The sequence below is a fragment of the Rummeliibacillus sp. SL167 genome (assembly GCF_007896505.1).
GTDB lineage: Bacteria > Bacillota > Bacilli > Bacillales_A > Planococcaceae > Rummeliibacillus > Rummeliibacillus suwonensis.
In genome coordinates, this window is record NZ_VCBM01000001.1 from 928,790 (window position 1) to 986,460 (window position 57,671).

Sequence of the window (57,671 nt, forward strand, 5' to 3'; positions counted from 1 at the left end):
TGAAAAGACGCTGATTATGCATATAATGGATACTTTTGGATTCGGGCTGTTTGTAGCAACATTAGCTTATTTATCGTTCAACTGGTCGACAATCCCAGCACAAATCCCTACATACTTTGGATTAAAAGGGGAGATCCATCGATATGGCTCAAAATGGGAGTTGCTGTTGTTTCCCATTATTATATTTTTAACGGGTGCTGCTCTACAGCTTTTAGAAAAGCATCCAGATTGGCATTATTTTCCCATTAAAATAACCGATACGAAAATGGAACAAGAAGTTAAGCAAAGTGTGTTCATGATTTCCTTTATAAAAAATATGAGCAGCTTGTTACTTGCTCTTCTTATCTGGGAAACGATTCATATTGCACAGGGAAACAATGCCGAGTTGGAGGGTGTCATATGGCTTCTTGTAGCAACGATCATTATACTTCCAACAATTATGACGGTCATTTCAGCATTAAAGGAATAGGGGAATCTGTTTTGTAGATCGAAACAGGTTCCTATTTTATTTGTAACTGTCTATGATAGCTATACGCAGGTTTTTTTAAAAACTTGAAGATATTCATTTTGTATTCTTCCACTCCTGGTTGATCAAACGGATTAATATCTAATAGATAAGCACTATAGGCACATGCCATCATAAAAAAATAGAAGAGATGCCCTAAATGTTCTTCATCTATTTGTTCAATCGTTATAGCTATTTGTGGTACACCACCTTGTAAATGGGCTAGTGAAGCAGCTTTATAACAGATATGGTTAAATTCATGTAATGATAACTCATTCAAATAATTTAATTGATCCATATTTTGCTTTGTTTTAACAAATGTTAAATCCTCCTGCACCTTTTCGATGAGCAGACATGTTTCAAAGACAATACGTTGACCATCTTGAATATATTGTCCTAGGGAATGTAAATCTGTTGAATAGAGCACAGAGGTAGGGAAAATTCCTTTTCCAGCTTTTCCCTCACTTTCAGCAAAGAGCTGCTTCCACCATTCTTGTACATATTTTAATTGACCTTCAAAGGTAGAGAGTATTTCAACAGGATAGCCAGAATCATATAGGTGTTTTCGAATCACCGCATATTGGATTGCTGGATTCTTCTCCAGATCTAGTTTTGAATATTCTTCTGCAGCCGATTTTGCACCATTTATCAATTGATGAATATCATAGCCAGCCACTGCAAGGGGCAGCAAACCAACAGCTGTCAATACAGAATAACGTCCACCGATATTATGGGGTATAACAAATCGTTTGTATCCTTTTTCAATCGCTAGGGAGCGTAATGTTCCTTCGTTTTCATCCGTGGTGACAATGATCCTTGAGCTAGCTTCTTCACCATAGCGATTTTCCATATAATTTCTTAAAAAGTGAAAGGCGATGGCGGGCTCTGTCGTTGTACCGGATTTTGAAACGACGTTCACTGTAACTTCTTTACTATCTAAATAGTGCATTAATCTTTTTAAATACGACCCATTCACTAGATGTCCAGCAAAAATAATTTCAACTGGATGGGAGGATTCAAAGTTAGTGGATAATGCTTCTAACATCGCTTTTGAACCTATATAAGAACCACCTATTCCGATGACAATGAGAACGTTCGATTGCTCGCAAATTTTGTCTGCTGTTTCTTGAATCTCTCGCAATAATTCTAGATGAATAGAGTGTGGCCAATCGACCCAACCTAAATAATCGGCACCTGTTCCAGATCTTGTTGCCATAAGATGATGGATCGTTTGAATTTTATGGTGTATCTCTGATGATAAAAGTTTTGAGTAATTGCCTGAATACTGTAAAGATATTTTCATAGCGTTCTCCTTTGAATGATATTCAGAAAGAGTTACTGCAAACTCTAAAAACTAGTAAGGAAACCCCTTTCTAAACTAATATATGCAAGGAAACTAGTAATTATATGGTGTAAGAATGAAATTCATTTCATAAATATTGATGTAAACGCATCTATTCATTGCTCAATTATACAAGCGTTGTTAATATAGAATTGAATGTTTATTTACTATTTTATCTTGTATGAACAGAGGTAGTAATATCCTTACCTTAAGATGCTAGTGACAAATAGCGGATAAACTAGGGGATTAACTGCTTGTAAACGTTTGATTGGTTCGGACCAACAAGATGTTGGTCCCCACAGGACGTGGCGCTTTTAGCCTGAGTTCCTCTATTTCAGTGGAAGATGAAGAAATCTCACACTGTGAAAGGTTTCATTTTATCAGTATTGGAGAATGGATATGAATATCTTAAGACTTTTATTGTTTTACTTCGTCGTATTAGCTATAGGCGGTATTTTTACTTGGCTAAAGGTACCTACCAATTATTCGATTGCATTTTTTGTCATTCTTGCTATAGGTCTAGTTGGTTACTACGCATATACTATGACCTCTTCTAAAAATACAAAAGCTATTCTACGTCAAGTAAGATATCAAAAAAACAACCCAACTTATGCGTATATTTTGGCTATAAAAAATGGTACAAAGGAAGATGAAATCGCAGCACTTGACCGACTCATCAAAAAATTTAAAAATCAACTAGATGGGCGAATGGATTATGAATTTCAACGTGCAGTTCGTTTAGGTGATATAGCAAGTGCAAAAAATATTGCCAATTCGATGAAGAACGGGCCACTCAAAACGTACAATGTTGCCTATGCAGAAGCTCTATCTGGCAAATATGGAATTGCTCGCCAACAAACATTTTTACAGCCTTGGATGAAGCATAGCATAGAAGCTATTATTGCGAAAAAACAAAAAAATAGAGATCGCTATCAGTCAGAAATGGAATTAGCCATTGAAAATTCGAAAGGAATACAACGATTGATCAACCAAGTGACCTGTGAAAAAACCTTAAAAGAATGGTCATGATACGTATGCGGAGAGACTACCCGAAAAGTAGTGTCTCCTTTTATCTAAATTGGGCGACAATCTTTTTTGAATCAGATGATTACATAGTAGAAACTAGGCGGATAAAATGAAAAAATATGCAGGATTATATATGGATTTGCGAAATTTTTTCTTAACATTAATTGTAATGATATGTTTAGTGATCAGCTTTCGAGCAATTATTTCTCCAGAGATCGTTGTTGGAGATAGTATGGAAAATAATTTACATGAAGACGATTATTTGCTATCGAACCGGCTTGCATATAGTTATGAAAAACCTCAATATAATGATATTGTCAGTTTCGATGCTGAAATTGTTGCAGGCCATGATTTATTTATTAAACGTGTGATTGGTTTGTCAGGTGACCATATCCAGATCAAAAAAAATGTACTGTATCGCAATGGGAAAGCAATCGATGAGCCTTATATCAAAGAACCCATGAAGACAAAAGATATCGATATAAAAGTAGGTAAAGGGAAGATATTTGTAATGGGGGACAATCGCAATCATTCGATGGATTCTAGAGATTTCGGCACCATTGATTACCAAAAAGAAGTAAAGGCAAAGGTCATGATTCGTTTAAGACCCTTGAACCAAGAATATAAGTATAAAGATTAGCATTTGCAATAAAGAGGATCATTTAAAAAGGGGGTTGAATAGAAACCTTTTTAAATGATCTTTTTTGCTTTATCAAGAACAAATGAAATGAATTCACATGGTTATATTTTTTTTAGAAAAACGACTTTATAATGTCTAAATTAAAAAGAATAGGGAATACTTTAGATAGTCATGAAAGGAGTTGCTTAAAATGAAAAAAATCTTCTCATTTTTACCATTATGTCTTCTAACGATCCTATTATTTGGTTGTGGAGCAAATGATGATAATGCAACAAATGTTGATCAAAACGCGCCCGTTTCAGAAAGTGGAGCGAATGAGCCTACGGAGACCCAAGAATCTACTGATAATAATGACACAGTTACAGATGATACAACAGACACAACGGACGATACAACTGCTGGGACAGCATTCCCATTCTCAGAGTTTTCACTAAATGTTGATTATGGCGCCAATCAAGCATATAAGGTAGACTATGAAAATGAAAAAGATGGGTCAGAAGCAACAGTTGAAAAGGAACGTGAAAATCAGAAAATTGAGGGAAATGAAGCATACGCACAACTGGAACCTTTGTTTAAAAGATTAACATTTACGGACAAAACATCAGATGAAGAAGTTAAAAAAGAAATCATATCCGTATTCAATATTGATGACACCTATAAGAAAATTAATTTAGAAGTAAAATTTTCAAATGGAACAGAAAAGACATATACATTTACCCCTTAATGGATTATTATGAAATGTGAAAATAACGTAAAAAGTGGATGCACAATCACTTTTTACGTTATTTTTTTTGAGAAATGAATGAATCATTTTTGAAAAGGACATAGTGAGAGTAGGCGAAAGGAGCTGTTGATATGAGAAATCGGGTAAATTATGTATGGATGATTTTATTAGTACTTATACTATTGGGTTGCAGAAATGATCCATCAGCCATTAACAGTGATGAAATGGTAGCTGTTTCTGCAAATAGCTCACATCCTGTCAATTCAAATGAACCTAACATCAATTCGCCACTCCGCTTTATCGATTTTTCATTAGATATAGAGTATCCAAACGATCAATCCTTCGAAGTTGAATATGAGAAAAAGTCTATTGGCATTGAAGTCAAATTTGAAGATGAGAGAACATATGAAAAAAAGATTGGAAAAGATGCATTGGTAAAGATTCATCCTTTGTTAAAAAAGCTAAAGTTCAATAAAAGCACCCCTGATGCAGATGTTAAAAAAGAAATCCTATCTATATTTAATGTTGAAGATTCCTATCGAAAAATAGAATTAGAAGTCAAATTTTCCGATGGAATTGAAAAAGAATTTCATTTTTATCCTTAAAGTTGAGGTTCTTGACAATTCAATTACCAAATTTATTCTCTTTTCCCCTGCATTAAAACATTAAATCATGCATATAAAAAAACACCCGCAACAAGGAGAGCGGGTGGCATTATCGAAAGTCATTGTCAAGGAGATCGAATTCCTTTTATGACGGTCTGCTATTAATGAGTGTGTGCATGTTTTAATTTGATTTCTTCTTCTAATTGGTGATGCTGTTCAGAATTGAATTCTTTTTCTGTTTTTGCAATAACAACTGTAGCAACTGAGTTACCAATGATATTTGTAATAGCACGAGACTCAGACATGAAACGGTCGACACCAATTAGTAGTGCGATACCTTCTACAGGAATCATCGGGAATGCAGCCAATGTTGCTGCTAAAGTGATGAAGCCTGAACCGGTTACCCCTGCAGCACCCTTAGAGGTAATCATTAAAATACCTAATAAGTAAATTTGTTGCCATAATGATAGATCCACATTATAAGCCTGTGCGATAAACATGGCAGCCATTGATAAATAAATAGATGTACCATCTAAGTTGAAAGAATATCCAGTTGGGACTACTAAACCAACTACTTGTTTTGAACATCCGAACTTTTCAAGCTTTTGCATAATCAATGGTAATGCTGATTCTGAAGAAGATGTACCTAAAACAAGGAATAGTTCATCCTTAATATAAGCAATGAATTTAAAAATATTGAAACCAAAGAATTTTGCGATTAGTCCAAGAACAACAATTACAAATAGTGCCATTGTTGCATAAACGCCAAGCATCAGCTTACCTAATGACCACAATGATGATAAACCAAAGTTACCGATTGTAAATGCCATAGCACCGAATGCACCGATTGGCGAAATTTTCATAATCATATTGATGATTTTAAAGAAGATTTCCGAAACTTGATCGCAAAGTTTGATAACTGGTTTGACTGGTTCACCAATGGATGCAGCAGCTACCCCAAATAAAATCGCACAGAATAATACGGGTAATAATTCACCGTTTGCAAGAGAACCGAAAAAGTTATCTGGAATAATGTTTGTAATAAATGCTACAAAACCATGATTGGATTCAGCAGCTTGTTTCGTGAACTGAGTAACAGCTCCTGCATCTACAGATGATGTATCTAAGCCTTTGCCGGGTTGGATGATATGAACAACGATCAAACCGATTGCTAATGCAATGGATGAAACGACTTCAAAATAAATAAGTGCTTTGCCGCCGATAGTACCAACTTTCTTTAAATTGCCCATTCCTCCAATACCTGTGACAACAGTTAAGAATATGATTGGGGCAATTAACATTTTGATGAGTTTGATAAAGATATCAGCTAATATCTTCAGCTGAGCACCAAAACTAGGGAATAAAGCGCCTACAATAATCCCTAAGATAATTGCGCAAATTACTTGAACAGTTAAGTTTTTAAAATTAATTCTCATAGCCATGCCTTCTTTGTGAGTAGAGTTTTCTGTTTTGTTATCGCTTACATGAATTATCATACTACGATTATCATAAAAACGATTATTATGGTGATAAAACTCTTTTTGGTCATTTTGGTCTTATCATGTATATTAGTTCTACATTATTCGACAAAACCAGTCATAGCAATGAATAAGAAAAATTTGTGAAGAAATGGCTGTTCCAAAAAATTTTTTGAATTCTCATGAATTAAGCTCTTTTTGTACTAATACAGAACGATTTTAATGATGAATCTCAGAACGAATTTTTTCCAAAAAGGTTGAGTTTATGTTCTTCTCATAGGAAGAATAAAGTGGTTTGAATTTTTTCTCCCATTTTTTCTGTTCTGCAACAGATAATGTATTGAGATCGATATTGGGATCTTTTTTTAGTTTCTCTAAATCTTGCTGATTCAATTTCTTGGCTATTTGAAAATTCCATTCAGTTGCTTCCTGCATAGCTTCCACAACATCATCTTGAAGATCTTGAGGAAGACTATTCCAGAAATCCTCATTCATTAAAACGGCATAGCCTAATAAACCATGATTCGTCAAAGTAATATGATTTTGGACTTTATAAAATCCTTTTGAATAAATGTTAGACAAGGTGTTTTCCTGAGCATCAATCTTATGCTTCTCGACTTCTGTATATAATTCGTCAAAAGAAGTATTAATCGAACTTGCACCTAGTAGCTCAAACTGTGATTGTAATACATGACTTGGCATCGTACGGACCTTTAAGTTTTTAAAATCTTCCCATTTCAACAATGGCTTTTTCTCAGAACTCATCTGTTTGAAGCCGTTATTCCAAAAAGCCAATCCTTTAATATTGACACGATTTAACTGATTGAGTAATTGTTCACCAATGCGCCCATTTAAGACATCTTTTACTTCTTCATCAGTGTGAAATAGATAAGGTAAATCTAATATTTCCCATGTAGGAATTGTTTTTGTCATTTTAGAAAAGGTTGGGGCGATCATTTGAACATCATTGTTTTGTAATGCTTTTAACTCATTGTTATCATTATAGAGCATGCCATTTGGATAGATCACGACATGGATGCGTCCATTTGATTTTTGTTCTAAAATCTCCGCAAATTTTATAGCAGCTTGTCCCTTGGGTGTATCTTCCGCAACGACATGACTAAAGTTAATAACGATTTGTTTATTTAATCCTTGTTGTTCCTCATCCACCGGTAGCATGGCATTTGGCCAAACCTGCTGCCTATAGCATATAGCACCAAGGAGCAGCACAATTGTTAAAATGGCGGTTGTGATATATACTTTCATGCAATCACCAACATTTTGATATTTTCTTTCTATTCTAACATAATTCCTAATGATACAATATTCTTATACTAGCAGATTGGGGGAAGAACGGTGAAACAGAAGCAACATCTGTCTATGAATGGTAAAATCATGTCGCTCACCTTCTTCATTATCATGTTTTCATTTTTAGTAGCTGGGATTTTTGTGATTGGGAATATTTTATCTACAAAAGAAAAAGAACTTGGAAACCAAGCCATGCTGATCGCAAGAACAGTTGCTAAGCTTCCTGAAGTTCAACATGAATTGACAGCAGATAAAAAAATAACAGATCAAGCAAAAACAATTAATGAAGTAATCGAAGGAATCCGTATTATCAACAAAGCAGAATATATTGTGGTTTTAAATATGGAACATATTCGTTTATCGCATCCTGTCAAAGAATTGATCGGCAAAAAATCGAAAACTAGTGATGAAAATGCCGCTTTTGCAGAACATTATTATCTATCCAAGGCAAAAGGAGAAGCAGGTACAACAATACGTGCATTTGTTCCTATTATGGATGCGAATCACCAACAGATCGGTGTAGTCATTGTAGGATATACCTTGCCTACTATTGTTGAAATTTTATATGGCATCCGTAAAGAAATTTTAATTGCAACATTGTTATCCTTATTGTTTGGCGCATGGGGCGCATGGTTGCTTGGTCGGAACATGAAGAAGCAAATGTTTGATCTAGAGCCTCATGAAATAGCGGAAATGTATACAGAGCGGACAGAAACATTTAATGCGATGCATGAAGGAATCATAGCCATTGATAATGATTTCACGGTGACCATTTTCAATACAAAGGCAAAGCAAATTTTAGGTGTTGAAGAAGAAAGCCTAGTGGGGAAGAAAATATATCATATTTTGCCCGATACCCGCTTGCCCGAAATCCTTGATTATAACCGCCCGATTTATAATAAGGAATTATTCATTAACCAACATAATATTATGAGCAATCGTGTACCTATTGAAGTCGATGGTAAGATGGTGGGCGCAATGGCCATATTCCAAGATCGTACAGAAGTGAAAAAATTGGCTGAAGAGCTGACAGGTGTCAAAGAATTTGTACAAGCGTTACGAATTCAAAATCATGAGCATAAGAATAAAATTCATACAATTGCCGGGCTTTTACAGCTTGGTCATTATGAACAGGCACTTAGTTATATAAAAGAGGTAAAAGAAAAACAAGATGATATCGCCAATTTTCTAAATGACCGTATTAAAAATCAAAATATTTCTGGATTGTTATTGAGTAAGATCAATCATGGGAAAGAGCTTGGAATTGATGTGGAAATTGATATGAACAGCCAATTGACATACTTGCCGGACCAATTAGATTTTAACGATTTTGTTGTGATCATTGGAAACTTGATCGAAAATGCTTTTGATGCCTTGCAATTAGCAAAAAAGGATGATAAAAAAGTGATGATTAGTATCGATCAGGATGATGAGATTTTATCGATCTTAGTGGAAGATAATGGTGTTGGGATGTCAGAAGAAGTGATTAAACGTATTTTTGATAATGGCTATACAACGAAAAAAAATGAAAATCATGGAATCGGTCTTTATCTCATTCAGGATATCGTCAAAAAATTAGACGGAACAATCGATGTCACGAGTACACCTGGTGAAGGGACAAGCATTTTTGTTACATTTTACGTATAAAAGGGGATGAAATGATGCAACCGATACAGGTTCTATTAATAGAAGACGATCCAATGGTCCGACAAGTAAATCGTCAGTTTATCGAGCAGGTTCCAGGCTATTCCTTAATAGGTACTGCCAAAAATGGTATGGAAGGCATTCAGCAAATAAAACAACTGAAACCGGATCTTGTTTTTATGGATATTTTTATGCCTGAGCAAGATGGTATTGAGACGTTGAAAAAAATACGTGAAAAGGGGCTTAAAGTGGATGTCATTGCTGTTACAGCAGCTAATGATATGAAGACCATTCAGAAAATGCTCCAATTAGGGGTTTTTGATTATATTATGAAACCATTTTCCTTTGAACGTATGAAGCATACATTACAAAATTATCGTCAATATAAAAACAAAATGGAGGAAAAAAGCGAGATGACTCAAAAGGAACTTGATGCACTCCTTCATCATCAACTAAAGCCGCATCAACCTGATATAAAGCTACCTAAAGGCTTGAATGCTTCTACACTCGAAAAAATTGTTTCTTTTATCGGTATTCAGGAGCAATCAGTTTCTGCGGAAGAAGTAGCTAATGGTGTAGGTCTTGCACGAGTGACTGCACGTAGGTATTTAGATTATCTTGAAAAGCAAAACAAAGTGAAAATCGATATTCAATATGGTGGTGTTGGACGACCAGTGAACCAATATCGATTGATTCAGTAGAACAGATAGATGTGGTGAATCTTGCGCATAGGTAAAAGTAGTTTCTTATGATTCAAAGTGACCAATATTATATTAAAGAAGAAAAGAAGAAAAGGAAAAACACTCATAACTTATCAAGGAGTTAAAGACACCTTGAATATACATTTTTAAGGGGCATCGCTTTGATACTCCTTTTTTGATCTTTCAACTAAAAATGGATGCCCACTAAAACTAGGATTATTAGATATCCTCATTACTTTAAATTTGCTGTTCTGTTTGAAAGATAGGAGAATAGATTAAATTTAAAATATTGCGGAAAAGAAAGCGATCTGTATAAGTGGGGCAGTTGATTATCCATAAAGTTAATCCTATTCTATTTTAAATGTTTTTTACTTTAAATAAAAATATTGACAAGTATAATTGATTAATAAATAATATTACATGTATTACCTTTTAATCTATTTTTACTTAATAGTTACAAAGTTTTTGTTGTTCATTATAAGATATACTATCATCAAACATAATAAATCCGTAACAAGGAAGGGTGTAATTTGTTTTTTAAGCAAAATGAGCTGGCAAATTTGACTGAAGAATTCACTTGGATTAAACAAGAATTTTGGCATACAGAAAATGTAATTACAAAAGAAAATTTTCCTTGCATATTTGGCGTTCAAGGTTATAGAAGACAGCTACATTATGTATCGACATTAAACTATCCCTATAATCCTGAAGAACTGTCAAATGATATAGATGAATATCTTGATGCAATTAACTCGATGGATATTAAAGAAAGTGGGCTTGCTGGACTATTGGTATATTTCCAACCACTAGGCAATATGAACATAAAAGCAAAGCAATTCTTATCATGGAGTTTATTATCAAAAATGAAGAAAATGTGTGATCCTGCTGATGATAGCAATGATCCTAATGAAGATAATTATTCATTTAGATTCAAAAATGAATTATGGTTTATCAATTTTAGCTCAAACAGTTACCTAAACAGAAATTCTAGAAATTTGAATACTTTTTTGACGCTTGCTTTGCAGACTTTCAATAAATCAAACGCCTTTTTTAAAGCTGATAATAAAATTAAAGCAATAAAGCAAAAGCACAACATACTGTACGAAATTTAGCTATGAAATTTGATGGCTGTCCGGTACATTCTGGATTAGGTCCAATAATTGGGGAGGAGGAAAAATTCTCACCTGTCAAATTTTCTTATTACATAGGAGATACAAACGATGAGCCACCATTTCAGCCCTGGTTATATAAAGAATATATACCAGAAAAAGTCGTAATCGACGGCGATATGATAACAGATTTATCTATATTAGAGGAATTAACTGAATTCAATCAACTAGGCAAACCTTTTGAACTACTCTTATTAAACAAATTAAAAGGAAAATTAAACATTTCTTTTCTATCTGAAAATGAGCTTATTAAATGTAAGGGGCATAATATTCTATTTGTTAGCAATAATCAAGAAAAACTTGTGAAATATAAGGATATTATTTCTATATGCTTAATGGGAGATCGCAAAACGCGTATTATTAATGACTGTTTTTTCATAGAGTATTTTAATGATCTTTTAGCACTATACAAATAAAGAACTAGAGTAACAGGAAAATAGGTAGATTTAAGTAGAAGTAAGTATTAATACTCTTCACATAATATTGGGCAGCTATGAATTATGAAAGATACACTTTATTAAGAGAGGTAAAATTTTTATGAGAAGAAGGTAATATCTGATGAATATTAAAAATATAATATTTGACTTTGATGGTATACTTGTTGATTCTAAGAAATGCAGTATGCTAACTACACATCAAGCATTTTGTAAATTTGGTTTAAAAGAACCGAAGAAAAGACTAATTGAGTGTTGGATGAGAATCTCTATTAAGAAGATGGCAGAAACTGAGTTACAAGAGAACTCAGTTAAAAAATCACTCAAGATATCCCGCCGAACTTATAAAGAACTAGATCATGTTCGACAATTAACCATGTTAGAAAGATTGTCGTTGTGATAAGTATCGAAGGAAAAATAACATTAATTGGTTTTCTAACAATGTTTGTTGTGGGCGTATCTGATTTAATTGTAGTCGGGATTATTTCTCCAATGTCAGAGGCTTTTAATGTCCAAACATCTTTAATTGGTCAGTTGGTGACTATTTATGCTGTTTCTTTTGCTGTACTCAGCCCAATCTTAACTAAAATAACCTCAAGATTTCATGATAAGAAAACATTATTGATCAGTCTGTTTATATTTATAATAATTAATTTTTTGGTAGTTTTCGTCAACTCCTTTTTACTACTATGTATATTACGTATTTTATTAGCAGCATGCGCTTCTTTAGTTACGGTCAAACTGATGGCGATAGGCGCGAAGCTTGTAGCACCTGAGAAAAAAGCAAAAGTTGTGTCCAATATTTATGTTGGATTTAGTGCAGCTAATATTTTAGGTGTTCCTTTAGGTACGTTATTAGCAGCTCATTTTTTCTGGACTATTCCATTTTACTTGATAGGATTAATGGCTATTTTTTGCTTGTTACTTATTTTTTTCTTTATTCCATCTGTAAAACCGGAATTAAAGGAAAATGCAAAACAAGGGGAATATAAGATTCTCGACAAAAAGGGAATTATAATTATTCTTACCTTTCTATGGTTAATGATGGTTTCAAATAGTATGCTCTTTACATACTTGGAACCAATAATAAGAGACGGTGGGCATTCTTTAACAACTGTTAGCCTTGCATTATTCATAGCAGGTGTCGCAGGTGTCGTTGGATCAAAATTAGGAAACTTATTATCAGAAAAATTTGGTTACTATATGGCTGGTTCAATTATTGTATTTGTATATATTATCTCGCTTTTCATGCTATTATTTTACACTGAAAATATCATAGTTGTTTTACTCGGTGTGTTACTTTGGAATTTATTTCATTGGGGAACTAATCCAACTGTGCAATATGCCTTGCTTCAATTTATTAAAGGTGATCCAAGTCAAATATTCAGCTATAATATTTCTCTGTTAAATTTGGGAATCGGTATAGGTTCATTTATTGGTGGTGCACTCGTACTAAAAGATCCACATTTCATACTTTCTATTGTCGTAGCGATAGGAATCGCTATCGTTTCTTTTCTTATTTTATCCGCAATTCGGAAAAATCCAGTAAAATAATTCATTACTGCATTGCACAGAAGTACCTCTTAAGATTAAGAAAACGTATTAGGTTGAGTAATCATATATATTATCACGCGTGTTGATTTGACAAAAATTAGGGGTGTCTGTTTGGCATAGTTGCCCCCAGCATTCGTTCGCAGGAAAGCGAACAAGTCTTCGCTGCAATCAATGAATGCCATTTTTTATAGATTAAATTGGATAATCAATACGCCAATATATAAATCAACGCCATCCAAACAAAATGGATGGTTTTTTCATTATTTACGAAATTTTGTGTTGCCACAGTTTTTAAAACATATAAATAAGGGAATAGTGTGTAGTAGAAATAGAGAATAGGAAGGGGGATAAGCATTGTTTTTTGTTTTTTTCATGCTTATTTTATCTACATGCTTAATACCTTTAATATTGATCGAGATAAAGGCGAAAATGGCTGAAAATCAATTTGATATAGCCATTCGGTCTATAGAATCTAATTTGGACTCAATCCCAGAATTACGAAAAGAGTACAAATATCGATTAACGCGTTTTAAAATGTTTTGTGCAAATTGGCACAAGGTCATCAAAACACAAATATTCAATGGATATGTTTGGTTAAAGCAATGTCCGAAAATAGCCAAGAAATATTACACACAATTTATACAGCTAATTAAAACAAGAAAATTTAAAATTAAATTCAGTCGTACAAAAAATTAAATACGACAGCTATAAAAAACTTCAGTAACGATTATAACTGAAGTTTTTTATATTAGATTAAAAAAATCTCAAATATCTCACTGTTATAAGTATACTTTATAAATGAAATACAACTTCCTAGAATTTATATTATGTAAACTAAAATTTTACATAATATATTTCTCTATATTTCTCCATATGTCATCCATTGTCATCCATATATTTGTATTTATCTATATATTATGTAAAAACACCTTCGAAATATATTTCGAAGGTGTTTTAGAAGTAAGCGCTTACTTTCGTAAGGTTCCAGATTATAAATTTATTTTTAAATTTATTTAAAATGCAAAATTCAATGTGATTCATAATCATTTGGACAAATTTCTATTAAACCAAACGCTTGGCTTTATTTAAGCTATGCACTGTGAAATACTTGTTATTCAAAATCTATTATAACTTTTAAAGCTTGTTCTTTTGAAGCGTTACCGAATGTCTTGTACGCTTCAGCTATGTCTTCAAATTGATAATGATGCGTCACTAATTTTTCAGGTTTTATCTTTCCATTTTCTAGTGTTTTTAATAACATTGGTGTTGTATTTGTTGATACTAAGCCTGTTGTAACGGTTACATTTCGAATCCATAAGTCTTGTAATTGGAGTTCTACTGGCTTACCATGTACACCAACATTTGCTAAATGACCACCTGGTGCTAAGATATGTTGACAAATATCGAATGTTGCTGGAAAACCTACAGCTTCAATGGCAACATCTACACCACGCCCATCAGTAAGTTCAAAGATTTGATCAATTGCGGCTTGTGCATCGCGTGAATTGATTGTGTGTGTAGCACCGAATTTTTTAGATGTTTCTAAGCGATTGTCATCAAGGTCAACCATGATGATTTTAGATGGAGAATAAAATTGCGATGTCAATAAAGCGGACATTCCAATTGGACCTGCCCCTACGATTACGACCACATCACCAGGTGATACTTGCCCATTCAGCACTCCAACTTCAAAGCCAGTTGGCAGAATATCAGAAATCATTACTGCTGCTTCATCGGAAATCCCTTTTGGAATATGATATAAAGAATTATCAGCATGTGGAATATGTACATATTCCGCTTGTGTGCCATCTATTAAATGTCCTAAAATCCAGCCTCCATCTTCACAGTGGGCATATAATGATTGTTTACAATAGTGACATTTACCACAAGAAGTAACGCATGAAATGATTACTTTATCCCCCACTTTGAAATTAGAGACGCCTTCTCCTACCTCTTCTACAACGCCGATACCTTCGTGGCCTAAAATTGTACCTTCTTTAACGGCTGGTACATCACCACTTAAAATATGTAAATCCGTACCACAAATTGTGGTTTTTAACATACGGACAACTGCATCTCCATCTTTTATGACACGTGGTTTTTCAACTTCACGAACTTCTTTTTGACCTGGGCCAGCGTATACTAATGCCTTCATTAATAATCTCTCCTTTATTTTTTATTTATTAAATAGTTTTTGTTAGGCAAATGAATCATTTCATAAATCAATTCTATATTAGATTCAAACATTTATTTATAGATAATAAAGAATTAGTCTCCAAAGCTTTTTTAATGTAAACGATGTCCATAGGGATGTTCTAACCAAATTACTGATTATCGAATATCTTAGGATGTGACTCGTGCATTGCCTCCTTTTTTTGCGTATGCAAATCTTTATCTCAAATGCAGTTGTCTTTTATTCGGTAATAATCAATATTATCAAATGTTCATATTTTTATGAAATTATTCAAATAAGTTTCGAAACCCTAACACTAGTAAATATAAATGTTCAGTCATAAAACGTCAACAATTTAGACACAAAAAAGTTAAATTTATAACTTTAATAAAAATAAAAGGCGAATAGTATGACTATTCGCCTTCTCATGATTGATTATGATTAACTTTAATTCCAAGTACGGGGTGAGGCATGACCATGTCGAAGACGGATTTCTATACCTGTTAAGAAAGGTACAATTGCTGCCAGACATTCATCGTCATATAAATATTCTTTATAAAGGATTAATGGTAAGCATAATCCTTTATTATGGCAGGTCTCTTTACAGTATGCTATAAAATTAGGTTGCAAATTTGTATATAGTTCTTGAGGTACTTTATATTGTACATACGCTTTTTCTATAGCATCTGCAAACAAGTACTCACTTAAAGACTTGTCAAAACTGAATCCTACTAAGCACTTCGTATGTATGTCTATAATAGTAGCCATATAAGTCCAGCCTTGATGCCATGTTGGGACATAACTGATATTAAGTACCCATTTTTCATTAGCTTCTGTTGTTTCAAATCCATTATTAACAATAGGTTTCCGAGTGTCCTTCTCGTTTGTTTCCCTAGCTTTTTTTAGTACACGCTGTACTTTTCGTACGCTTCCTTGAAAACCACGTGTTTTTAATATTTCATATAATTGAGAAGCATTGTAAAGTTGCCCCTCTTCAACTGTAATTTGTTCAATTCTTTCCAATAATTCTTCTGATGCTGAACGTGTTACTTTTTCGTTTTTTTGTACCTCGTTGTAATATGTACTTTTTGGTATTTCTAATGCTTTACACAGTAATTTAACTGTATATTTTTTACTTTCCTGTTCGATAAATTTGATCACATTTTTTTCATCTAATTTGGTGCGAATATGGTAATAGCCTTTTTTAAAATATCAACCTCCTGCTTTAAACGTACATTCTCCTTTTGAACTGCCAAAATTTCTGCTTTTGTCATTTCAATGCCATCTTCAACAGGTGAGTATAATTTTATCCATTTGTAAATTGTAACTTCTGATATACCATATTCGCTTGATAATTTATTTACAGCAGTGCCAAGGCGATATTGTTTAACGATCTCCATTTTAAAATCTGGTGAATATCGTTTTTTTCCCATTCGAATTCCCCTTTTTCCTCTTATTATAATAAGTGCCTAGTCATATTTATGTCTAGATAAGAAACAATGACATTTGTATAATTTTGATAAAAAATTATCGATTGTTTCATACAAATCATTATATTAAGAATTATCGATACGTCAAGTGTAACTTCTATCAAGACAAAAACTTTTCAGTAAACGTCGTTATATCATTAAACTATTTCGTTCTATGAATGTTGGATCTCTATTCCAAACGAGAATCTTTCATTTGCGGAAACTTTTCAGTAAACCATTTATTTGCTTCCTGTAGTTTGTTTGAATATTCACGATAAGAATGGCTCAAGATTCTCAAATTTGTGATAAAAATTTCTTGATAGCCGCTACTTTTCTGGAACTCTAATAGCAATTGTTGCAATTTATATGAAGGGGTTGATTCATATTCTTTAGAGCTGCGGAATGTAATGTACTTTTCTATCCCCTTTTTGTTATTGGCAATGTAACTGTCTATATCATTGATCGAATCAAGGAAAGTAGTATTTATTTTTTCTAGGTTTTCTTGTTTCATTAAAGGAATGACGCTTTCCAAATACTCTTCCATTTCTTTAGAAATTTTTAGTTGGTCAAGAAAATGGACTATTTTTGTATAGGCTTCTTCCTTTTCCTTAGTATCTATTTCTCCATTTAAAAATGGTCCAAAGTGGATAGACAAATAAATACCATACGTACCTGGAAAAGATTGTACTAATTTTTCTCGAATAGTAAAAGAAGAGTCGAGATTAGAATGAATGTATTCCATTCCTCGATCAATATCATAGTCTTCCATCAAAAGTTCCAAACATTTTTGTTGTTCTGTTAACTTTTTCTTATTTAAATCCATTAAATATTTATATTTTGATAATGTTAAGGATTTATTACTGCTTGCAAAAACATTTTTTATGTTAGAAATACTTAATCCTAGATTCCTGAGGACAGAGATTTCTTTTAATATAGATATATCATCAGGATCGTAATTTCTATATCCGTTCTCACTGATTTTCGGATGGACAAGTCCCGATTTTTCGTAATATTCTATCGCTTTTTTGGTAAGTGAACATTTTTTGCATACTTCATTTATTAACATAGCCATCACCTCAAAAACATAATAAGCTACCCCCTAAGGTAGGAGTCAATGCATTTTTGTGATTATAATATTGCTTGCGTTGAATATTTTATTAGCTTTCCATACTAACGTAACATAGAATCACAAATCTACCCCATTGTGAGTATAAAAAATTTTTGATTGGGCAAAATAGAACTAATTGGATATGGAGGTGAGAAAATTGAAATTGCTTATCAAATTGGATGTCAACATTAAAGTACGAGATGTTTTCATCGTTTCAGCTGTTTTAATGATTCATCTTTATTCTTAACAATGATCAGCAGCAACAATAAAAATATTATTGAATGAGCATATCCTAACACTTAATGCCAAAATACATATAAAAACCTTCAATCTTCTTATATGACAACAAAAGTACCTATTTTCATCTTTTACATCAAAGCCGATTTACTACAAAAAAGTAAATCGGCTTTGATAATTGTGATTATTTTAGGGTTAAATTCTAATATTGATCAAGTCCTACACTAAATAATCCTCAAAATTGCTTATAAACTCGACTATCCAAGCGGTCCCCATAGAAACAATAGCTAAAGCAAATGGTAGAAGAAAACTTTTGATGGCTTTCGACCAATGAAAGTTTTCTTGTTGCTTTTTAGTATTCTATCCGTCACAAAAAATAGGATAGAAGCAGCTAAACTATAAGGTAAAATAACGAGCCCGAAAACAATATGTAATATGCCAGAAATGATAATCTCTACGCTTTCTTTTCTTAGTTTTTTTGATATAAATTTTGCTACTATATCACTGAAAATTGAACTTAGTATGCCATAGCCCTGTTCGTAAGTTCTCCTCCAAATTTCATTTTTGTATCAGATTCATCCAAGATTCTTATCATAGACCTTAAACCAGGTTGTTACTCAATGAGGAAAGAGATATGTTATATTTTATGTATGATAAGCAATAAGGGGGAATTATTACCTCTTGTACATGAATAAAGGCTGTTTCGCATGAAAGGAGTTTTTTGATGCCAGAGACCGAAATAGATAAAAAAGCACATGTTGAAGAACATTTTTTAGCATCCGATTTAATTCGCGATATTGTTATTGGGATGTCTGATGGATTGACGGTTCCTTTTGCACTTGCTGCCGGCTTATCAGGTAGCGTTTCAAATGCAAGTCTCGTTGTCATAGCAGGAGTAGCTGAAATCGCTGCAGGATCAATTGCTATGGGGCTTGGTGGTTATCTTGCTGCACGTACGGATGAGGAACACTACGCAACCGAATTGGCTCGAGAAAAAAGAGAGATTATCGAATTACCTGATCGAGAACGACAAGAAGTAGCTGACATATTGCGTGAATGGAGTTTACCTGAATCGGCGATCCATGAAACAGTTGATGCCATGAGTAAAGATCCTGAAAAATGGGTAGATTTCATGATGAAATACGAGCTTGGACTTGAAAAGCCCGAACCAAAGCGTGCAATAACAAGCTCCGCTACAATTGGTGGATCCTATATCGTCGGAGGTCTTATTCCTCTATTCCCATATATGATCATCTCCAATGCTAACTCTGCCCTACTTCTTTCCGTCATTATGACGCTGATTGCCCTATTTATTTTTGGGTTTGTCAAAGGAAAGTTTACAGGGGCAAAGCCATTTAAGAGTGCCTTTCAAACGACATTGGTCGGTGGCCTAGCTGCAGGTATTGCCTTTATTATTGCAAAATTGATTTCGTGATTTTTTACAAGCAAAACAATTGAATCTGGACATGCACAGCTTTATCCTTATGCCTGGCATGTCTTTTTTCATGTTCAGTAGAATAACTACTTGTATGAACTGATGAAAAAGTATATTAGCCATTTTTTCGTCATTCAGGATTTGCATTTTTGATTAAGCGACATCATTAAAACGACAGAAAATCTCCTTCCATGATCTTTCTTATTTTGATAGCTCTGCCTTCATTTTTATAGTAAACTTAGCAATGAGAAATACAGGTTTCAGGAAAGGTTGAAAATTATGTCAAATGTCGAAGAATTGGTAAATCAAGCAGTTGAGTTAAAGCGTACAGGTCACTACGATCAAGCGTTAAATAAGTATACAGAAGCGATCAAGTTACAACCATCTAACAGCCATTTATATCGTGGGATTGGCCAAGTTGCTTATCTTATGGAGCAAAATAAAATTGCTGTAGCTGCCTATTTATCTGCGTTACATATTGAAATTGCAAAAATCGAGTACTTTGGGTTGAATGAAGAAACACAAAAAATGTATGAACAATTACCAGAAATATTAATAAAAGATTTGCCCCTAAAAGGTGCCTTTATCCTTTATTATGACACAAATACTTTGCGCCATTTGGCACATGCGATCGCCGACTTTGATCAGGACGCGCTAAGTTCAGAACCCGAACTTGTAAGTTATAAAGAGATTTATACAGCTCATTTGAAGGGAGATCAAGATCTAGCGGAAATTTTATCAATCTATAATCGCAGCGAAAAGGATTATACAGATCAAGAAACAACTTTTTATATTCAAATTGGGAAAGAACTCGCTCTTGCTTGGATCAAATGGGATCAAATCGGTAGTCTAGATGTCGGAAAGTTATACTTTTAATCGAAAAGCAGCAGCTATTAATAAGTCTTTTGGTTAAGCAGAAAATCTTCATCAAACAACAGTTCAATTAGCTTAGAAAAAGGTGTCGATATAACTGACACCTTTTTTAGTTATAAGTGATAAAAAATTTTTTGTATAATAAATACAATCTAACAATTGTGAGGTAGTATTTTATGACTAAATTTAATGCGGTAACCAGATATCAGAAAGTGTAAAGGAGATTACATATTCAATTGATTCCTGTACGTATGTGGATTAAACAAGTTAATTCTAATGGTTTAGCCACTTTGGACTTTATCGTTGAGTAGTATTTGCCCATATCGATCCAGCCTTATAAATAGTTTTCAAGAATTTACGTACGGGCATCCTTGGATTCTATATCACTTATTTATCCGATAAATGTAATTTTATATAAATACAAACAAAATTCATTTTTTTGAAAATTGGAATAAAAAAGAGTATAATTGTATAAAATTAACTCATTTAAAAGGAGGAAACATATGAACAGTCCTATTTTTTGGGATGTAATTGGACCCGCTGTTTTGGCCATTTTTGTAATTATTTTTGGTTGGTCATTGTATGGACTAAAAAGAAAGTCATTTACTATTCTTTTAATAGGGACTATTTTAAACATCGGAATAGCCAGTATATTTTGGTGGTCAATTGGAAGATTTTTAGTATTTGTACCTTTTTTTCAATTAGTTGCGACAATATATATTTTATTAAGCAACAGAAAGCATCACTTTGAAAAATAAATAATAATTTCAGACGTGTTGATTATCCAATTTTATCCATAAAGATAGGGAGAATTCGTTGATTTCCGCTACGGCTTGCTTGCATTTCCCACGAGAGTTGAGCAGTCGTAGCGGAAATTTATATAGCTTGGAGTTCACAATAAGGAATTTTTCTGATTTATATTCATATATTTGTCCTAATTTTTCCTAATCAACCAGTCTGATAATTTAACAGTTTTTTTCATTAAAAAATTTACATTGTACATTTCTTCAACTATTAATTTGATCATAATAAATACTAATTATTCCTTATTTAAGAAAAAATATTTTTTCCGCTCATAAATCAGATTTATGTACGAAAAGGATGACTTTGTTCCAACAATCCCTTTTTATGTAATGTTCTTTTTCTAATATTTTTTCAATTTTGTATTAAATAAAAGGTATGTTAGTTAAACACTTGAACTTTATAAGCAGCAGTTCACTTATCCTCTCTTTTTATTTGAGTCTTGATGTGGATTATGTCTTCTTAATTGAAAATTAAAAATCTGTTGAATGCTGTCTCAAAAATAAGTTTACATAATAATATTATCGAATTTATATTTAATCATTTTTTTCAAATTGTATTTCAAAATAAAAACAGCATGCTTGGTATAAGCTTTACATGCTGTTCTATTCTAAGGATAGATGGTTGCTTCCTATTTTTATTTAATCGACTTCATCCATAACAATTTAAACTTGTTGCCCTACTTGCTGACAATACTTATCTAAAAACAATTGGATCATTAAATCTCCTTCTTTGGTTCCGATAGATTCTGGATGAAATTGCAAACCAAATACAGGATAATCTCGATGCTGGATCGCCATGATTTCTCCATCATCTTTGGCAATGGCGGTGACTTTTAATTCTTCAGGCAGCGTTTTTGGGTCGATGACTAGAGAATGATAACGCATGACAGTGAGCGGTTTTGGACAATTTTGAAACAATCCTGTTGGTTCAAATTTTAGTTCTGAAAACAGACCATGTTTAATTTGTTTCGCTTGTATAATTTTAGCGCCAAAAGCTTCCCCGATTGATTGGTGTCCTAGACAGATCCCTAGTATCGGAAATTCTTTATAAAGTTTTTGAATCACTTCAATTGAGATTCCCGCTTCTTTTGGTGTTCCGGGTCCAGGAGAAATAACAATCGCTTCTGGCTGTAATTGACGAATTGCATCAATAGTTAAAGCATCGTTTCGAACAACTTTAACTTCTTTTCCAAGACTACTAATTTGTTGATATAGATTATAAGTAAATGAATCATAGTTATCGATCAGTAAAATCATGCGTGCACCTCCAACAAAGCTTTTGCCTTGTTTAATGTTTCTTCATATTCTTTTTCAGGAACAGAATGATAAACAATCCCTGCTCCGGCTTGGACATATGCCTTTCCCTTTGTCACAACCATTGTACGGATAGCAAGCGCCATATCCATATCTCCAGAGATTGAAACATATCCGACAGCCCCTGCATAGACGCCTCTTTTATGGTGCTCTAAGCTGTTGATAATTTGCATAGCTCGAATTTTAGGAGCTCCAGATACAGTACCTGCTGGCAAAGTTGTCGATAACACATCGAGTGGATGAATGTCATCTTTTAACTCCCCTGTTACTTCAGAAACAATATGCATCACATATTTATAACGTTCGATGTTCATATATTTTGGTAATTTTACGGTGCCAATTTTAGAAAGTTTTCCAATATCATTACGACCCAAATCAACTAACATACGATGTTCAGCAAGTTCTTTTTCATCCTGTAGCAGCTCTTTTTCCAGTGCCAAGTCTTCTTCAGTACTTTTCCCTCTTCGGCGAGTACCTGCAATTGGATTCGTTGTCGCTATACGCCCCTTGACCTTGACTAAGCTTTCCGGAGATGTTCCAAGAATCACATAATCGCCGAAATCCATATAAAACATATATGGTGAAGGATTCGCTGTACGAAGTCTTCGATAAAGGTTCATCGGATTTCCTGTAAAATCAGCTTCAAATCTTTGAGATAACACTACTTGAAAAATATCCCCCTGTTCAATATGCTTCTTGCCTTGAATGACCATTTGACAAAAATCTTCTTTTTCAATAGTTGAATGAAATTGAATCGTATCTGTATCATGATCGCGTTGGGTGAATACAGGCATTGCGAGCTGTTTTTCAATATCGTTTACTCGCTGCCCTAATTGTTCATGTGTGATTCCCTTTTGCAATAAATCTACTGCTACGATATGCACTTTTTGCAATAAATGATCGACCACGATAAAAGTATCATAGAATAATACATGCATATCAGGCATTTGTAAATCATCTTTCAACATTGTGCCTATTTTTTCATGATAAAATGCGGTTTCATAACCAAAATATCCGATCGCCCCACCAAAAAATGAAAAAGGTAATTTTTCCTCTTCAGTAGGTAATAATGATTTCAACTTGGCAAATGCATCGACGCCTGAATGGATGAGTTCATGTTTAGCATTGAATAATTGGTACGCATTATTGGTCGAAATCAATTCTGCTAATGGATTAACAGCAATAAACGAATATCTTCCGCTTTCTTCATGTTTGGCCGATGATTCGAATAACATTTTTTTCGATCCGTTTAAAGCGTGATAAATGGAAATAGGTGTTAACATATCGCCTTGGATTGTTTTCATTTCGTACATTCTTGTCTCAACTGTCATTTGTTTTAACTCCTTCTCTCTGCTCTTCTAAGCTCTAACCTTTTGAAAACATGCGAATCAAAATACTCCCGAGTCAGTTCAATAATGGTGAAGATGGCCATAGTTGTTATTCAAATAAAAAATCCTCCATAGAAAAAATTCTATGAAGGACGGGAAATCCGCGGTACCACCTTATTTGTAACGACTCGCTACCACTCACATATAACGGTATGTGCCGGACTACCCTACTAAACGGTTCAAGTAATCACTCACAGGTCCATTCAATAAGAAAATTGGATCGACTTTCACCACATGTCGACTCTCTGCGCCAATCTGTTCTCACTTACTACTCCTGCTCAACGTTTTCAATTTAAAATTTTAGCTTTGTACCATATTATAATCAATGCTGTACGAATATTCAATATTTTATTGTTTGACGTGGATCTGGGTAAAGAATTTCAACATATAACGCAAATAGTGGCGAATGGCTGTGATTCGCTCTTCTAAAGAAGCCGCAATGGTTCGATAAAAAGATACTCCTTCATCTGTCCCACGTAAATTTCGAACAGTCCGTTTTTCATCTGGCCAAGAACCGACTAAATATCCTTCATCTTCAAGCTCCCATGCGATTTGATAGAGATAGCCATTTGAAGGACACCAGCCGAATAGATCCTCTAGCTGTTGACCCACCTCGGCCATATAAAAGCTAGAGCGAGTTTGAGCAAGCTTTAAAGCTAAGTATCTGACGGCATCTTTGACAGAAATAAGCTTTGAAAAATAGCTTCTAAATTCTTCAGGTAGCGGATGCTCTGGTTTAGGTGGTTTTTCACCATTTTTTGTTAACTCATAATAGAAACGATCTAACACTAAGACAATTTCATGAAACCGTTCATAATAGAGTTCATTGTAGCGGCGAAGACGATTTCTTCCAAGATCAGTGCATGTATATAGAATCCTCTTGTGAATTTGTCTAGCTTGAAGAGCGCCCTCTGCTTCTAGTTGTTTTGCAACACGAGCTACATATTCGTAACCAACTTTACGACCGGGGAATTCCTCCTGAAAATGTTGATGAATTTCTACAGAGTACTTTTCGGAGTCCTGTGTTGCGTAAAGCCAATACAGTGCGATCGTATCTTTGACGCTAAAGCCTACTGTCTGTTGAAAGTTCTTCTTTTTCATAAAGATTCCCCACCTTTTAGACTATTTAACAATAGTATATCAAATTACTTTCTAAATAGTGGAAAATCATAAAAAATATAATGATCATCATTATTAAAATTTTTCATACCAATCGTTCTATAAATATAAAAAACACCATACGAATTCGCAGGTGTTTCTTATATTGTTATTGTACAACCACTTTCAACGGCTTGCTTTTGATGCCAAGTCGATCTTTTATATAAATTGTTAAAGTTGTATGGTGCGTTTGATTTTTAATATATAGTAAAAAATGACCTTTAGAATCTACTTTGCCAGAAGCTAATAACGTACTGCCACGATAAACAAAAACTTTTGAATCGAGTTCTGCTTCTCCACGTAAGTATTTCGTATTCGTAGTAACTTTCTGAACGATTGGTTGTGCCGCTTTTTTCGATTGTTGAATCGTTATTTGTCTAGCTTTACTTCTATTTCCAACTGAATCCTCAGCAGTAATCGTTAATGTTGTATTGACAGCTTGAAATGGAATGTTTAATTTAAATTTTCCATCTTGATTCGTTCTGCCTTTTGCAATAATCGATTTTGACGCTTTCTTAACAACTATGAAAGTGTTCGGCTTTGCTTTTCCGGATATTGAATGACTGCTAGTTGTGACTGAATAGACAGCAGGTGTTGGAATCGTTTTTGCTGTTGGTGTATGAATCGTTGCGGATATACCATGCGACTTATTGCCTGTTTTATCTATCGTGTTCAACAAAATTTGATAATCGGTATTTGGTTGAAGATGTTTAATCGATAAATAATCTAAATTTGCGGTGTTAATAAGTTTTCCATTTAGATAGACTTCTGTCACATCAAAATCATCATCTACTGGATTTGTCCAAGCTAATGTTGCGGAATCGATCTTTAAATTTGACAGTTTCAGTGAACTGATTTCATTTGGAGGAGTGATATCCTCTTTTGTTTGAAACGTTTGAGTGACTCCCTCTGAACTGTCGCCATTGTTGTTAATGACTTTCAATAATACGTTATAAGATTTTTGCGCATACAGATTCTTCAAAGTATATGATGCTTTGGTTGTATATCTTACTTTTCCATTTATGATTAGTGCAACTTTTTTAAAAGTAGAGTCATTTGGAATCGTATACGTAATCGTTGCACGATGATCTTTTATTTTTGATACCTTTACATTCGCTAGTTCTTTCAGTTTTATAGTTGAAAGCTTCGGCAATTGTGCTAAACCGTATCCATATTTCGTATCTTTCCCTTTTGCCCCTAAGTCTAAAGCGCTAGTCTTTAACTTTTGAATGAGCTCACTAGAAGAACTATATGGATATTTTTCTTTTAATAATGCCATCAAACCTGCTACATGTGGTGCCGCATAAGAGGTTCCTGATGCATAGAAAAATTGACCTTTACTATTAATCGTTGAAATATAATCCCCAGGTGCTGCAAAGTCGATAGCTGTTCCTATGTTCGAAAAATCACTGCATTTTTTATTCTTACCAATGGAACTGACTGCAATCACATTACTATATCTCGCAGGATAGGTTGGAGTAGAGCTACCTTCATTCCCTGCCGAAGCTACAAAAATAATTCCTGCTTTGACAGCCTTATCGATCGCTTTTTTGAGAGAACTGTTGTTTTCATAAATGCTTGATGAAAGATTGATAATATCCATTTTATGTTGAATAGACCAATTGATCGCCTCTATGACTTCGCCTATACTTCCATCTTTTGTTCCATCAGCATATTTTAAGGAATATAGCTGAACTTTTGGTGCAACACCAATGATATCTGAAATTTTAGTGTTGAATGTTTTCCCGCCAATTTGTGCTCCTATCACAGCTGCTACACTTGTTCCGTGTCCTTCGCCATCATGCCCTCTATCCCAAGGATCGGATTCATCAATTGTTTTGGTTTTAGGGTCATCCTTCACAAAAGATACACGTTTGACAACATTCTTTAAATCGGGGATATTATTGACGCCTGTATCAATGACTGCCACTTTGACTCCATTCCCCATGTACCCTTTTTCCCAAAAGGTCGGCGCCTTCACCATATTCATATTCCAATACGAAGTGAGAGATGGCAGTGAGTTTGTCCCAGTAGATGGGGTGGCTTCCAATGTCATCTTTTTTGTACTTTTATCGATAAATTCTATATTTTTATTTTCTTTCAGTTCGGCAAGTTGTTTTTGGCTGATCTCTGCTCTTACCATTCCAACGCTAGATAATACTTTTTCTACTTTTGTGACATGTTGGAAGATAAACTCTTTCCCATCATTATTTTTATAAGAAATCAACATGTCATTTGTAGGTTGTTTTACATCAACATTTGTTGGATAAAGTATCAAGCAAAAGCTTGTTAAACAAAGAATAGAAAGCCATCTTTTTTTGGATAGTTTATGTAATTTCCGATTGGTCACAATTTCGTACTCCATTCCTACGATAATAGCAAAAACTTTTGATTTTTAAAGCTATTTAAACAGCTTTTCTATTCTATTATGCCTTAAAATATAGGAAAAGGCTGCTTATTTATGCCTTCACATAAAAAACAGCCTTTTTTTACTATGAATCTATTCTTCTAGTAGGCCATATTTAATTTTTATCCGTTTTAACTTTTCACCAATTGGCTTTGCTAGAAGGAGTAAGAAGATAATATTAGAGATAGCATATGTAGCGGTATAAGGAATCGCTGTACCCGCAGCGGCGAAGTAACGGCTCCACGTAAATTTACCGTCATATGAAATAACGGTCCAAATATCCATGATAAAAGAATAGAGTATGCCGCTTAGTAGGCCAAAAATGATTAGCCATATTTTGTACTTCATCCAGTCTGTTTTTCCTAAAACACCAGCAATATAACCTAATATTCCCCATGCAAACATTTGAAATGGTGTCCATGGTCCTTGACCAAAGAAAATATTCGATGTAATCGCTGTAGCTGCTCCTGTTAAAAATCCTGCCGCAGGTCCAAATGAAAATCCCGTTATCACAACAATTGCAGTTACAGGTTTAAAGGCAGGAGCCCATACAAATGCTGCACGGCCAGCCACCGCAATGGCAGACATTACAGCAATGATTAAAATTTCTCTTGGCTTTGGCTTTTTATGCTCAAAAGACAGAAAAAAAGGGATGCAAGCAAGGATGACCATAATAAGTGAAAGAATATTATAACGACGATCTTGCCACAAAGTGACACCTAATAATAAACAAAGTGGCGTCAAGATGAGCACGATTATGGATGTAATGATAAATTTTTTCTTCAAGAATGGATCATTCGATTTTGTTGTTGGTTGCATTGTTCAATCACATCCTCACATGTAATAGCATTTGAAAATAAATGGCGAGACATTCGATGAGCAGCAGTTGTGTAAAAATGATTGCCACTGTAAAAAGTTCGTGTCTCATCAGTAGAAACAATTAATCCGTCGAAAAAAAGTGCACAACGATCTGAATGGGATGCAGAAAATTCAATATCATGCGTGACCATAACAATCGCTACTCCTTCTTCTTTTAGTTGCTCTAAAAGAGTTGCTAAAACGGTTTTAGAAGCTGCATCCATTCCCTTTGTCGGTTCATCAAGTAGAAGAATTCGAGGTTTTAATAATAAAACCTTTGCTAGGGCTACCTTTTGCTGTTCTCCCCCGCTTAAATCATATGGATGTCTTTCAAGCAGTGATTCTAAGTTAAGTTTACGAACGATTGTTTGAATCTGAAGATTTTCTTCTTCTTTTGTTAGATTTTGTGTTTCGACAGTTGATTGTAATTCCGATATGACAGATTTTGTGACAAAAAGCGTTTGAGGATTTTGAGGAAGCACTGCCAAACATTGATGATATAACTCATGATTTGAAATTTTTCTTAGCGGTTTTCCATCAATCATTATCTTCCCTCGATAGGCCTTCAGAATACCAGACATTACACCTAAAGCCGTTGTTTTTCCTGTACCATTGCCACCAAGAATACTAATGACTTCTCCCTGATTCACGTCGATTGAAAAACCTCTTAAAACATCTAAACCATCTTTTTCATAACGGAACCAAGCGTTTTTAACACTTAAAACCGTTTTCTTTTCAAAAGATCTATCATATATTTTTTTCGATTGCCATTCCTGTGCCTTAAAGTTGTTGGTTAACCATTGCCGACCATCTCGAATGGTTAATGGTGCATTTGTTTGGCTTTTTAATGCATGGTGAATTCGAAGTGGAGTTGGTAAGCCCCCTAACATGGGATGATGCTGATCTACGTGTTGTAAAGCCTTTGCCACTTCTTTAGGCGTACCATTGCAAATAATAGCTCCTTTATCCATGATAACTACTCTGTCCGCTATGGGATACACTTCTTCTAAACGATGTTCTACTAAAAGAATCGTCAAGCCAAGTTCCTTGTTTAGCTTATGTAAAGTTGCGATAAATTCACTTGCAGCAATCGGATCCAATTGAGAGGTCGGTTCATCTAAAATAAGCAATTTGGGTTGCATCGCCATTATCGCAGCAAGATTCAAGATTTGTTTTTGACCGCCCGATAATTCCATCGTGTTTTTTCGAAACCATGTTTGGATGCCAAAAAAATTGGCCATTTCAGCCACTCTCCGACGAATGGTCATTGTGTCAAATCCTAAGTTTTCTAAACCAAAAGCGAGCTCATGCCAAACTTTATCAGTCACAATTTGATTTTCAGGACTTTGCATAACAAAACCTATTTCTGAAGCAGCAATTTTATCTGAAAGTTCGTTTAGAAGTGTTCCATTATAAAGAACACTACCAGTAGCATCACCATGTGGAGTAATTTCTCGCTTTAAATGTTTTACCAGAGTACTCTTCCCACAACCAGATACTCCACATAACACAACAAATTCCCCTTCTTCTATTGATAGATCGATATGGTGTAAAACGGGCTGTTCCATCTGTGGATAGCTAAAAGTTAGTTGTTGGATATCAATGAACGCCATTTGAATGCCTCCCAAAGCTCAATAATAATTGGTAATGCCAATAGTAAAGTATAAGTTGTATATAATAGTAAAGATATGGGCTGCAACGCTAAATCACTAAATGTTGGGTAAAAATAATAATCCGTATATCCTAAAAAGCTTCCAATAACATTGATTGTTATCAGTATGAACATTATTGTCAGTGTTAGGGCATCTCTTTTTTCAAAAGAAAATAATGAAAATGTAGAGCGTTTCGGTAAACCATATCCTCTAGCCTTCATGGAGTCAGCTGTTTCAATGGCGTTTTCTAGTGCCCAAGTAATTAGAATAGATAGAATGTGAATGCCACATTTGATACGATGCAATAAATTCCCAGAAGTCACATCCATACCGACTGCCCTTTGCGCTTGAGTGATGGCGCCAATTTGTTGTTGGAATCGAGGGACTAGCCGAAGCGTTAACGAAATGATTAAGGCAAAGGCTGGCGAAATTTTACCAAATAAATAAAGAAATTTATCCGAAGTCATTAGCTTATTATAACAGCCAAACCAAAAGATAACGGTACAAATCATAACTGACATGGCAAATCCATAGACAATGGCCTCAATCGTAATAGGATTATCATCGATATATAGAATGATTTTTTCACCATCATGACTAATTAAAGGATTGATCAAGGCTGCAATGACAAACAAAGGAACCATCCATTTTAAAGAGCGGAGAAATGATTTTTGATTGATTTGCAAACTTAAAAGAATGGACATTGCGAGTGAAATGATTAAATAAATTGGATGCATATAAAACATCGTTAATCCTATCACAAAAACAAAATATAAAAAAATCACAATTGGATGATAGTTAGCAAAAGCTTTCAATAATTTTTCCTCCTTCACCCATTACAAACCTATATCTCTGCCATTATCAACCGTATATTGCCAAACGATATGGTCGCCATCTTTAACCTCATAACTTCCACAGCCAATACCTGGATTTTTTCCATTGACGCTATACATCCAGCCAGACAATTTTCCAGCGTCTTTTTCGTATAAATGATTGATGCCTTCTACATAGATACTTCCATATTTTTTAGCAGCACCTTCATATTCAAAATGAATGTGATGCTGTTGTAAGGCACGTAAAGTAATGTCCCAAGCTGAATCGTCCTCATGTTGAATTTCATAGGTGGATGTAGAAAGTATCACACCATTTTTCGGTACATATTTTGCACTTTGTAAGGCTGGCTCTAATCTTTCATAATTTTCTTTTTTCAAAAGTGTGTCAACACGAATGGATATGGTGACATATTTTTTCTTTTCAGTAACAGTTGCTTGCTTTGCTGGATTTTTTTCTTTATGTGTTGTCGTTGATTTCTTTTTCGTTACAGTATTTTTATCTTGTTTTTCTTGTTTAACTACCTTATCCTTTGTTGGTTTTGTTTGTTGCTCTTTGCCTGCAGATTCTTTTTTAGGAGATGATATCGTTTTTTCTTGATTTGAACCATTGTTTTCAACTGTTGATTTTTCTGTTTGTAATGCTGTATCTTGCTGTTTTGAATTTGTCGTTTCCTTCTTAAAATCACTTGTTGTTTCTTTTTTCTGTTCAGTTGAGCTAGCTGATTTTTGTTGCTGCTTTTGTGTTTTCTCCTGTGGATTTTTGTTTTTTTCTGAGCCTTCTACAACCTTCACTTTTCCTTGGTCAAGGGTTGTTCCTTGTTGTTCTTGATCATGTTGTTCAACAGTTTGAACCTTACAACCTGAAAGACATAGTACTGCGATGATAAAAGACAGTACAATAAATTGTATCTTTTTCAAAAAAATACACCTCCTAAACTAGATGGGAATAGGGTGTTAGAAGTAAATTCTAACACCCTATGATTCTATTTACTTTCAATTGTTTTATTTCGATTTAACAATAATCGTCTTGTTAGCACTTTTATTTTTGGCAGCATCTTTGACATAGATGGTTAATTTGGTACCTACTTTTTGTTTTTTAATAGACAATGAGAATTTACCTTTTGAAGATACTGTGCCATATTTAATGATTTTTTTATTTTTCACGACATATACTTTAGATTTTGCTTCTGCCGTACCTGTAATTCTGGTCGATTTTTTCGTCACTTTATGGACTTTCGGTGCTTTTGGCGCTGTTTTGTCTACAACTTTAATCTTGACGATTTTACTTTTATTTTTGGCTGAATCTTGGACATAAACTGTTAGGACTGTTCCTGCCTTTTGTTTTGGGATAGCCAATGAGAATGCGCCTTTTGTAGAAGCAGTCCCAGTTTTGATTACCTTATTATTTTTGATCACATAGACTTTTGCTTTCGCTTCAGCTGTCCCTGTAATTTTTGTCGTGCGATCACTTACTTGACCGATTTTTGATATTTTTGGAGCCGTTTTATCAACTACTTTGGCAGTGATTGATCCACTGTTGTTCTTTCCTAAGTCTGTCGCAACGATTTGAAGGGGAGTCCCTGCTTTTTGCTGTTTGATTTTAACAGAATATTTTCCTGTGAAATTCGATTGAGCTGTCCCAATGATTTTGCTACCATTCTTTACTGTAATTGTGGCATATGGTTCTGTTTTACCTGTGATAGTCGTTGCATTGTCAGCAACTGTAGCAGCAGTTGGTTTTTCAGGTGCCTTCACATCATATTGTAGTTCGTCAGCATTAGCATCTGTTGTCATATTATAAAAGCTATTTTTCCCGTTTACAAAACGGTCATAAGCTTGTAGAGCGCGATTCGCTTGGTCTGATGAGATAACGTTAGGTTCCTTTGCCTTTGGCGCATTTTTGAAGCCACCTGTAATACTATCATATGTTGTAAGCAAGTTGGAAATCGTCCAAGCTCCATTTTCTTTCACAAATCGAACGTCTGTTTTCGGATCCACTTTATTGGCAGTTAAACTAATAATTAGCTGAGATACTGTTTCTGGGCTATCATCACCGTAGTAACCGACAAATCCAGCACGTTCATTGATTTGATTGCCTAAATATGAATAGGCTTTTTCAATCGCCTGTTGAACGGATTCTTGATTAGAATAGTTTGCTAAAGCCGTCACAGCCATAGATGTAGCGTCCTTATCTGCTCCCCATGCTTTATCCCAACCAAATGCGCCATTATTTTCATCTTCATCTGTAAATTGAGAAGCTAATAGCTTGGAAACTAATTGTTCACGGCTTAATGCTTGATACCTCTCGCCCGCTGGTAAATGATATGATTTTGCATCCAATGCATACAGCATATAATAGTTATCCATATCGTAGAGCAGATCTTTTTCTTGCGCTGTTAAATAGGCATCTGCCATCAGTTGAATAAGGTTATAACCGCCAACATTTTCCGCATCTTTTCCGATGGCTGTAACCGCTAAAATTTGTTTTGCATATGCTGATGGTGAATCTGAAATAGCTCCTTGCTTCGTATCTAATTCATTTACAAGAGATTGATAGTATTGTTCATAATAATCTTTTGGGACAATTGGTAGATTAGCTCGTGCCAAATCTGTGACAATATCACAATCGGCGAATGTTGGATTTGGTGTGATGCTTAAAAGAAAAGCGCTTGAAGAAGAAAGGGCATTTTGATAGCTAACATCCTTGCCAACAGTCGTTGTGACAGTTGTATTTTCCTCTGCATGAGCAGTGATGGTAGCAGGTAATTGAGATGCTACCAGTAAACTAGCTAGTGAAATCGGTGCGATCCACTTTTTAAAAGATTTGTTTGAATACATATAAGAGCCTCCATTCTTTTGCATAATTACAGATTGATCTGTCTTGTTAGGATAGAGGCAATTAAATTTCTCCATAAAAAAACTTTACATCAAAATGTAAAGAGTGCTTGGACGTGAAATGTCAATAATCATTATTTGTCATTTCATTGTTCCACACCTCCCCCTCGAAGATCAGAAACGCAGATAAAAGCAGGTTTCCTGGCTTATATGTACATGAATATTCGCACCTTCCCAGCTAAAAGCCAGTGGCATACACGATTTTCAACATATTTACAGTAGCGGGGCTGCATCAGACTTTCACTGATTTCCCTATTATCCTAATACGCATTAGGCACTTTTATCTAAGACTATGTAATTGTTATTGTTTATAGTATTTCATATTCACTAAAACATGTAAATGCTTTTTTTACTTGAACGCCATTTTTTTGTAAACGTTATAAAACCTCTACCAACCAACATTTTGATTAGTAGAGGTTTTATAAGTTACCCGCGGCGACATCAGACATTTTGTTCTTCGCTCCTTTTTGAATGCTCCTTGTAAGCATTGAGTTGTTCTTCTGTTAAATGATTGATAAAAAAGTAAAAGTCTTTCGATTCTAATCCATACTCCTCACAAGCACTACAATATCGTTCATATCCTTCTCGATATATATCCATATATATCTCCTCCTGTTATATAACAAATTTTATTGCTGTTAATAATATATAACAGAAATAGGCGGTTGTCAACAGAATTATCTGAAAAATTAATAATATATATTTATCCTGCATTCAACAGGCAGTAAGATCCTTCATCAAGACAAACGTATATTTTCATAAGCGACCGCCCTATCCTTTGTATATGAAAAAGCATGAAGAAAACAACTGTATAAAGTTTTAATTTATGACCGCTGCCCTAAAACATTTTCAATTCATAAATCAAAAGATTTCGTACATAATGGTGCGCTGTTACTATGTGTGTAAATCAAATTTTTGAAATATGAGTAAAACCCAAACTTCAATTTTTATCAAGAAGTTTGAGTTTTAAGATTTGTTTTATTTGAACATCCTGTTGAACTACATCCAATTGGGCAGAATGAAGACGTTTTTCATAGTTATGTTCATACACGCCCAATATTGTAAAAGTGGTCCCCTTTTTTTCGGATACTGTCTAATCAACCATATCCTCTAATCTACATATTAAATAATATGTTTGAAATCCTTAAATCGATGATGAGTCATTAAACTAATGGTTACATACGCAATAAGAGATAATATGATGGAAGTTGTGACAGTATGCATGCCTAAAAAAGTTGTTTTCCATTTTTCATAAATCAAAATATAACTGATTAAGCCAACAAGCATCGATGAAACGGCTCCATATTTGTTTCCTTTTTTCCAATATAGACCTAATACTACAGGCCAAACAAATACGGATTCCAGACCACCAAATGAGAAAAGATTGAGCCAAACTAATAGATCTGGCGGTTTTAATGCAACAATAATAACAGCTACACCTATTAAAGTAGTGACAAAAAAGCTTAGCTTCTTGATTTCGTCATCATTAGCTTGTGGCTTTATAAAGTTTAGATAAATATCTTTAACAATTGTAGAGCTTACAAGTATTAAGAGCGCATTTACGGTAGACATAATAGCCGCCATTGGTGCCGCTAATACAACACCTGCCAAAAACGGTGGCAGCACTTTTAACGTTAAAAGTGGCATGACTTTATCGCCAATATCCACACCTGGTAATACGGGGCGTGCGAATACCCCTGTTAAGTGCATGCCAAACATCACGGTGCCCAGTGCAATCGTTCCGATAATGATAGCCGAGTGCATGCTTGCCGAATTCTTATAGGACATGGCACGTACTGCGATTTGCGGTAGACCAATCACACCAATACCGATCAAAATCCAAAACGTTGATACATAAAGAGGTGTTAAACTACCATCTGCTCCAAATGGCGATACCAGTTTAGGATTTTCTGCAACAAGATCAGCCATAATATTGGAAACTCCGCCGCCGGCAATAATGGTCCCAATCAGTAAAATAACACTTCCTAAAAACATGACAGAGCCTTGTACAGCATCGGTTAGTGCAACAGCACGAAATCCTCCGACAATTACATACACAAGGACTACTATAGCAAATATAAAAAGTGCAGTTGTATAATGCAATCCGGTCAAAGATTCGATTAACCGTGCACCGCCGATCCATTGCGCAGCCATGGAAGAAAATAAGAAGATGATTATACTTAATGCGGAAACAATAACAACAAAGTTGCTCTGATAACGCTCACGTAGAAAATCGATTAATGTAATAGCTTTATACTTTCTAGCAATAATAGCAAATTTCTTTCCTAATACCATTAATACGTAATATCCTGCTGGAAGTTGAGCCATCGATAGTAAAACCCAACCAAGTCCAGTATTATAAGCTACTCCTGGACCTCCGATAAAACTAGATGCACTGCCATATGTAGCCATCATGGTCATGGCCAGCAGGAATCCTCCCATTTGTCTTCCGCCAAGGAAGTATTCCTGTAAAAATGAATCTGATTGCATGACATGTTTATTTGCCCACATACCAATTAAAAAGATAATCACCAAAAAAAGAATTAGCGGGATGATTACTTGCCAATGTATCATCGTTCATCACCATCCTCTTCCGTATCAAATGATACGTCTTTAAAGAAGAATTTGATGACAATGATGAGCAATATAATCATAAAGATCGTTCCAGCGATACAGCTATAGAAAAACCAAGCTGGAAAGCCAAATACATATGAATATTTTTTCGGATCACCCGAACCGAGCCCATATGCAAAGCCAAACCATATTGCAAAATTGATGATAACTAATGCAATACCAATAAGCGCTTCGCGATGAGCAATTTTATAACGCTTATCGTTCATAATTTCTCTCCCTCAATTCAAATAAAATACCCTTCCTATTTTACTTATATAAGAAGGAAAAGAAAAGGATCAGAAGGGAAAATAATAAAGATCAGCTAATATTTAGAGTCGACTTTATGAAGTACTAATGTGATTAATCGTACCTTACGTTTGAAAGATGAATTTAGTTTACATAATAAAATTATATGCATTTATACGATGTAGAAATATCTAAAGAGGTTAAGAGAATCATTTATGAAAGTTTGCTATGTGAATGGTTTTCTGATTTTATGGATCTATCTGCGTAAATTTACTGTGTTATCTTCCGCCTTGTTGTCATGTTATGTGTACAAAAATATCATTCCTTCTCAAGGCAGAAAATATTGAATAGAATGTATTTCTTCATACAACCATCTATTAGAAATATCACAAAATTAGCTTACATTATCAAGTTATTTGTCTCTTATCATGTGCAAAAAGTATAAAATGATTTGAATTGTCAGAAAAAATATATCATCATTTTTTGTATATTTTTGTCGATAAAGCGCACATTATCTCGTTTAAGTGATTTGCCTACAATTTTTAGAATATTCCCTATTGACTGTAACATTATATGTTATATAATTTAGAACATTACTTTATTTTACTCAATTGATTGGAGATTGATATTTATGAAAGACTTTTTCAACAAACTACTAATTGGCATGAGTATGGGAATTATCGTAGCTCTCATTCCAAATGCATTAGTTGGAGAAATCTTAAAACTGATTATTCCGTATGTTCCGTTTTTCCAATATATCTTAGATATTTCCGTTTTGGCCATGAGCCTTCTCCCTGTTATCACAGGGGTAATGATTGGTTTAACATTTAAATTAACGCCTATCCAAACGGCAAGTGTTGGTTTAGCAGCAATGGTTGGTAGTGGCGTTTGGAAAATGGGTGACGGCGGTGCCATCACTATGCAAGGAATCGGTGTTGTTATTAATACTGGTATAACAGCAGCAATAGCTGTTTTATTTGTACAATTTATCGGCGATCGTTTTAAGGATTATACCATTTTATTGATGCCTGCTTTATCTCTATTTATCCCTGGTGGAATCGGCTTATTTACACTTCCTTATGTTCGAACTGGTGCTGGTTATGTAGGAGTTGCCATTGATAATGTGACAAACTTGCAACCAATATTAATGGGAGCTATTATCGCAGTTATCTTTAGTATTTTGATTCTTTCACCTCTATCCACGATTGGTGTTGCAACCGTTATCATGTTATCCGGCATTGGTGCAGGTACTGCAAACTTAGGGGTTGTTGCCTCAGGTGTTGGTATGTGTATCGCAAGTTATAGAGCTAACAATTTTGGTACTGCTTTAGCTCATGTTATGGGATCGCCTAAAATCCAAATGCGTAACTTCTTTATGAAACCAAGAATTGCGTTTCCAATGATTATTACAGCTGCGATTTTAGGTGCTCTAGGCGGTATGCTAAATATTACAGGTACCCCCTACAGTGCAGGGTTTGGTCTTGCAGGTTTAATTGGACCATTAAACTATATCAATCTAGCTGATGGTGGTTGGAATTTGCATAATACAATGATTATGTTAGTCATGTTCTTTGTCTTACCAATTATTTTAAACACAGCATTACTTCGCTTATTTGAACGCAAATTAAAAATGATTAAAGCTGAAGATTACTCCGTTAATTATCAATGATTCAATGACATTGATTTAAACATGAGATTATTCATAAAATATATTTACACAAAGCGCACAGTTGCCTGTTTGAATGACAACTGTGCGCTTATTTTGTTTCATTTTCATTATCTATGAGAACATGCTGCTTTATTCTTGATATGCAAATTTTTAAAACAGCTTGAATCGCTAAAGTAGTCTGGAATCTTTTAGAAACAAAAGTTCCCGCTTTGTTTCATGCGAGATATTTAAAATCATTACCATCAAATTTGCTTTTTAATGAAAGTCGTTATTAGTTTACATAATAATAATATTTTAAACTTAAACATTAAAAGGATTATTTTCGATTACTTGTTGAATTTCTTTGTCCTCAACATGCGTATAGATTTGTGTTGTGGATACATTGGAATGACCAAGTATTTGTTGAAGACTTCTAATATCAGCCCCACTTTTGTACATCATTGTTGCGGAAGTATGTCTCAGTTTATGAGGTGTCAGTTTTTTCTTATTCAGACCAGATGTGCAGTTAATCTGCTTCACGATTTTAGCAACGCGTTGTCGAGTTAGTCTAGTCCCTTTTTGTGATAAAAACAACGCTGGATTTTGATCTGCTTCTTTTATATGGCTTCTTTCATGTGTCAAATAGTTTGCTAAAGCGGATGTGCACGCGTTATTAAGGTACACGGTACGCTCTTTATCCCCTTTTCCCGTTACAGTTAAAAAATTTTCTTGAATCGAATCCAAATTTAAATGACAAAGTTCACTGACGCGGATTCCTAAATTCAAAAAGAACATCATCATGCAATAATCCCTGTAATGATGTGTTTTGGATTGAATTCCTTTCAAAAACACTTTTGCTTCCTCAAAACTCAAATAGATGGGTTGACGTTTACTGATTTTTGGTGTTTCAAGATCTTCCGCAGGGTTTTCTTCTATTAAGTGGCGTTTTGATTTCAAATATTTAAAAAATGATTTTAATGTTGCCACCTTGCGAGCTCTTGTAGAAGCAGAGTTATGTCGATTTTCTTCGCAATACTCCAGAAATAGATACATATCCTCCAAAGCGATCGTTTTGAAAAAGGCAACATCCAATTGACTGATATCTATTTCTTCTATTTTTTCAAGTTCCAATTGCTGCTCAACTGCTAGTAAAAATTTCAAAAATAATGTTAAATCATACTCATATTCATCGCGTGTTCGTTTTGATTTTCCCTTGATGGCGGTGAGATAAATAAGAAAATCGCGAAGAATTTTTGGCTTTTGCTGACTCATATGTATGTATCCCTCTCTCATATATGATCGACTTTTTCAAACGTATCATTTTATCTATTAAAATTGGCATCATCAATAGGGGCTTTCATTTCAAATTGCCACTTTTGCAGTTGAATTATCTATTTTTGATCTTCATGTCTATTATTTTAACATAAAAAAGGTTCCCAAATTCATATTTGGGAACCTTTTTATTTTTTAGAGAGCTATTAGATGATTGACATGGTAAATTCTTCGCTAGAAAAGATCCAATTCATTATAATCAATCTCCGCCGTTCTATATTAAAATTGCTTTTATCCCACCCTAATTCAAATAAACCTATAAAAAAGTTGATACAGATGGAATTCTAAAAATAGCAGAAAATATTTGAATTGAATAGAAATATATTGTTTTAAGGAGAATAAAAACAAGCTAGTTATCCATTTTCATCCTCCACTTGTATCATCATTTTGGTCACGTAGTTTTCTTCTCTGTTGACCGAAATTTCATCTAAGATATATTCTTCGTATGCGTACCCTTTCAGTTTTAAATGATGTTGTTCCATAAACTTAAAAATTTTAAAGTAGGATGATGCCATTTGCTTATCATCCCCCTTGTGATACCCAACTACATATTTTCCAGCAGGTTTTATAATCGTAGAAGCTTCAAGAAAATGTTGAGGCATCATTGTGTATAAATAACTATAATTTTCAAATTGGTGCTGGAGTAATTCTTCTTTTGCAAGCATTGCCCCAATTGGATGGCCTATATATAATTCATAGCTATTGCAAAGATTTATAAAGTCGGTAACGGCATTTAAATATTCTTTATCTGAAGCATCTAAAATAGAATGGCTAATAAACAATACGCTTTCATCCATTTCTTCAATTCTTATATCCTCAATATCTATATGCAACGCTTGTTGAATATTAGCTATTTTCGTTTCGACAATTGTTTTTGTATGATTCAATTTACGTATTTTATGATCGATTTGAGTTAATTGATGCTGCAGAAGTTGAATTGCTTCTTCTGGTGTTTTATTTGTTAAAAAGTCTCGAATTTCTTTTAATGGCATATTTAGATCTTTTAACAATTCGATCACGATGAAAATTTCATATTGTTGATACGAATAATAGCGATACCCATTTTCTAATTTGACCTCAGGCTTGAGCAACCCGATATCGTCATAATGAAATAATGTTTGCTTTTTAACATGGCATATTTTTGCGAATTCCCCAGTTGTAAAGTATTTATGCGAAATTTCATTCATTTTGTTCACCTCAAAGAAACTTTTTATCCCGCATTAACGGGCAGTAATACTCCCACCTCAAAATTCAATGAAAGGAAAGAAGTTAGGTGGGAGATAAACTGCCCGTAAAAGCCCGATTGGTTTGGGCCAACAAGATGTTGGTCACTCAGGTGTTGCCACAGGACGTGGCGCTTTTAACCTGAGTTCCTCTATTCAGTGGGGGATGAAGAAAACCTCCACTGATTAAAGTTTCACTTTATATCCTAGTTGACTATATGGTTACCGTATACTATAGAATAATGGAAGACTTACTGTTTAATGAAAGGGCGTGTTGCTCCGATTTGGAGAATATGATGACTGAAACAACTACAAAATTGCAGGAAACGCCAATCCATCAATTATTTTTATCGTATTTATTTCCATCATTATTAGGCATGGTTTTAATGTCTGTCAATATTTTAGTAGATGGAATTTTTGTTAGTAATGGTGTCGGGACCTTAGCACTTGCTGGCGTCAATATAGCTGTCCCTATCTTTTCTATTTTACTTTCCATTTCTTTATGGATTGGTATGGGAGGTGCAACACTCTACTCGATTGAAATGGGTAAAGGCAATATTACTAGGGCTAGATCTATTTTCACACAAAGTGTGATAATGACCATTTCCATTGTTGGCGTGTTAGTGATTATTTGCCTATGGAAGCAGGAACAGATTGCTTATTTATTCGGCGCCAGTTCCAAAGTATTGCCATATGTTGAAGATTATTTGCATGTCATTTTACTTTTTGGTCTTGTCTATGTATTAGAAAATATCTTCAGTATTTTTGTACGAAATGATGGTAGTCCCAAGTTAGCTATGGTGGGCTTGATCTTGACCTCAGTGCTGAATATTATCCTCAATTATCTCTTTATTTTTCAAATGCATATGGGGATTAAGGGAGCGGCTTATGCAACTGCCCTTTCAACTGTCGCTGGATTGTTCGTACTTGTATCACACTTTTTCACTCAGAAAAATAATTTAAAATTTATTCATTTTTATTTTGATGTAAAAACATGCTTAGAAATACTGAAAATAGGTTCACCAAGCTTTATAACAGAAGGTTCGGCAGCAATTGCGGTAGTTGGTTTTAACATTGCGTTTAGCCATTTTGTTGGAGAAATTGGTGTTACTTCTTATGCCATTGTAAACTATTTACATGCTGTGTTTATCATGATTTTCATTGGCATCGGCTCAGCCGTTCAACCAATCGTTAGTTTTAATTATGGTGCTCAATTGAATGAACGGTTGAAAAAAGTATTGCAACTAGGCATCAAAACAGGCCTCATTTTCGGTCTAGTCGTTTTCTTGATGGGTTGGTTATTAAAGGAACAACTCATTTCCCTTTTTGCTGTAACAGATCCATCTGTGATCGATTATACAAAAGAAGGGATTGACTTGTTTTTTATCGGCTATTTATTTTTAAGTTATAATTTGATACAAGCAGAGTTTTATCAATCCATTAAGAAAATACGATTGTCCATGATCATTATTGTGATGCGTAGTTTCCTATTCTTTTTACCATTATTATATTTTTTACCATTAGTGTTGAATAGTAACTATATTTGGCTGGCTTTCCCGATAGCAGAAGGGGCAACATCACTGGTTATTATACTCTTTAAATGGTTAGAAAAAACGTGGCATACAACGGAAGATGCCACGATTGAAAAAGATCATTCTGTCGTAAGATAAAGTGGAACTCCATCAGTTGGGGTTTTCTTCATCCCCCACTGAAATAAAGGAACTCAGGTTAAAGGCGCCACGTCCTGTGGCAACACCTCAGGGACCAACATCTTGTCGGCCCGAACCAATTGGACTTTTACGGGCACTTCATCCCACATGTATCTTTCTCGTTTCTTTCTAAATCTTGAGATGGGGGTCTTACTGCCCGTTAAAGCTGGATAAGGGGAGTCTATTAATTTTATACAACGCAATAGGCTTCCAAAATGTTGCCATTTAGGAGCAATTTATACTTATAAAGTGACACTTTCCACTCCCACTGAAATAAAGGAACTCAGGTTAAAGGCCCCACGTCCTGTGGCAACACCTCAGGGACCAACATCTTGTTGGCCCGAATCAATCGGGTACATCCGGCAATTGTTCTCTCTCCTGCCTTCTTAATTTTGGATACATATTATTGCCCGTTCATGCGGGATAAAAATCCACTATTCGATTGAATCTTGAATAGTGGATTTTTACTTAAAGAAGAAAATAATATTCATTAAATAGAAAAATAATTATTTTTTGTTCAAAAAATGTTGCTATTTTTGTCAAATTTGAATATGATTATTTTAAGAGTTTGAAAGCACTTTCAAACTCACCAATTAGGCAAAGGGGGATTTTATATGAATTCAGATCTTTCAAGTACTGTAGAAGAAAATCAAACAGCTGTTCGCGATCATGCACTAAATCAGTTTTCTAAGGGGAGGAAAGCTGATTTTACTGCAGAAGAGTATGTTAATATTTCTGAAAGTTCAGAATTTAATACGTTGGTAAAAAAGAAAAGTGGATTTATTGTACCAGTGGCTATTTTGTTTTTAGCATTATATATTCTACTTCCCATCTTCACCTCTTTTACTTCCATTTTAGATGGTAAAGCTTTTGGTGATATTACATGGGTATGGATCTACTCATTAGGTCTTTTTATCATGACATGGTTTTTATGTATGACTTATGTTAGAAAAGCGGCATCATTTGATGAAAATGCACAGCAAATAATCGACAAGGCTAAGGATGGTGGATATGAATGAGTACAGTTGGCGTATTTTTCTTTGTTGCAATTGTAGCTTTAACGTTAATCGTGACATATATTGCTTCAAAACGTACAAATTCTGCAAGTGAGTTTTATACGGCAGGTGGTGGTTTAACTGGTTGGCAAAACGGCATCGCCATTGCGGGCGACTATTTATCAGCTGCCTCCTTCTTAGGGATCGCTGGTGCCATTGCATTATTTGGATTTGATGGTTTCTTCTATAGTATTGGCTATTTAGTCGCTTATTTAGTTGTTCTATATATTGTAGCAGAACCATTGCGAAATCTTGGACGTTACACTTTAGCGGATATGATCACAGCACGGTTTGATCAGAAAAAAGTTCGTGGGACTGCAGCAGTTAGCTCGATTGTGATTGTATTATTTTATATGATTGCACAATTAGTTGGTGCAGGTGCACTTATTCAATTATTATTAGGTATTCCCTATTGGGTAGCCGTTTTAATCGTTGGTGTGATGATGACGATTTACGTTCTTTGGGGAGGTATGGCTGCAACAAGCTGGGTACAAATTATTAAAGCTATCTTATTAATGATCGGGACTGTTATTATTTCTTTCCTTGTCCTTTTAAAATTTAATTTCAATATTTTAGAAATGTTCACATCTGTCAAAACAGCTACTTCACATGGAGAAGCATACTTAAATGCAGGTGTAAAATACACGAATGGTTGGGATACAGTATCAATGATGATTGCATTAGTACTTGGGACTGCTGGACTTCCCCATATTTTAATGCGCTTCTTTACTGTGAAAGATGCAAAAACGGCTCGTAGCTCAGTTGTTACAGCAACTTGGATTGTTGGTATCTTCTATATTTTAACGATTTTCTTAGGCTTTGGTGCCGCTAAATTTGTGGGAGCTGAAAAAATCGTTGCCGCTAATGCTGCTGGAAACATGGCTGCCCCTCTGCTTGCAGAAGCATTGGGTGGAGATTTCCTTATGTCATTTGTATGTGCCGTTGCCTTTGCGACGATTCTTGCGGTAGTAGCGGGACTTGTGTTATCAGGCGCTTCAGCATTTGCTCATGATATCTATGGTCAGATTATTAAAAAAGGAAATGTTACTGAGAAGCAACAAATGAAAGCAGCTCGTTGGGCATCACTTGGTGTAGCCATATTTTCAATTATTTTAGCGTTGGGGGCTCAAACTTTAAATGTAGCTTTCCTCGTTTCACTTGCATTTTGTATTGCTGCAAGTGCGAATTTGCCAGTCATTATTTATACCATCTACTATAAAAAATTCAATACGACAGGTGCAGTAGCTGCAATGGCAACAGGCTTGATCACTGCGGTAGTTCTTGTCATTTTAAGTCCGAATATTTGGAGCCCAGAAGGTACTGCTATCCTAACAGGTACGCCATTGTTCCCATTGACCAATCCAGCGATTATTTCTGTACCACTTGGATTTTTAGCAGGATGGATCGGTTCATTAGTTGGGGAAAAAGCAGATGCGAAGAAATATGCCGAAGTGAGAGTAAAGGCAACAATCGGATTGAAGAATAATTTATAAAGTGGTTTTAGCGAATTTGCTCATTCTATTTCAAGAATGAGCAAATTTTTTATGTAATCCACAATTTTGTCTCAAATCGTGTGAAAGGCTGTAGGACAAGTGCTGAGATATACAAGCCCCATCTTTTCAACTAACATACAATAATAAATGAAGAAACTTGTTGATTTGAAATAGTTGTACTGTTTATAAAAAAGATGTACTGAAATTAATTTATGGATATCACGAATAAGTAACTCAAACTTCGCACCTAAAAAATCTAGTACATCTATAGTGTCTGTAAGCTCTGTTTGAATATAAATATGTTCCTTGACAAAATGCTAAATCATATAAAAAAACCCCTCATTCTTTGGTATAGTGAGATTGTCTAGAAATCACTACCACAGAAGAGGTGTCCCTTATATGATAGAGCAAAATGACCAAAACAATCAACTACCAAAAGAATTAAAATCAATTTTTGATGAATTCGAGATTCTCAAACATTTACGGAATGCGGGGATCAAGAAGCGATTTGGCTTTTCTTGTTCCTATTTATTTCAAGTGATCTTTTGCTTAATTTTTCATCACAAGAAGTGGTTTACTCTGCTTAGTTCAAAGAAAGGTGATCGTTATCCCGCAAAAGATGCTGTATACCGATTTTTAAATCATTCTAAGTTTGCTTGGCGTCGATTCTTAACGTTGTTAAGTGCTAACACGATTAGAAAGGTTGATGCGTTAACGAATCTAGAGCGTCCGAAAGTACTGATTGTTGATGATTCCATGTTTGACCGCAATCGTAGTAAGAAAGTGGAACTTCTAGCTCGCTGCTCGGATCATTCTTCTTTGACAAAACGCTTTTATAAAGGGTTTCGTATGCTTACGCTCGGCTGGTCCGACGGTTATACGTTTATGCCTGTCGATTTTGCTTTACTTAGCTCTATTAAATCCCAAATTAATGGTATTTCAGCAGAGATAGATAAACGTTGTCTAGGTTATAAACGTCGTTTGGAGGCGTTACAATCCGCACCTGAGATTATTCCAGCCATGATTAAAAGAGCTATAGAGGCAGGAGTAACAGCCCATCATGTATTAATGGATTCTTGGTTCACCCATGAGCCTCTTATTCAATCCATAGTTGATTTAGGTCTTGATGTGATTGGAATGGTCAAACCAACGAATCAACGCTACATCGTGAAGCATCAACGTGTCTCTTTAAAAGAACTCTATCGCCTTGCCATTCCTGTACAAGGAAAAAAGGGGATTTTACGCTCCATCCATACAACTACAGCACACGGGATTCCGATTAAGGTAGTGTTTGTTCAAAATCGAAATAAAAAAAGGGACTGGTTAGCGATTCTAAGCACAGACTGCACATTATCCGAGCAGGAAATCATTCGTATTTACGGAATGCGCTGGGATATTGAAGTGTTCTTTAAAGCAACGAAATCACTATTACGCCTTCAAAAGGAATTTCAAGGACTTTCTTATGATTTACTGATAAGCCATACAACAATTGTATTTACACGGTACATTGTTTTGTCCTGGCAAAATCGTTGTCACACAGACCAACGTACTCTCGGCGGTCTATTTTATGAACTTTGTGATGAGGTAAATGATCTTGATTGGGCTGTCGCTTTACAGCAGTTAATCGAGCTTCTTGAAGATGCCTTAAAAAAGACAAATAAGAAAATACAAAAACTAATCAAAAATCAACTACAGCTTTGGGTGGACGGTCTTCCCAGCTACATCAAGGCTTATTTGCCGATTTCACTCTGCGAAGTTTGAGTAAGTAATATTAAAATAATCAAACTTTTTTATAAAAATTTCGTACTTAGTTAAAAAGAGAAACTCTATTTTGATCAATCTTTTTTCAAAATGGAGTTTTACGTTTGCTTTTAAATAAGGATCAAAACACTTTAATCAACCTTTATTACCAAGCTATAAAACTCTCCCCTGTGTGAAGTTTCACTTGAAAACATCTCATCCATTCTTCTAATTTTTTTGCAAATCCTTTTCTTTCTATTCACGAATCTGTCATAATATAAGTGTAATATAGAAAGGATATAGTGATGAATAAAAGTAATATAAAAATGATAGCAAGAACTGCGCTTGTTGGTTTAGTTGGAGCCATTCTTTTTAAACTAATTCATATACCGGTTCCCTATTTACTTGGACCAATGATAGCCATCTTACTTGCAAATCGAATTTTCCATTTTGACATGTATTGGCCAAAACAAATCCAATCTGCAGGATTAATCGTTATTGGTTATTCTCTTGGTATTGCATTTAATGAAGAGGTCTTAAAAGCTATGCTTCTAGATATACCTATGATGCTATTAGTGACGACCTTTTTATGTGCCTTCAGCGGTTTTTTTGCTTTTCTTGTTTCCAAATACGGGAAAATCGATTATCCGACTGCTTTAACAAGTAGCGTACCAGGTGGATTAACACAAATTATAGCATTTGCTCAAGATATGAAAGGAGTCAACTTATCGACAGTTACTTTCTTTCACACAATCCGTGTCATTATGATCGTTATATTAGTTCCATTTATTGTACACTTGCCATTCTTACAACCAAGCAGCAAGGCAAAGTCAACTGATATGCATACGGTTTTAGGAACGCTCAGTTGGTCTCATTTTCTTATTTATATGGTATTATGTACAATCGCTGCCCTTATAGGCAGAAAAATAAAGCTGCCAGCTGCTTATTTACTTGGTCCGTTGATCATCACCGTTTTGTGTAATCTGACTTTCATACGCGCCTCTTCAATGCCGCCGGGATTATTAAATATAAGTCAGTTTGTTGTTGGGATACATATTGGTCTACTTCTTCATCCAGAATCATTGAAGAATAAAAAACAACAACTTTTCTTTGCTTTTTTAAGTAGTATCATCTTGATTTTGATTGCCTTTGTTTTGAGTATTGTCATTATGAAGTATTTGGAACATACCTCTATTATTACAGGCTTTTTAAGCTTGGCACCTGGTGGGATGGATCAAATGGGCATTATCGGTCATGAAGTTCATGCGGATGTAGCAACGATTACGATTTACCAGTTATTTAGAATTCTCTATATCTACATTTTGATCCCGCCTTTACTAACCATTGTGAATAAACGATTTCATAGAGAAACTGATGATGATAAAGATTAAAACTATAACAACTCAGATGATATGTTTGGATACAGCTTTAAGTAAAAAGAGAGAGATAAAAGGGATACGGTCCCATTTTATCTCTCTTTTATTGTACGATAACAGGCGTGTAAATCAGCGAATACCTAATATTTTTATGTGTATAATTGGATAATCAACATGCCTAGTATGATGATAAAAGTGTACTAAAAACAATTTTTCAATTTAGTAATCCTTTCTACGATATCTTTGCTATTGACACCACCGAACCCAAGTATAATATAAGACACCTCGTCAGGATTTAACCAATGTTTTTTTGGGGAATATACTTTAACGCCAACTTTCATAGCACGTTCGATTAATGTATCTGCGTTCGTGTTTTTTAATTTCAATAAAATATGCAATCCACCCTGTTGACCTACTATTTCCACTTTATCTTCCAATTGTTCCTTGATTGTTTGAACCAGTATTTGCTGTTTCTTTTGATAGGTTATTTTCATCCTGCGTACATGCTTTTCGAAATATCCTTTCCTCATAAAAATAGCGATCGCTCTTTGCAAACGAGGAGAACAATTTTGAGTTTGTTGCTGTAGCATCACCTCTGCAGCCTCAACAAGAGAATCAGGCAGAATGATATAAAACAGCATCGAACAGCTGGAAGTAAATTTTTTGAAAACGTTCCCATACCGATTCCGCTTATCTGAGTATTATGCTGTTTGGAAAGATTCAAATCGTCAATGATTTAAAAGAAGCAACAACTGTTATGCAAGCACTGCTGGATAAGTATGTAGCAGGTTATTTCAGTACACCATTGGCTTCCCAACATGTGGCACGCTATCAATCTTCGCTTGGAAGTAAAACATGTATATGTAAGCTAACCTCCACAGATATAACAGCAAAAGAAAATATGACATTGGAAGATCAATTGTACTATAAAGGAAGAAATGTTGTTACAGATACTTCGGTTGACTAGATTTTGATTTAAATATAGTCATACGATTTTCCAAATATATTTTTTATCGATGACAAGCATTTATGAAACAATATAAAAACCTCTCTAAGTTAGACTTTATTTATGCAACTTAAGGGGGCCATATTAATGAGTTTTTTATCAAGATGTAATAACTATAGGTGCATGTTTTACGGGTATTTAAGAAAGGTCGAAGTTTGAGTTTTTAAATTTCCACTTCTATATATTAAATAAAGTGAAACTCCATCAGTGTGGCTTTTCTTCATCCTCACTGAAATAGAGGAACGGAAGTGAAAAGCGCTAGTGACCAACATCCTGTTGGCCCGAACCAATCGGACTTTTATGGTCAGTTGATGATCCCCCATCTATCTTTCTCGTTTCTCTCTATATCTTAAGATTGTGGTCTTCCTGCCCGTTAAAGCGGGATAAAGTAAATCGGTTTGATCCGTTATTTTTTAATGAAAATTTGAAACAATGTCCTTCAATCATCAAAATATTTGCAACCTTAAGAATATGCTTAGCTAAAATTAATAAATCCACCATATTTTCTAAAAAAAGATTATTTTGAAAATTTTATATTATCTCCAAATGTATATGTTTTAGTCTCTAATTGATCGTTTTTATTTTTCCAAGTAATTTTATATTTAGCTGACTTTAGTTTTTTTTCAATTTCTTCATCAGGAAGATTTTCTGTATATAAAACCATTTTATAATTATAGATAAATTTATCGTCTTCTGTTGAACCACTTCCAAACCAATAGTTGTCTCCAAAAACACTTTTCCAATTATCATTCAAACTGATTTTTGGATTTTTTAATGTTTTGAAATTAGAAATATTTATTTTAATTTCAACTTTTTTGAAATTTTCTTTTGTAGGATTTGTTAAATCATTTAATCCTCCTAAATTTGAGAACTCTTTATCGGTTAAAGAAGATACTTCTGAATTTGATTGTACAATGGGAGAAATTTGTTTTTCTTCTTTTGGCGTTTCTGTGCATCCAAATAGAGCAAATATTAATAACAAAAATGAAAAATAGAAAAATTGACGTTTTTTCACAATAGTTAATCTCCTTTTAAATAAAGTAAAAAGCAAAAGGCTTTTTGTGAAGCCCTTTACTTTTCATATTCTATATAAATTTGATAAAAATATATTATCACCAACTTAGCGTATTGTCGTCCCATAATGTCCATTTAGATTCCTTAGTTTTTGCTAACAAATTAAAAGTGAAGCCACCTACTTTTCCTGTTTTTTGGAATTCAAAATTTGCTTCTCCACTGATTGTTACATCAGTTTTTGCATATGAATGAGTATATTTTGTTCCATAATCAAGTTTTGAACCACTTTTTTTAGTTACGTAAACCACTGCATAAGAATCTAGCGCTATATAAGTTTTATCTTGTGAATTAAACAAGTAGATACCAGATCCCCTTTTACTGCCATCTCTAGCTGTTGTAGGATTTTTTGTCGAGCTAGATACATTATAGCCGTAATAACTTGCTTTATCTGGATCCCATTCAATCGAAACTAAATCGTAACTTGCAGGGCGTCCTTCTGAAAGTGAACTTGACCAAGAACTGTTTATTCTCCAAAAACTATCGCCTACACGCTTAGTAGAATATGCTGTAAGTGTCAATTCATTTGCTTCTATTGTAAGTGGTGCAAATTCTGATATTTTTTTAAAAGTTGGCTCGTATTCTACATCAACTAATTCTAGTTTTTCTTTTAATGTTTGGTAATCCTTTGAATTTTTTATTGTTAATTCATGCATCAAATTGTCAAAATCATCATTTGTTAATTCATTTATTTCATCAGTTAATTTATCTGAATTATCTTCAATTTGTTCAAAAGTTAAATCTGAAATTTCATTCGATAGAGTGACTACATTATCTTGCTGGTATTGAGTAGTCTGAACGTTGGTATTTTCCTCTGCTGTGGCAACATTAGTAGTAGAAAAAGCTGAGAAAACCAATAAAATAATTATAAATAATTTACTTTTTTTCAAAACAACCCCTCCTAATAATAGTTTTTTGCAACAAATAAGACGGCTTTAAAATTATTAAAAATTTTCAAAAAATAAAGTAATGACTAAAATTTAATAATATAATTTAACTCCCTCCTAAAATTTATTATTATATCATTTACATTAATATAATTGATAATTATACATTATATATATTAATATGTAAAATTTAAATATATTAACATTTAAGGATATTTATATAGATCTATATTGAGTATTAGATATATATAAGTTTATTTTTTGTTCTACGCAGCCTCCATTTTATAGTGTCTCACATCCAGAGTTAGACCGAAAGAGTGAAGAAAGTCTTTGATAGTATACTTGGTGTGAATAAGTCATTCATGTACCCAAAAATATTGTGAATAAACGATTTCATAGAGAAACTGATAATGATAAAGATTAGAAATCTATAGCAACTCAGATGATATGTTTGGATACAGCTTTAAGTAAAAAGAGAGAGATAAAAGGGATACGGTCCCCTTTTCTCTCTCTCTTTTATTGTACGATAACAGGCGTGTAAATCAGCGAATACCTAATATTTTTATGGATATAATTGGATAATAAACACGCCTAGTATGATGATAAAAGTGCACTAAAAACAACTTTTCAGTTTAGTAATCCCTTCTACGATATCTTTGCTATTGACACCACCGAACCCAAGCATAATATAAGACACCTCGTCGGGATTTAACCAATATTTTTTTGGGGAATATACTTTAACGCCAACTTTCATAGCACGTTCGATTAATGTATCTGCGTTCGTGTTTTTTAATTTCAATAAAATATGCAATCCACCCTGTTGACCTACTATTTCAACTTTATCTTCCAATTGTTCCTTGATTGTTTGAACCAGTATTTGCTGTTTCTTTTGATAGGTTATTTTCATCCTGCGTACATGCTTTTCGAAATATCCTTTCCTCATAAAAATAGCGATCGCTCTTTGCAAAAGGGGTGAACAATTTTGAGTTTGTTGCTGTAGCATCGCCTCTGCAGACTCAACAAGAGAATCAGGCAGAATCATATAACAACATCGAACAGCTGGAAGTAAATTTTTTGAAAACGTTCCTAGATAAATAACCCTATCAAACTGATCTAATGACTTTAAAGAAGGAATCGGTTTCCCGATATAACGAAATTCACTATTATAATCATCTTCAATAATATAAGAATCTTGATGTTCTGCCCATTTTAGTAAGTCATAACGTTTCTGTATTGAAACAGGATTTTTAGGATTAGCCCAAAATAACGAACCATATGTTGTTCCGCTAAACTATGTCTGGTTAAATGGGAGTATCTATTTCCATGGAGCATCGGAAGGGAAAAAAATAGATTTTATTCAAAATAATCCTCTTGCAACTTTCGTTATTAGCAGGTTTGAAGGGACAATGGTTTCCCCCATTCCTGCCCATACCGATTCCGCTTATCTGAGTATTATGCTGTTTGGAAACATTCAAATAGTCAATGATTTAAAAGAAGCAACAACTGTTATGCAAGCACTGCTGGATAAGTATGTAGCAGGTTATTTCAGTACACCATTGGCTTCCCAACATGTGGCACGCTATCAATCTTCGCTTGGAAGTAAAACATGTATATGTAAGCTAACCCCCACAGATATAACAGCAAAAGAAAATATGACATTGGAAGATCAATTGTACTATAAAGGAAGAAATGTTATTACAGATACTTCGGTTGACTAGATTTTGATTTAAATATAGTCATACGATTTTCCAAATATATTTTTTATCGATGACAAAGTATTCATGAAACAATATATCGAGATTTGAATTAAGAAGGAAGGAGATATCGTATAATTTTCGATTAATCAACACACGAGATTTAATATTACTTTTAGATTTAATTGTTTATCAATTCTATAAAATTTATAAAAATAGAAATAAAAGAAATACTTGTATTTAATGATTCAAAAAAGTATAATTGGAATTAAATAGAAATGTGGTGAATATTATGAAAAAGAAAGCTATTACATTTGTTTTATTAGGTTTATTGGGCATTAGTTCTATTATACCTTTAACTGCAAAGGCTGGAGAAACATGGAATTATGGATATGATTCATCAAAAATGCAGTGGTATAATCACTACTACCACACTGATTATAGACACTTTGGTAGTATATCCAAAAACAATCTTACTTATTATGGACCAGTTGCAAACCCTGGATATTGGTCGAAGTTAAATTTAGATTTTAACGGTCCTTATGCTGTTACTTATCAAAAATATGTTATAAGATAAGAAAGTTTAAAAGGGGGTTTATTTTAAAAATAAATCCTCTTTTATTAAAAAAAGGTGCATTACTAACCTTCTGACCTATGATTGGGACAAACAAAGGTATGTACGAGAACAGACATCAAAAGACATGTGAGGGTACGTATTATAAGCAGTGCAAAGATCCAAATATGCATCACATATTAGAAAAGAAAGTTAATTTTAACCAGTAGACTTTGGCAAAGTGTACCTAATTAATGATAAATATTTTAATTATCAAAATGCATAAATAGTAATCTTAAAAACTTTTTTGATTGTGTCAAACCGTCAATATATCAATATTTATAGAGGAAGGTAATACATATGATAGAGATAAAAAGCATAAATAAATCATTCGGAAGAAAGACCATTTTTAATGATTTTAACTTAGAAGTAAAGCCTGGTGAGTTTATTGGTATTGTCGGGAAAAGTGGTAAAGGAAAAACTACCCTTTTAAATATGATAGGTACATTAGAAAAACCTGATTCAGGAATAATAAAAATAATGGGGAAAAATATTCAGCATAAAAGAGTAAAAAGATTATTATTGAGGAATGAATTAGGCTTTATCTTTCAGAACTATGCCTTAATAGATAATGCATCTGTAAATGAAAATTTGGAAATTGCTCTTAAACATAAAAAAATGAAAAAAACACAAAAAAATAATTCTATGTCTTTAGCACTGGAACAAGTAGGGCTATTTGATTATGGCAGAGAAAAAGTATATACCTTAAGTGGAGGAGAACAACAACGAATAGCTATCGCAAGATTATTACTAAAAAACCCCTCTTTGATTTTAGCTGACGAACCAACTGGATCATTAGATACTGAGAATCGAGATATTATTGTATCATTGTTTCAGAGATTACATGAACAAGGGAAGACAATTATTATGGTTACTCATGATAAAGACTTAACTAAATTTTTTTCAAGAACAATAAGACTATGAGGAGAAGATAATTATGAAGAAATTATTATTCCTTCTCTTAACTACCACTCTTATTATTGTAAATTTTTTATCTATTAAACAATTTGAATTTATACAATTTCAAAATTTTAATTATCAAAATTCAAATGAAAAGTGGAATATTTTAATAGAAGAAGGAAATCCAAATAAAAGTAAATTCGAGAACTTCCAATTATTAGAAGAGGCTGCAGAAGAGGCAAAAGTTAACTTACAAAGAGTGTCCTATGAAAAGAATACAAAAAATGAAGATTCGATAGTATACTATGTGACCCTCTATGATGCAAGTAAGTATTTCAAAAATCTGAAATTAACATCTGGTCAATTCTTGAATGAAAATAGTGATCCTGAAGATTTTCTCTCTACAGAAAAAACAAATAACAAGCATCAGATAGGACAACTAGAAATATTTCATAGTTTTGATCCAATTGAAATTCGTCCAATGATTGTTGCTGAAAAAACAAAAGATATTAAGGGAACTTATACGTCAGTTGGCACAGAGCAGACTAATAATTTAAAAAGAATAGCTTCAGAAAAAGGACTTTCTATTAAATTGTCAATGGAACAGTCACAGCGCTTGATGACAAAATACCCTTACCAACAAATGATGTACATCGGAATGCTTATTTTATGTTTGTTAATAATGCTTGCACTATTATATGACATTAGCAATAATTTTAAAGAAATCGCAGTAAGATATATGTTTGGTTATAATTTTGGGCAAATAGGATCCTATTTATTAAGAAAATATATAAAAATCTTCTTATTTTCTTTATTAACAGCAATTCTTGCATTACTATTATTTTTGTATTTTTATAATCAGTATCAACAATTTTTTGAATTTATATATTTTTGGATGAATAACATCTTCTTATTACTAACAATTTTATCTTTAATTTTTATTATAACTTGGCTAGGAACTAAAAATATTAACATTCCTCAAATGATTAAAAATAAAAAACCCATTAAAGTATTTTTTTATTTAAATATTATTGTGCGTTTCGTATTAGCTGTTTTCCTTTTGCTAGGGTTACAGCAAGAAATTAGTACTTTTCAAAGTTTAAAAAAAACAATTTCGCAACAAGAAAAATGGTCCTTACTAAAAGATTATTCTTATTTGGGAGTAGTTTCTGCTACAGGACAAGAAGTGGTTAGTTTTCAAAATGATAAAGATATGCGGAAAAATTTTCGATTATTATATAAAGAGTTGGAATCTCAAGGTGCCTTTTATATATCTCCATCTAATTATTATTTAAATAAAGATTCCTCGTTGAATTCAGATCCATGGGGGATGAATGGAAGAAAAGTAGAAATTAATAAAAATTATCTAGCTGTTAATCCAATCAAGGATATTCAAGATAAAAATGTAGAAATACCAAGACAAAATAAAAACGAAATAACCGTCCTTGTACCTATGCAGTTCAAGAAAAATGAAATAAATATAAAAAACTCGATTTCAAAAGATTACGAAGGGATTTTTAATATAAAAGATCCTAAGCCAGTTGATGTTAACATAATATATGTTAAAAATAATCAATCTTATTTTACTTATTACGCAAACATGGCCCAGAATAATAACTATGAAATTAATGATCCAATTGCCATAATTGTGAATTGTGAATTTGATCCAGTAATATTATTTAATACCATATCTATGGGGTATGGTTATTATACTAAGAATAGTGAAAATAAAGATCCCTTTGAGATGACAAAAAATACTCTTAAAAAGTATGATTTAAATGATATCTGGCAACCTATATCTGTTGCTTATTCAAATGTTGAATTAAAGATTGCAAATGATACAGAAACACTTCAATTAAATTTAATTTATTGTGGGTTATTAATAATTTTAGCAGCTATTTTATTGTTCTTTTCGGCAATTTATTATCTGGAAATGAATAAACAGTCCTTAGCATTACAATGGATATTTGGCTATAATTTTTTTGAAAAGCATAGTTTAGTTTATCTTTCAATATTAGTATTTTGGAATCTAGCTTTTATGATTTGCTTTTTTATTGCTGATAATATAATTTTATTGGTAAAGATAACTGCTTGGCTTATTATCTTTGATTTTCTATTAACAAGCATCTTATTGATCATTAAAGAATATAATATTACAAAACAGGTACTAATTGAAAAGTAATAAAGGAAAGGAGTGCAACGATTGAATAAGAAAGTGAAAATTAGCCTAGCGATTATGATTCTCCTTTTGTCTGGCGGTATATATTACGACTTTATTCATAGTAAAGGAGATGGAGTTAATGATGCCACTTCCAATGATACAAGCAAACTTAATAATGATTCACAGTGGCAACTACCATTTAAATCAAATGTGGATAATGATGTACATCAAAGCGAAGATAAATATAGTGAATATAGTGAATATAATAATAAATATTATTCTGTATATATTAGACAAAATAATGGTACAGGTTCATCCTTTTTCCCTCAAACACTAAATCCTGGTATTAATAAGGATCCTTCTGGATACCATGTAAGCTTATCATTTGATGACAATGGAAATATTATAAAGGGTGAAAAAGTTATAGTAATTGATAATTTCGTAATTTCAAAAGATAATGAAAAAATGATTAAAAAAATAGCTGGAAAAAATTATAAGGCTGCCTTGCAGGAAATAAAAGAACAATTAATTGATACTAAGGAAAAGACGGGCTATAATTTAGAATAAAATAAAACCAAAAATACCCTTTGGATTTGATTATTCAATATTCAAAGGGGTCAATTTTATATTTAAAAGCCCAATATGTTGGGAGTGGTTCTTCCGAATACACAGTGGATTAAAAATATATCGAAAAAACAAAAATGAATCCATTTCATCAATCATTTTCTTCTTAAAAAATACGAACATTTAATCATAACTAATTTTGATAATTGTGGAGCGGAAGACGGCGACTCCTCGAAAATGCCTGCGCATTTCCTTCGTGCGGTGTTAGTTCAAGAGGCTTATGCAAAGTCCTACGGGAAAAGCTTGAGCCCGAAAGCCCCGCAGGAACGTTTAAAGGACAAAGCCTAAGTTCGCCACGTCCTGTGGCAACGGCTTCGGGGTCCACACCGTGTCGACCCGAGGAGATGGAAGCCAAGCCCGTGGAAAGCGCGTCTGGAGCGGAACAAAATTTTCTGAATGTTAATGTTCATGTTGATTTGAAATGTTCGTGTTTTTATCTGAATTTTGCATGATGAAATTGATTCAAATACTTAAATATCAAACAATAGTTTCTCAAAAATGAATTCATATAAAACTTTTTGGTATAACGATTTAAAACATATCTTTT

The 57,671-nt window shown here is 33.8% G+C and carries 52 protein-coding genes, 1 riboswitch and 1 other annotated feature (1 of these 54 cut by a window edge); of the genes, 27 read left to right on the plus strand and 25 right to left on the minus strand.

The features are described 5' to 3' along the window. On the plus strand, positions 1-469 hold the 3' portion of the coding sequence (locus FEZ13_RS04170; protein WP_186725761.1) for a DUF1648 domain-containing protein. The gene continues 26 nt to the left of window position 1, outside the view; 469 of the gene's 495 nt are visible here — the last part of the coding sequence; its start codon lies off the left edge, out of view; the stop codon is at positions 467-469. Positions 470-500: 31 nt separating this feature from the next. On the opposite strand, the gene FEZ13_RS04175 is transcribed toward FEZ13_RS04170, so the two are convergent. Continuing rightward, positions 501-1,808, minus strand: a complete 1,308-nt coding sequence (locus tag FEZ13_RS04175) for a glucose-6-phosphate isomerase (protein ID WP_146551579.1) — start codon at positions 1,806-1,808, stop codon at positions 501-503. Between the two features lie 438 nt (positions 1,809-2,246). Between FEZ13_RS04175 and FEZ13_RS04180 the strand changes: the two genes are divergently transcribed. The 4 genes from FEZ13_RS04180 (at position 2,247) to FEZ13_RS04195 (ending at position 4,842) form a co-directional block, all read left to right on the plus strand. Next, a complete protein-coding gene (locus FEZ13_RS04180; protein ID WP_146548670.1) occupies positions 2,247-2,876 on the plus strand; it encodes a hypothetical protein in 630 nt (209 codons plus the stop codon). Positions 2,877-2,982: 106 nt separating this feature from the next. Then, positions 2,983-3,513 (plus strand): signal peptidase I, encoded by a 531-nt coding sequence (gene lepB, locus FEZ13_RS04185; RefSeq protein WP_146548671.1) that lies wholly within the window; start codon positions 2,983-2,985, stop codon positions 3,511-3,513. Between the two features lie 190 nt (positions 3,514-3,703). Continuing rightward, on the plus strand, positions 3,704-4,237 hold the full coding sequence (locus tag FEZ13_RS04190) for a YusW family protein (RefSeq protein WP_146548672.1): 534 nt from the start codon (positions 3,704-3,706) through the stop codon (positions 4,235-4,237). 131 nt (positions 4,238-4,368) lie between these two features. Further along, the gene (locus tag FEZ13_RS04195; RefSeq protein WP_146551580.1) at positions 4,369-4,842 is read left to right on the plus strand and encodes a YusW family protein; all 474 of its coding nucleotides are present in this window, start codon (positions 4,369-4,371) and stop codon (positions 4,840-4,842) included. 161 nt (positions 4,843-5,003) lie between these two features. Here the strand turns inward: FEZ13_RS04195 and FEZ13_RS04200 are convergent, their stop codons facing one another. Both FEZ13_RS04200 and FEZ13_RS04205 read right to left on the minus strand, forming a co-directional pair. Beyond that, positions 5,004-6,278, minus strand: a complete 1,275-nt coding sequence (locus FEZ13_RS04200) for a dicarboxylate/amino acid:cation symporter (RefSeq protein ID WP_146551581.1) — start codon at positions 6,276-6,278, stop codon at positions 5,004-5,006. Positions 6,279-6,539: 261 nt separating this feature from the next. Further along, positions 6,540-7,586 (minus strand): DctP family TRAP transporter solute-binding subunit, encoded by a 1,047-nt coding sequence (locus FEZ13_RS04205; protein ID WP_146551582.1) that lies wholly within the window; start codon positions 7,584-7,586, stop codon positions 6,540-6,542. A 114-nt stretch (positions 7,587-7,700) separates the two neighbouring features. Here FEZ13_RS04205 and FEZ13_RS04210 point away from each other — a divergent pair, with 114 nt between their 5' ends. From FEZ13_RS04210 to FEZ13_RS04240, 7 genes are all read left to right on the plus strand, one after another. Further along, positions 7,701-9,275, plus strand: coding sequence for an ATP-binding protein (locus FEZ13_RS04210; protein WP_243881309.1), 1,575 nt, complete (start codon positions 7,701-7,703; stop codon positions 9,273-9,275). A 14-nt stretch (positions 9,276-9,289) separates the two neighbouring features. After that, positions 9,290-9,973, plus strand: a complete 684-nt coding sequence (locus FEZ13_RS04215; protein ID WP_146551583.1) for a response regulator — start codon at positions 9,290-9,292, stop codon at positions 9,971-9,973. A gap of 530 nt (positions 9,974-10,503) precedes the next feature. Further along, positions 10,504-11,085 (plus strand): YqcI/YcgG family protein, encoded by a 582-nt coding sequence (locus FEZ13_RS04220; protein ID WP_186725762.1) that lies wholly within the window; start codon positions 10,504-10,506, stop codon positions 11,083-11,085. A 2-nt stretch (positions 11,086-11,087) separates the two neighbouring features. Continuing rightward, complete coding sequence (locus tag FEZ13_RS04225; RefSeq protein WP_146551585.1) at positions 11,088-11,558, plus strand: hypothetical protein; 471 nt, start codon at positions 11,088-11,090, stop codon at positions 11,556-11,558. A gap of 142 nt (positions 11,559-11,700) precedes the next feature. Continuing rightward, positions 11,701-11,976 (plus strand): HAD hydrolase-like protein, encoded by a 276-nt coding sequence (locus FEZ13_RS04230; RefSeq protein ID WP_146551586.1) that lies wholly within the window; start codon positions 11,701-11,703, stop codon positions 11,974-11,976. After that, positions 11,976-13,130, plus strand: a complete 1,155-nt coding sequence (locus FEZ13_RS04235) for an MFS transporter (protein ID WP_146552738.1) — start codon at positions 11,976-11,978, stop codon at positions 13,128-13,130. Before FEZ13_RS04230 ends, FEZ13_RS04235 begins: the two co-directional genes overlap by 1 nt. A 354-nt stretch (positions 13,131-13,484) precedes the next feature. Next, complete coding sequence (locus FEZ13_RS04240) at positions 13,485-13,826, plus strand: hypothetical protein (RefSeq protein ID WP_146551587.1); 342 nt, start codon at positions 13,485-13,487, stop codon at positions 13,824-13,826. A gap of 415 nt (positions 13,827-14,241) precedes the next feature. Here the strand turns inward: FEZ13_RS04240 and FEZ13_RS04245 are convergent, their stop codons facing one another. The 4 genes from FEZ13_RS04245 to FEZ13_RS04260 form a co-directional block, all read right to left on the minus strand. Beyond that, a complete protein-coding gene (locus FEZ13_RS04245; protein ID WP_146551588.1) occupies positions 14,242-15,285 on the minus strand; it encodes a zinc-dependent alcohol dehydrogenase family protein in 1,044 nt (347 codons plus the stop codon). A gap of 465 nt (positions 15,286-15,750) precedes the next feature. Next, positions 15,751-16,464, minus strand: a complete 714-nt coding sequence (locus FEZ13_RS04250) for a hypothetical protein (protein WP_146551589.1) — start codon at positions 16,462-16,464, stop codon at positions 15,751-15,753. An 11-nt stretch (positions 16,465-16,475) separates the two neighbouring features. After that, positions 16,476-16,736, minus strand: coding sequence for a transposase (locus FEZ13_RS04255; RefSeq protein ID WP_146551590.1), 261 nt, complete (start codon positions 16,734-16,736; stop codon positions 16,476-16,478). Positions 16,737-16,962: 226 nt separating this feature from the next. Continuing rightward, positions 16,963-17,838 (minus strand): MerR family transcriptional regulator, encoded by an 876-nt coding sequence (locus FEZ13_RS04260; protein ID WP_146551591.1) that lies wholly within the window; start codon positions 17,836-17,838, stop codon positions 16,963-16,965. 1,003 nt (positions 17,839-18,841) lie between these two features. On the opposite strand from FEZ13_RS04260, the gene FEZ13_RS04265 reads away from it, so the two are divergent. The 3 genes from FEZ13_RS04265 (at position 18,842) to FEZ13_RS04275 (ending at position 21,183) form a co-directional block, all read left to right on the plus strand. Continuing rightward, positions 18,842-19,552, plus strand: a complete 711-nt coding sequence (locus FEZ13_RS04265) for a VIT1/CCC1 transporter family protein (protein WP_146551592.1) — start codon at positions 18,842-18,844, stop codon at positions 19,550-19,552. A gap of 279 nt (positions 19,553-19,831) precedes the next feature. Beyond that, positions 19,832-20,428: a tetratricopeptide repeat protein gene (locus tag FEZ13_RS04270; RefSeq protein WP_146551593.1), complete on the plus strand. Its 597-nt coding sequence runs from the start codon at positions 19,832-19,834 to the stop codon at positions 20,426-20,428. 500 nt (positions 20,429-20,928) lie between these two features. Beyond that, positions 20,929-21,183 carry a hypothetical protein gene (locus FEZ13_RS04275; protein ID WP_146551594.1) on the plus strand — a complete coding sequence of 85 codons (255 nt, stop codon included), beginning with the start codon at positions 20,929-20,931 and terminating at the stop codon, positions 21,181-21,183. A 708-nt stretch (positions 21,184-21,891) separates the two neighbouring features. Here the strand turns inward: FEZ13_RS04275 and FEZ13_RS04280 are convergent. The 12 genes from FEZ13_RS04280 to FEZ13_RS04335 all read right to left on the minus strand — a co-directional run bounded on the left by FEZ13_RS04280 (position 21,892) and on the right by FEZ13_RS04335 (position 36,573). Further along, positions 21,892-22,485, minus strand: a complete 594-nt coding sequence (locus FEZ13_RS04280) for an anthranilate synthase component II (RefSeq protein ID WP_146551595.1) — start codon at positions 22,483-22,485, stop codon at positions 21,892-21,894. Beyond that, on the minus strand, positions 22,482-23,873 hold the full coding sequence (gene trpE / locus FEZ13_RS04285; RefSeq protein ID WP_146551596.1) for an anthranilate synthase component I: 1,392 nt from the start codon (positions 23,871-23,873) through the stop codon (positions 22,482-22,484). Before trpE ends, FEZ13_RS04280 begins: the two co-directional genes overlap by 4 nt. A gap of 142 nt (positions 23,874-24,015) precedes the next feature. Next, positions 24,016-24,221 (minus strand) — a binding site (T-box leader). A 57-nt stretch (positions 24,222-24,278) separates the two neighbouring features. Continuing rightward, positions 24,279-25,031 carry a helix-turn-helix transcriptional regulator gene (locus FEZ13_RS04290; protein WP_146551597.1) on the minus strand — a complete coding sequence of 251 codons (753 nt, stop codon included), beginning with the start codon at positions 25,029-25,031 and terminating at the stop codon, positions 24,279-24,281. A 166-nt stretch (positions 25,032-25,197) separates the two neighbouring features. After that, complete coding sequence (locus tag FEZ13_RS04295) at positions 25,198-27,438, minus strand: S8 family serine peptidase (protein WP_186725763.1); 2,241 nt, start codon at positions 27,436-27,438, stop codon at positions 25,198-25,200. Positions 27,439-27,588: 150 nt separating this feature from the next. Continuing rightward, the gene (locus tag FEZ13_RS04300) at positions 27,589-28,314 is read right to left on the minus strand and encodes an ECF transporter S component (protein WP_255473042.1); all 726 of its coding nucleotides are present in this window, start codon (positions 28,312-28,314) and stop codon (positions 27,589-27,591) included. Further along, the gene (locus tag FEZ13_RS04305) at positions 28,278-29,966 is read right to left on the minus strand and encodes an ABC transporter ATP-binding protein (protein WP_146551599.1); all 1,689 of its coding nucleotides are present in this window, start codon (positions 29,964-29,966) and stop codon (positions 28,278-28,280) included. The genes FEZ13_RS04300 and FEZ13_RS04305 overlap by 37 nt, the downstream gene beginning before the upstream one ends. After that, on the minus strand, positions 29,939-30,820 hold the full coding sequence (locus FEZ13_RS04310; protein ID WP_255473043.1) for an energy-coupling factor transporter transmembrane component T: 882 nt from the start codon (positions 30,818-30,820) through the stop codon (positions 29,939-29,941). Before FEZ13_RS04310 ends, FEZ13_RS04305 begins: the two co-directional genes overlap by 28 nt. A 21-nt stretch (positions 30,821-30,841) precedes the next feature. Further along, a complete protein-coding gene (locus FEZ13_RS04315) occupies positions 30,842-31,756 on the minus strand; it encodes a DUF4430 domain-containing protein (RefSeq protein WP_186725764.1) in 915 nt (304 codons plus the stop codon). 84 nt (positions 31,757-31,840) lie between these two features. Next, positions 31,841-33,676, minus strand: coding sequence for an Ig-like domain-containing protein (locus tag FEZ13_RS04320; protein WP_186725765.1), 1,836 nt, complete (start codon positions 33,674-33,676; stop codon positions 31,841-31,843). A gap of 171 nt (positions 33,677-33,847) precedes the next feature. After that, a riboswitch (cobalamin riboswitch) is annotated at positions 33,848-34,030 on the minus strand. Positions 34,031-34,174: 144 nt separating this feature from the next. After that, the gene (locus FEZ13_RS04325) at positions 34,175-34,333 is read right to left on the minus strand and encodes a transcriptional regulator (RefSeq protein WP_146551602.1); all 159 of its coding nucleotides are present in this window, start codon (positions 34,331-34,333) and stop codon (positions 34,175-34,177) included. Positions 34,334-34,855: 522 nt separating this feature from the next. Continuing rightward, a complete protein-coding gene (panF, locus tag FEZ13_RS04330; RefSeq protein WP_186725868.1) occupies positions 34,856-36,304 on the minus strand; it encodes a sodium/pantothenate symporter in 1,449 nt (482 codons plus the stop codon). Next, complete coding sequence (locus FEZ13_RS04335; RefSeq protein WP_146548694.1) at positions 36,304-36,573, minus strand: YhdT family protein; 270 nt, start codon at positions 36,571-36,573, stop codon at positions 36,304-36,306. The genes panF and FEZ13_RS04335 overlap by 1 nt, the downstream gene beginning before the upstream one ends. Before the next feature lie 650 nt (positions 36,574-37,223). On the opposite strand from FEZ13_RS04335, the gene FEZ13_RS04340 reads away from it, so the two are divergent. Further along, complete coding sequence (locus FEZ13_RS04340; protein ID WP_146551604.1) at positions 37,224-38,261, plus strand: PTS sugar transporter subunit IIC; 1,038 nt, start codon at positions 37,224-37,226, stop codon at positions 38,259-38,261. A gap of 300 nt (positions 38,262-38,561) precedes the next feature. On the opposite strand, the gene FEZ13_RS04345 is transcribed toward FEZ13_RS04340, so the two are convergent. Both FEZ13_RS04345 and FEZ13_RS04350 read right to left on the minus strand, forming a co-directional pair. Beyond that, positions 38,562-39,512 (minus strand): tyrosine recombinase XerC, encoded by a 951-nt coding sequence (locus tag FEZ13_RS04345; protein WP_146551605.1) that lies wholly within the window; start codon positions 39,510-39,512, stop codon positions 38,562-38,564. A gap of 413 nt (positions 39,513-39,925) precedes the next feature. Then, a complete protein-coding gene (locus FEZ13_RS04350; RefSeq protein WP_146551606.1) occupies positions 39,926-40,759 on the minus strand; it encodes a MerR family transcriptional regulator in 834 nt (277 codons plus the stop codon). 332 nt (positions 40,760-41,091) lie between these two features. On the opposite strand from FEZ13_RS04350, the gene FEZ13_RS04355 reads away from it, so the two are divergent. From FEZ13_RS04355 to FEZ13_RS04375, 5 genes are all read left to right on the plus strand, one after another. Then, positions 41,092-42,465 carry an MATE family efflux transporter gene (locus FEZ13_RS04355; RefSeq protein ID WP_255473044.1) on the plus strand — a complete coding sequence of 458 codons (1,374 nt, stop codon included), beginning with the start codon at positions 41,092-41,094 and terminating at the stop codon, positions 42,463-42,465. A 653-nt stretch (positions 42,466-43,118) separates the two neighbouring features. After that, the gene (locus tag FEZ13_RS04360; protein ID WP_146551607.1) at positions 43,119-43,523 is read left to right on the plus strand and encodes a DUF485 domain-containing protein; all 405 of its coding nucleotides are present in this window, start codon (positions 43,119-43,121) and stop codon (positions 43,521-43,523) included. After that, on the plus strand, positions 43,520-45,052 hold the full coding sequence (locus FEZ13_RS04365) for a solute symporter family protein (protein WP_146551608.1): 1,533 nt from the start codon (positions 43,520-43,522) through the stop codon (positions 45,050-45,052). Before FEZ13_RS04360 ends, FEZ13_RS04365 begins: the two co-directional genes overlap by 4 nt. 399 nt (positions 45,053-45,451) lie before the next feature. After that, complete coding sequence (locus tag FEZ13_RS04370) at positions 45,452-46,813, plus strand: IS4 family transposase (RefSeq protein WP_146551609.1); 1,362 nt, start codon at positions 45,452-45,454, stop codon at positions 46,811-46,813. A gap of 284 nt (positions 46,814-47,097) precedes the next feature. After that, positions 47,098-48,183 (plus strand): AbrB family transcriptional regulator, encoded by a 1,086-nt coding sequence (locus FEZ13_RS04375; RefSeq protein WP_255473045.1) that lies wholly within the window; start codon positions 47,098-47,100, stop codon positions 48,181-48,183. A gap of 185 nt (positions 48,184-48,368) precedes the next feature. Here FEZ13_RS04375 and FEZ13_RS04380 read toward each other — a convergent pair whose 3' ends face one another. Continuing rightward, positions 48,369-48,758, minus strand: coding sequence for an aminotransferase-like domain-containing protein (locus FEZ13_RS04380; protein ID WP_146551610.1), 390 nt, complete (start codon positions 48,756-48,758; stop codon positions 48,369-48,371). 113 nt (positions 48,759-48,871) lie between these two features. Here FEZ13_RS04380 and FEZ13_RS04385 point away from each other — a divergent pair, with 113 nt between their 5' ends. After that, positions 48,872-49,135, plus strand: a complete 264-nt coding sequence (locus FEZ13_RS04385; protein WP_146551611.1) for a hypothetical protein — start codon at positions 48,872-48,874, stop codon at positions 49,133-49,135. Between the two features lie 556 nt (positions 49,136-49,691). On the opposite strand, the gene FEZ13_RS04390 is transcribed toward FEZ13_RS04385, so the two are convergent. From FEZ13_RS04390 to FEZ13_RS04400, 3 genes are all read right to left on the minus strand, one after another. After that, a complete protein-coding gene (locus FEZ13_RS04390) occupies positions 49,692-50,189 on the minus strand; it encodes a hypothetical protein (protein WP_146551612.1) in 498 nt (165 codons plus the stop codon). A gap of 97 nt (positions 50,190-50,286) precedes the next feature. Beyond that, positions 50,287-51,135 (minus strand): hypothetical protein, encoded by an 849-nt coding sequence (locus FEZ13_RS04395; protein ID WP_146551613.1) that lies wholly within the window; start codon positions 51,133-51,135, stop codon positions 50,287-50,289. Positions 51,136-51,745: 610 nt separating this feature from the next. Then, the gene (locus tag FEZ13_RS04400) at positions 51,746-52,366 is read right to left on the minus strand and encodes an aminotransferase-like domain-containing protein (protein ID WP_146551614.1); all 621 of its coding nucleotides are present in this window, start codon (positions 52,364-52,366) and stop codon (positions 51,746-51,748) included. Here FEZ13_RS04400 and FEZ13_RS04405 point away from each other — a divergent pair. The 5 genes from FEZ13_RS04405 to FEZ13_RS04425 all read left to right on the plus strand — a co-directional run bounded on the left by FEZ13_RS04405 (position 52,365) and on the right by FEZ13_RS04425 (position 57,067). Continuing rightward, positions 52,365-52,850 carry a pyridoxamine 5'-phosphate oxidase family protein gene (locus tag FEZ13_RS04405; RefSeq protein WP_146551615.1) on the plus strand — a complete coding sequence of 162 codons (486 nt, stop codon included), beginning with the start codon at positions 52,365-52,367 and terminating at the stop codon, positions 52,848-52,850. The genes FEZ13_RS04400 and FEZ13_RS04405 overlap by 2 nt on opposite strands. Positions 52,851-53,118: 268 nt before the next feature. Beyond that, a complete protein-coding gene (locus FEZ13_RS04410) occupies positions 53,119-53,403 on the plus strand; it encodes a lactococcin 972 family bacteriocin (RefSeq protein WP_146551616.1) in 285 nt (94 codons plus the stop codon). A gap of 336 nt (positions 53,404-53,739) precedes the next feature. Continuing rightward, positions 53,740-54,363 carry an ABC transporter ATP-binding protein gene (locus FEZ13_RS04415; RefSeq protein WP_146551617.1) on the plus strand — a complete coding sequence of 208 codons (624 nt, stop codon included), beginning with the start codon at positions 53,740-53,742 and terminating at the stop codon, positions 54,361-54,363. Positions 54,364-54,376: 13 nt separating this feature from the next. Continuing rightward, entirely contained in the window at positions 54,377-56,521 is a 2,145-nt protein-coding gene (locus tag FEZ13_RS04420; protein ID WP_146551618.1) for an FtsX-like permease family protein, read from the plus strand. A gap of 21 nt (positions 56,522-56,542) precedes the next feature. Further along, positions 56,543-57,067 (plus strand): hypothetical protein, encoded by a 525-nt coding sequence (locus FEZ13_RS04425; RefSeq protein WP_146551619.1) that lies wholly within the window; start codon positions 56,543-56,545, stop codon positions 57,065-57,067. The last annotated feature ends 604 nt before the right edge of the window (positions 57,068-57,671 follow it).

Coding starts and splice junctions, on each gene's coding strand:
- FEZ13_RS04200 (WP_146551581.1), bottom strand. CDS start 6,278: ATGAGAATTAATTTTAAAAACTTAACTGTTCAAGTAATTTGCGCAATT.
- FEZ13_RS04375 (WP_255473045.1), top strand. CDS start 47,098: ATGAATAAAAGTAATATAAAAATGATAGCAAGAACTGCGCTTGTTGGT.
- FEZ13_RS04340 (WP_146551604.1), top strand. CDS start 37,224: ATGAAAGACTTTTTCAACAAACTACTAATTGGCATGAGTATGGGAATT.
- FEZ13_RS04420 (WP_146551618.1), top strand. CDS start 54,377: ATGAAGAAATTATTATTCCTTCTCTTAACTACCACTCTTATTATTGTA.
- FEZ13_RS04335 (WP_146548694.1), bottom strand. CDS start 36,573: ATGAACGATAAGCGTTATAAAATTGCTCATCGCGAAGCGCTTATTGGT.
- FEZ13_RS04320 (WP_186725765.1), bottom strand. CDS start 33,676: ATGTATTCAAACAAATCTTTTAAAAAGTGGATCGCACCGATTTCACTA.
- FEZ13_RS04265 (WP_146551592.1), top strand. CDS start 18,842: ATGCCAGAGACCGAAATAGATAAAAAAGCACATGTTGAAGAACATTTT.
- FEZ13_RS04225 (WP_146551585.1), top strand. CDS start 11,088: ATGAAATTTGATGGCTGTCCGGTACATTCTGGATTAGGTCCAATAATT.
- FEZ13_RS04175 (WP_146551579.1), bottom strand. CDS start 1,808: ATGAAAATATCTTTACAGTATTCAGGCAATTACTCAAAACTTTTATCA.
- FEZ13_RS04385 (WP_146551611.1), top strand. CDS start 48,872: ATGCTGTTTGGAAAGATTCAAATCGTCAATGATTTAAAAGAAGCAACA.
- FEZ13_RS04275 (WP_146551594.1), top strand. CDS start 20,929: ATGAACAGTCCTATTTTTTGGGATGTAATTGGACCCGCTGTTTTGGCC.
- FEZ13_RS04415 (WP_146551617.1), top strand. CDS start 53,740: ATGATAGAGATAAAAAGCATAAATAAATCATTCGGAAGAAAGACCATT.
- FEZ13_RS04245 (WP_146551588.1), bottom strand. CDS start 15,285: ATGAAGGCATTAGTATACGCTGGCCCAGGTCAAAAAGAAGTTCGTGAA.
- FEZ13_RS04260 (WP_146551591.1), bottom strand. CDS start 17,838: ATGTTAATAAATGAAGTATGCAAAAAATGTTCACTTACCAAAAAAGCG.
- FEZ13_RS04345 (WP_146551605.1), bottom strand. CDS start 39,512: ATGAGTCAGCAAAAGCCAAAAATTCTTCGCGATTTTCTTATTTATCTC.
- FEZ13_RS04360 (WP_146551607.1), top strand. CDS start 43,119: ATGAATTCAGATCTTTCAAGTACTGTAGAAGAAAATCAAACAGCTGTT.
- FEZ13_RS04305 (WP_146551599.1), bottom strand. CDS start 29,966: ATGGCGTTCATTGATATCCAACAACTAACTTTTAGCTATCCACAGATG.
- FEZ13_RS04350 (WP_146551606.1), bottom strand. CDS start 40,759: ATGAATGAAATTTCGCATAAATACTTTACAACTGGGGAATTCGCAAAA.
- FEZ13_RS04365 (WP_146551608.1), top strand. CDS start 43,520: ATGAGTACAGTTGGCGTATTTTTCTTTGTTGCAATTGTAGCTTTAACG.
- FEZ13_RS04300 (WP_255473042.1), bottom strand. CDS start 28,314: ATGCAACCAACAACAAAATCGAATGATCCATTCTTGAAGAAAAAATTT.
- FEZ13_RS04270 (WP_146551593.1), top strand. CDS start 19,832: ATGTCAAATGTCGAAGAATTGGTAAATCAAGCAGTTGAGTTAAAGCGT.
- FEZ13_RS04190 (WP_146548672.1), top strand. CDS start 3,704: ATGAAAAAAATCTTCTCATTTTTACCATTATGTCTTCTAACGATCCTA.
- FEZ13_RS04410 (WP_146551616.1), top strand. CDS start 53,119: ATGAAAAAGAAAGCTATTACATTTGTTTTATTAGGTTTATTGGGCATT.
- FEZ13_RS04355 (WP_255473044.1), top strand. CDS start 41,092: ATGACTGAAACAACTACAAAATTGCAGGAAACGCCAATCCATCAATTA.
- FEZ13_RS04370 (WP_146551609.1), top strand. CDS start 45,452: ATGATAGAGCAAAATGACCAAAACAATCAACTACCAAAAGAATTAAAA.
- FEZ13_RS04255 (WP_146551590.1), bottom strand. CDS start 16,736: ATGGGAAAAAAACGATATTCACCAGATTTTAAAATGGAGATCGTTAAA.
- FEZ13_RS04290 (WP_146551597.1), bottom strand. CDS start 25,031: ATGAAAAAGAAGAACTTTCAACAGACAGTAGGCTTTAGCGTCAAAGAT.
- FEZ13_RS04325 (WP_146551602.1), bottom strand. CDS start 34,333: ATGGATATATATCGAGAAGGATATGAACGATATTGTAGTGCTTGTGAG.
- FEZ13_RS04210 (WP_243881309.1), top strand. CDS start 7,701: ATGAATGGTAAAATCATGTCGCTCACCTTCTTCATTATCATGTTTTCA.
- trpE (WP_146551596.1), bottom strand. CDS start 23,873: ATGACAGTTGAGACAAGAATGTACGAAATGAAAACAATCCAAGGCGAT.
- lepB (WP_146548671.1), top strand. CDS start 2,983: ATGAAAAAATATGCAGGATTATATATGGATTTGCGAAATTTTTTCTTA.
- FEZ13_RS04195 (WP_146551580.1), top strand. CDS start 4,369: ATGAGAAATCGGGTAAATTATGTATGGATGATTTTATTAGTACTTATA.
- FEZ13_RS04280 (WP_146551595.1), bottom strand. CDS start 22,485: ATGATTTTACTGATCGATAACTATGATTCATTTACTTATAATCTATAT.
- FEZ13_RS04215 (WP_146551583.1), top strand. CDS start 9,290: ATGCAACCGATACAGGTTCTATTAATAGAAGACGATCCAATGGTCCGA.
- FEZ13_RS04380 (WP_146551610.1), bottom strand. CDS start 48,758: ATGCTACAGCAACAAACTCAAAATTGTTCTCCTCGTTTGCAAAGAGCG.
- FEZ13_RS04230 (WP_146551586.1), top strand. CDS start 11,701: ATGAATATTAAAAATATAATATTTGACTTTGATGGTATACTTGTTGAT.
- FEZ13_RS04180 (WP_146548670.1), top strand. CDS start 2,247: ATGAATATCTTAAGACTTTTATTGTTTTACTTCGTCGTATTAGCTATA.
- FEZ13_RS04205 (WP_146551582.1), bottom strand. CDS start 7,586: ATGAAAGTATATATCACAACCGCCATTTTAACAATTGTGCTGCTCCTT.